We start from the raw sequence: 55,560 nt of genomic DNA, 5'->3' as shown, positions 1-55,560 counted from the left end.
ACGTGCAGGCGCCCCGCGCGGGCCGGGTCGACGGCGTCGGCCGTCTCGCCCAGGCTCTGCCCGCCACCGGCAGGGTCCGCGACCGCCGTCGTGTACTGGTAGCCCGAGCGGCCGCGGATGCGCTGGTCGCCCCCGGAGCAGAACGCCCAGCCGCCGTCCTTCGGCGACGGGCCGTTGCCGGTGAGGAGCACGGTGCCGACGTCGGACGTCATGCGGGCGTGGTCGAGCACCCGGTACAGCTCGTCGACGGTGTGCGGGCGGAACGCGTTGCGCACCTCGGGGCGGTCGAACGCGACCCGCACGACCGGCAGGTCGCGCACCTGCTCGACCCCGTCGGCGTCGACGGAACGCTCGACCCCCCGGTGGTAGGTGAGGTCAGTCAGGTCGTCGAACCCGCCCACGGTGCGCCAGCGCGCGGCGTCGAACGTCTCGGAGACCTGGCGGGGGTGGGGGAGCGCGGTGTCGTTCACGCCCGCCAGCGTAGTTCGGGTCCGCACGAGGCGTTCACGCCCGGGTCGCGCGTCGTGGCGAGAATCTGCACGACGACGGCGCACCATGGAAGACATGGACACGACGAACCGCTCCCACGAGGTCGTCGACCTGGACGAGGTCGTCGACGAGCTGATCGCCTACGATGCCGCCGAGGTGCGGCGCGCCTGCGCCACCACCCAGGCGGTGCCGGTCGTGACGGTGTGCCCGCCTGCCGCGGCGTACGCGTCACTGCCGGAGGAGTTCACGGACTGACGCGAGCCGGCGCTCGCGAGCGCCGGCGACCCACCCGCTCCGGGCACCGGCGCGGGTCGGCGCGCCCTACGCTGAAGCCGTGGCAGCCATCCTGCAGAGACGTCTCGTCTGGTCGACCCCCCTGCGCACCCGGTTCCGCGGGCTGGACTCCCGCGACGGGCTGCTGCTGCGGGGCGACGCGGGCTGGGGCGAGCTGAGCCCCTTCTGGGAGTACGACGACGCCGAGTCGTCCTCCTGGTGGCGCGCCGCCCGGGAGGCGGCGGACCTGGACTTCCCGCCGGCCGTGCGCGACCGTGTCGAGGTCAACGTCACCGTCCCCGCCGTCGAACCGGCCCTGGCCCGCGACATCGTGCTGCGTTCCGGCGGCTGCCGCACCGCCAAGGTGAAGGTGGCCCAGCGGGCGCACGACGGCGTCGTCGAACCCGTGGACGCCGAGATCGCGCGGCTGGAGGCCGTCCGCGCCGCGTTCGACGAGGTCGGCGTGCCCGGCGCCGCGATCCGCGTCGACGCGAACGGCGCCTGGAGCGTCGACGAGGCGGTGCGTCGCCTGCCCCTGCTCGACCGGGCGGCGCGGGGCCTGGAGTACGTGGAGCAGCCCTGCGCGTCGGTGGAGGAGCTCGCCGAGGTGCGCCGCCGCGTCGACGTCCCCGTCGCCGCCGACGAGTCGATCCGTCGGGCCGAGGACCCGTTGCGCGTCGTCCGGCAGGACGCGGCCGACGTCGTCGTGCTCAAGGTGCAGCCCCTCGGCGGGGTGCGCGCGTGCCTGGAGCTCGCCGAGCAGGTCGGGCTGCCCGTGGTGGTCTCCTCCGCGCTGGAGTCCTCCGTGGGGCTGGCCGCCGGGGTGGCGCTCGCCGCCGCGCTGCCGGACCTGCCCTACGCGTGCGGGCTCGCGACCTCCCAGCTCCTGCACCGTGACGTCACCGACGACCCGCTGCTGCCCGTCGACGGCGCGCTGCCCGTGCGCCGGGTCGCTCCCGACGCGCCCTCGCTCGCCGCCGTCGCGGCAGACCCCGACCTGGAGCAGCGGTGGTTGGCCCGGTGCGACCGCCTCGCCACGCGGGGGGAGGCCGCATGAGCGCGGCAGCGGCTTGGTCAGCGGCGTCGTCGGCGGCGACGTCCCGCCCGGCCGGGCCCGACGGCGGCCCGACCGCGTCGAGCGGCAGCCCTGCGGTCGACGCCGCGTGCGCGCTCGTGGCGGACCTCGCCGCGCAGGGCCTGCGCGACGTCGTGCTGGCGCCGGGGTCCCGGTCGGCCCCGCTCGCCTACGCCCTGGCAGCCGCCGCCGACGCCGGTGTGCTGCGCCTGCACGTCCGCGTCGACGAGCGGTCGGCCGGCTTCCTCGCCCTCGGGCTCGCGCGCGGCTCGGGCAGGGCCGTCGCCGTGGTGACGACGTCGGGCACCGCCGTGGCGAACCTGCACCCGGCGGTGCTGGAGGCCCATCACGGCGAGGTGCCCCTGGTGGTGCTCACCGCCGACCGGCCGCACGAGCTGCGCGGCACCGGCGCCTCCCAGACCACCGAGCAGGTCGGCATCTTCGGCGGCGCGGTGCGGCTCGCCGTCGACGTCCCCGCACCCGACGGCCGCACCGGTGAGGTCCACGACCTCCTCGCCACCACGCGCCGCGCGCTCGCCGCGGCGACCGGGCTGCGCGACCGCCGGCCGGGACCGGTGCACGTCAACCTCGCCTACCGTGCCCCCCTGCAGCCCGAGGCACCGCTGACCTGGGGCCCGGTGCCGGCGACCCGGGCGGTCGAGGTGGTCCCGCCCGCGCCCGTCGCCGGCGCCGACCCGCTCCTGCCCGGGGACCCGGGCTCCACCCTCGTGGTGGCCGGGGACGGTGCCGGGCCGCAGGCGCGACGTCTCGCCGAGGCCCGTGGCTGGCCCCTGCTCGCCGAGCCCTCCTCGGGGTCCACCGGCGGCACGCACGCCATCGCCGGGTACCGGCTGCTGCTCGACGTGCCGGACCTCGTCGACGACGTCCAGCACGTCGTCGTGCTCGGCCACCCGACCCTGTCCCGGCCCGTGGAACGGCTGCTCGGCCGCACCGACGTCGTCGTGACCGTCGTGGCGCCGGGCGGCGGGCCCTGGCCGGACGCCGCACGCAACGCCGCCCGCGTCGTCGACGCCCTCGCGGACCCCTGGTTCGAGACCGCCACGCACGGTGAAGGCGACGGGGAGCTCCTGCGGCGCTGGCGCGCGGCCGGGGCCGCCGCGTCGTCCGTGCTGCGCCAGGTGTGCGGAAACGACGGTGCCGCCCTCGCCGACGCACCCCACGCCGCCCTCGCCGTGGCGCGCACCGTCCTGGCCGCCACCGGACCGGACGACGTCCTGGTGGTCGGCGCGTCGAACCCGCTGCGCGACGTCGACCTGGTCCTCGGGCTCGACGGCGCACCGGGGACCGTGCTGTCCAACCGGGGGCTGGCAGGGATCGACGGCACCCTGTCGACGGCGTCCGGGGTGGCGCTCGCCGCGGGGCGTCGCACGCGGGCGCTCGTCGGGGACCTGACGTTCCTGCACGACGTCGGCGGTCTGCTGAGAGGCCCGCAGGAGCCGGGGTACGACCTGGACGTCGTCGTGGTCGACGACGACGGAGGATCCATCTTCGCCACGCTGGAGCACGGGGCGCTCGCGGCGGCGGGGGAGTCCGGGACGGCGACCTTCGAGCGGGTCTTCGCCACCCCGCACGGCGCGGACCTGGGCGCGCTCTGCGCGGGGTACGGGGTGGCGCACCGGCTCGTGGCCGACGTCGCGACCCTGCGTGCCGCGCTGGCGGAGCCCGCGGCGGGGGTGCGGGTGCTCCAGGTGCGGGTGCCGCGTGCCGACCGCCTCGCCGAGTCGCGCGACCTGGCCCGCCGGGTCGCGGACGCCGTGACGTCGGCCCGGTGACCTCGACCGCCTGACCTCGACCGCCTGACCTCGACCGCCTGACCGGTGGGGTGACGTGCTCAGCGCAGGCGGTCGGCGTCGCGGCGGTACATCGTCGCGTGGCCGAACAGCTCCTGGCGGCCGGTGACGCGGGCATGGGCCTCGGTCCAGTCCGCCAGCTCGTGCAGCCGTCCCACCATCGTGCGGCGCAGCTCGCCCGCCTCCGGCGCGAGGTCACGGCCGTAGCCGTCCAGCAGGGTCTCGAGCCGCTCGGCGGGCGCCGGACCGTCCGGTGCGGGCATGTCCTCGCACCAGCCGCACATCCGGTAGCCGAGGTACGCCAGGTCCCAGGCTCGCGGACCGGGGGAGGCCATGTCGACGTCGATGAAGCCGACGAGCGCCACGCCGTCGTGCAGCGTGCCCAGGTCCCACACCCAGTGCGGCACCGGCCAGCCCGCGACCTCGCCCGGGAGCCAGGACAGCACCTCCCGGCCCTCGGCGTCGACGCCGAGCGGCGCGGGGACGACGTCGACCCCCTGGGCGCGGACCCAGGCCAGGAGCGCGTGGATCGTCGGGGTCCAGGGCCCGGCCGTGCGGTGCACGGTGTCGCCGATCCGGACGACGTCGGAGACGTTGCCGCCGCCGAGCTCGACGGGTGCGCTGTCCGGGGCGTGGTCCATGGTCCGATCCTGGCCCGGGCAGCCTGCCGCGGTCCAGGGCGGGCGCGTCGGCCGCTCCCGGACGGCTCCCGCCCGGGTGGCGCCGGGGCTAGGTTGGGACCGTCCGCGCCCCAGCCCCGGGAGAACGATGACCAGCCGCCGCACGACGCCCGTGACCGCGACAGGAGTGGGGGCCCTGGTGCTCGGTGCGCTGCTGGTCGCCTGCGGCCCCGACGGAGGTACCGCCGTCGACGGGGGCGGTGACCGCGCCGGGAGCGCACCGCCGTCCACCCCGCCCTCCGCGGCGCCGTCGGGTGCCCTGCCGACCGGGGAACCGGACGTGGTCGCCTCCGGGCTGGACGTGCCGTGGTCCGTCGCGTTCCGCGACGGCGTGGCGCTGGTGAGCGAGCGCGGGAGCGCGCGCGTCCTCGAGCTCGACGACGACGGCGGCACCCGGGAGGTCGGGGTCGTCGAGGGCGTGCAGGCCACCGGTGAGGCGGGACTGCTCGGTCTGGCGGTGGACGACGACGGGCGGCTGTACGCCTACTCCACGGCCGCGGACGGCAACCGCGTCCAACGCTTCGACGTCGTCGGCGAGCCCGGCGCGTTCGGCCTCGGTGAGCCCGAGACGATCCTCGAGGGGCTGCCCGCCGCCGCGCACCACGACGGGGGACGGTTCGCGTTCGGACCGGACGGCATGCTCTACGTCACGACCGGCGACGCCGCAGACCCCGGCGCTGCACAGGACCTGGAGGTCCTCGCGGGCAAGATCCTGCGTCTGACGCCGGACGGCGGGATCCCGGACGACAACCCGTACCCCGGATCGCCCGTGCTCAGCCACGGCCACCGCAACCCGCAGGGCATGGCGTGGGCCGACGACGGCACGATGTACGCCACCGAGTTCGGGCAGGACACGTGGGACGAGCTCAACGTGATCGAGGCGGGCGGGAACTACGGGTGGCCCGTCGTCGAGGGGATCGCCGGCGACGAGGAGTTCGTCGACCCGGTGCAGCAGTGGGAGCCCGGCGAGGCGAGCCCGAGCGGTCTGGCGCACGTCGGCGGCACGCTGTACCTGGCGAACCTGCGCGGGGAGGTGCTGCGCACCGTCCCGGTCGCCGACCCGACGGCCTCGTCCGAGCTCCTCTCCGGCGAGCTGGGACGGCTTCGCGACGCCGTGGTCGCGCCCGACGGACGCCTGTGGGTCCTGACCAGCAACACCGACGGGCGGGGGAGCCCGGGCCCCGACGACGACCGGATCCTCGCGCTCGACCTGCCGACCCCGTGACGCCGGCCCGCTGACCTGCACCGACGTCGGCACCCGGCGATTGACAGGTGATTCACAGGTTCGCCCAAGGGTCGTCCAAGGCTGGGGGTGTTGCCTAGGGGCAGAACCTTCGAGGAGGGCACCCCATGAGCACCGACAACAACCCCGCACCGCAGCCGCCGTCGGGCCCCGAGAACCACCCGGTCGAGCAGCAGACGACGCCGCTGCCCGTGACGCCGTCGGCATCGTCGTCGACGCCCGCCGGGCCGCAGATCCCGCAGCCGGCGCAGTTCGCGCACCCCGTTCCCGCGCCGCCGCAGCAGGCGCCGGTCCACCAGGGCGCGAACCAGCAGAGCGCGAACCAGCAGAGCCCGGTCCACCAGGGCGCGAACCGGCAGCGCGCGAACCAGCAGGACGACCGGTCGGCGCAGTCCGCCCCGTACCAGCAGGGCAGCCCGCAGTACCGACAGTCCGCGCCCCAGCCGCACCCGCAGGCTCCGTACGCGACCGGTGCCGCGCCGTCGTACCCGGCCATGTACGGCCAGCCGGCCCCGCAGCAGCAGACCGCCCCGACCGCGACCAAGCAGAAGTCGCGCTGGGTGCCCGTGGTGGCAGCCGCCGCCGGTGCGGCCGTGCTGGCCAGCGGGGCGACCGTCGGGCTGATCTACGCGCTCGACGACGACGGTTCGACGTCGCTCGCCCAGGTCGGCACCCCGGAGCAGTCCACCACCGCCCCGGTCGCGAGCTCGACCAACGAGAACCCCGACTGGCAGGCCGTCACGGCCGCCGTCGCGCCGTCCGTGGTGGCCATCCAGGTGAGCAGCCAGGCCGGCGGGGCCGAGGGGTCCGGCGTCATCGTCGACGACGCCGGGCACATCGTCACCAACAACCACGTCGTGTCGGGCGCCGAGGGCAACGTCCAGGTCACCCTCAGCGACGGGCGGCTCTTCGAGGCCGAGATCGTCGGCACCGACCCGACGACCGACCTCGCCGTCGTCCAGCTGGTCGACGCCCCCGACGACCTGCAGCCGGCGACCGTCGGTGACTCCGACGCCGTCCAGGTGGGCGACTCGGTGCTGGCCGTGGGCAACCCGCTGGGCCTGGCCAACACCGCCACCACCGGCATCGTGTCCGCGCTGGACCGGCCCGTCGCGGCCTCCGGCGAGGACTCCTCCGACGTCGTGGTGACCAACGCGATCCAGATCGACGCGGCCGTGAACCCGGGCAACTCCGGTGGTCCGCTGTTCGACGCCCAGGGTCGCGTCATCGGGATCACGTCGTCCATCGCGACCATGTCGTCCGGGTCGGGCCAGTCCGGCTCGATCGGGCTCGGGTTCGCGATCCCGGCGAACCTCGCCACGTCCGTGGCGGAGCAGCTGGTCGAGGACGGCACCGCCGAGCACGCCTTCCTCGGCGTCTCCCTCGGGGACGCCTCGGCGACCGCCGACGGCGTGACGCGCCGCGGTGCCCAGATCGGTGAGGTCACCGAGGGTTCCCCGGCGGCGGAGGCCGGTCTGCAGTCGGGTGACGTGATCGTCGCGGTCGACGACGACGCGGTCAACGGCGCGGAGTCGCTGACGGCGTACGTGCGCGAGCGCTCGGCCGGCGAGCAGGCGACGGTCACCTACGTCCGCGACGGTCAGACCAGCACCGTGGACGTCACCTTTGCCGTCCGCGAGGAGACGACGACGGCCGGCGACCAGGGTCAGGGAGACCAGGGCCAGCAGGGTCAGGGCCAGCAGGGTCAGGGCCAGCAGGGTCAGGGTCAGCAGGGTCAGGGCGGCGAGGGCTGGGTGCCCGGCGGCTCGGGCCAGGACGGCTCCGGTCAGGACGGCTCGGACTCGACCCAGCCGGACAACATCCCCGACTGGCTCCAGGAGCTCTTCGGCAACTGATCCACCCCCAGACTCCCGTGGCGGCGGCACACCCCCCTCCCCCGTTCCGCCGCCACGGGGACACCAACGATCCGCATCCGTCGGATCGGCAGAACGCCACCGTGTCGGCAGGGAATCCTGCCGACACGGTGGCGTTCTGCTGAACCGGGGTGAGGGTGAGGGTGAGCAGACGGGCGGGGAGGGTCAGTCCGCGCCGAGCGCCCAGCGCATGGGCACCAGCTTCGCGTCGGACTCCGCGAGCTCGGCGGCCGGGTCGGACGCCGCCACGATCCCGCACCCGGCGAAGAGGCGCAGGTGGTGCGGGTCCTCGCCGAGCTCCGCGGACCTCAGCGCGATGCCCCACTCGCCGTCGCCGTCGGCCCCGACCCAGCCCACCGGACCGGCGTAGCGGGACCGGTCCATCCCCTCGATCTCGCGGATGAGGTCCCGGGCCGCGACCGTCGGCGTGCCGCACACTGCCGCCGACGGGTGCAGCGCAGCCGCGAGCCCCAGGGAGCTCGCGCGCGCACCCGGGTCGAGCACGGCCGTGACGTCCGAGGCGAGGTGCATGACGTTCGGCAGGTGGAGCACGAACGGGGCGTCCGGGACGTTCATCGACGTGCAGAACCGTTCCAGCTCGTGGGCCACCGAACGGACCGCGTACTCGTGCTCCTCCAGGTCCTTGGAGGAGCGGGCGAGCTGGGCGGCGTGCAGCAGGGCGTCGTCGTCGCTCATGCCGGCCTCCCGGCGGATCGTGCCGGCCAGGACGCGCGAGGTGACCAGGCCCTTCTCGCTGCGCACGAGCAGCTCCGGGGTCGCGCCGATCATCCCCGCCACGCAGAACGTCCAGCAGGACTCGTAGCCCTCGGCGAGCCGGGCGAGCAGCCAGCGCGGGTCCACGGGCCGTTCGGCGGTCGCGACGACGTCACGGGCGAGCACCACCTTCTCCAGCTCGCCGGCCTGGATGCGGGCCACGGCCTCGGCGACGACGGCGGGCCAGTCGCGGGCCCCCACGGCGCCGTCGGCGAGGCGCACCGGTCCGGGCGAGGTGACCGGCGCGCGGTGCACCGCGGCCAGCGCGTCCTCGCCGGGCGCGTCGAGGACGTCGCCGCTCGTGATCGTCGTCATCCACGCGTCCTCGCCGCGCCGTCCGACGACGACGCGCGGCACGACGAGCGTGCCCTGCTCGCGTGCGCCGTCGAACGCGTCACCGGTGGGGCCGTCGTCGAACGCGAAGGTGCCGAACGCGACGGGTCCCGTGCCGGGCAGGCGCACCTCGTCGCGGACGACGGCGTGGGCGAGCGTGGCCTGCCACGCCTCCTCGGCGTCGGCGAACCGGCCGGGTCCGAACGTGTCGAGCCGCAGCGCCTCGCCCCAGCCGACCAGACCGTCGCCACGCCGCACCCACGTGAGCGGGCGGACGTCGGGCAGGAGATCGACGAGGGCGGTCAGCCCCGTGGGCAGCGAGTCCAGGCGGACCGTGCGCACCACCAGGGGGCGGGCCTCAGGGCTCCGGGACGGCGTGCCGACGGAGGTTCCCGACGGCGGGACCGGCGCCGGGCGGGGCGTGGCTGACATCGTGCCCACCTTACGTCGCGCGCCGCGGACCTTGCCCGCCCGCACTGCCCACGCGGCACGACGCGGCACGACGCGGCACGGCGGGGCCAGTCGGGCCGCGCGGCACGATGGTCGTGGGACGATGGGCGACGTGTCCCGCGCCAGCCTGGAGAAGAAGCCCGCCGAGGTCGCGTCGATGTTCGACGGGATCGCCGAGCGCTACGACCTGACCAACGACCTGATCTCGCTCGGGCAGGACCGCCGGTGGCGTCGTGCCACGGTGGCCGCCGTCGGAGCCGGCCCGGGGGACCGGGTCCTGGACCTGGCCGCGGGCACGGGGACGTCCAGCGAACCCTTCGCGGACTCGGGTGCCGTCGTCGTGCCGTCGGACTTCTCGCTGGGGATGCTCACGGTGGGCAAGTCCCGCCGGGCCGACCTGCCGTTCGTGGCGGGCGACGCCACCCGGCTGCCGTTCGCGGACGCCTCGTTCGACGCGGTGACGATCAGCTTCGGGCTGCGCAACGTGGTGGACACGGTCGGCGCGCTGGGCGAGATGCTGCGCGTCACCCGTCCGGGCGGGCGCGTGGTGATCTGCGAGTTCTCGCACCCGACGTGGGCGCCGCTGCGGACCCTGTACATGGAGTACCTGATGCGGGCGCTGCCGCCCGTGGCGGCCGCCGTGACCCGGGACAAGGGCTCCTACGAGTACCTGGCCGAGTCGATCCGGGCCTGGCCGGACCAGGACGCGCTGGGGCGCCTGCTGCTGGAGGCCGGCTGGTCGAGGGTCGGGTACCGCAACCTGTCGGGCGGCATCGTCGCCCTGCACCGCGCCACGCGTCCCCGCGACTGAGGTTCTGCCCGCGAGCGCCGGGCGCCGGGCGCCGGGCATCGGGCGCCGGGTGCCGGGGTGCCTGAGATGAGGCCGAGTGTCGGCGACGGTAGGCGGCAGGCGGGCTGCTCGACAGGCTGGGGCCGGGTGTCCGAGCGCGGTCGCGCTCGGACACCCGGCCCCACCCTGACGGTGATCAGGCCTTGCTCGTGACCTTCTCCTGGACCTCGCTGACCTTCTCCTGCACGCGAGGGTCGTTCCACGTGTCGACTGCCCAGCCCTTGGCCTTGTCGAGCTGCTCCCGGCCCTTGTCGGTGCCGAGGAAGTAGCCGAGGGCGACACCGGCGGCGAGTGTGGTGATGGCCTTCATGGTTCCGTACCTCCTGGGTGGCGGACTCCTGCGGGATGGTGTGGTCTCGACCGTATGCGGTGGCCAGCGATGACGCCACCGTGGCTTCCAGGGAAGGCTTGCCTTCCTACACAGGGATCCGTGAACGTGGTTAGAGTGCTCGCAGAACGTTGTGATCGAGTTCACAAAGATCTCCGGCAAGGGCGTCGGGGTCTCACTTTTCCGGGGTGAGCAGTGCGAACGACGCAGGGCGACGACGCGGACGTGATCGTCGTGGGCGCTGGTCCTGCCGGCGCGTCGACGGCGCACTGGTGCGCCTCCGCGGGGCTCGACGTGCTCCTGCTGGAGAAGTCCGCGTTCCCCCGGGACAAGGTCTGCGGTGACGGGCTCACCCCCCGAGCCGTGGCCGAGCTGGCCCGGATGGGTGTGGAGACCCGCACGGAGGACGGCTGGATCCGCAACGAGGGTCTGCGCGTCGTGGCCGGCGGGCGTTCGTGGGAGCTCGCCTGGCCCGACCTGACGACGTACCCGGGCTACGGCATGGCCCGTTCCCGCATGACCCTCGACCACGGTCTGGTGCAGCACGCCCAGGCGTCGGGCGCCAAGCTGCTCGAACGGACCCGCGTCACCGGCCCCGAGGTGGACGAGCGCACCGGCCGCGTGGTCGGCGTCGTCGCCCAGGCGCTGGACGGGCGTGGCCGGGCGGACGGCGCCCCCCGGACGCTGCGCGCCCCGGTCGTGGTCGCCGCCGACGGCGTGTCGTCGCGCTTCGCGACGGCGCTCGGCGTCACCCGGCGGGACGACCGCCCCATGGGCACCGCGGTGCGCACCTACTTCCGCACCGAGGGCACCGCCCGCCACGAGGACCCCTTCATGGAGTCCCACCTGGAGCTGTGGGACGGCACGCCGGGGGAGTCGAACCTGCTGCCCGGCTACGGCTGGATCTTCGCCCTGGGTGACGGCACGGCCAACGTGGGCCTCGGGTCGGTGTCCTCGACGCCCGCCCGCCAGTCCGCGGCCGGCCACGACTACCGCGCGCTGCTGGACACCTGGGTGCGCAGCACCCCCGCCGGGTGGGGGTTCACGGCCGAGAACCAGGTGGGCCCGATCCGCGGTGCCGCGCTGCCGATGGGCTTCAACCGGGCGCCGTTGTACGCGAACGGCGCGATCCTCGTCGGCGACGCCGCCGGGATGGTCAGCCCGTTCAACGGTGAGGGCATCGCGTACGGGCTGCAGGCGGGCCGGGTGGCCGCGGAGTCGATCGCGCAGGCTCGCACGCGCCTGACCGACGACGCCCGCGAGCGCACGCTCGCCACGTACGCGGACCGGATGCGCGCCGACCTCGGTGGCTACTACACGCTGGGTCGCTGGTTCGTCCGTCTCATCGAGCACCCGGCGGTCATGCGGGCGTGCGTGCGGTACGGGCTGCCCCGCCCGGTGGTGATGCAGTTCGTCCTCAAGCTGCTCTCGGACTGCTACGAACCGCGCGGCGGCGACTGGGTCGACCGGGTGATCGCGGGACTCACGAGGGTGGTTCCCAAGGCATGAGCGCGAGGAGCCCCCGTGCAGGGGCGGCGAGGTACGAGGTGTGCCGGAGCGAGGCACCGCAGCGGTCGTGCGAGGCGAACCCCGCATGATTTCCGCAGTGGCACGACGAAGTGACGCGAACGTGGAGGCAGACCGATGACCAACCCCTACCTGCCGGTCCTGATCCTCATGGGGATCGGGCTGGTGCTCGCCCTCGGCGGGGTGGCGGCGAGCGCCGTCATCGGCCCGAAGCGCTACAACCGGGCCAAGCTGGACGCCTACGAGTGCGGCATCGAGCCGACGCCGCACGCGACGGGCGGCGGGCGCCTGCCGATCAAGTACTACCTGGTCGCGATGACGTTCATCGTCTTCGACATCGAGGTGGTCTTCCTCTACCCGTGGGCGGTGGACTTCACGGTCCTGGCGGGCTTCGGGCTGGCGGCGATGGTGATCTTCCTCGCGCTGATCACGGTGCCGTTCGTGTACGAGTGGCGGCGCGGCGGGTTCGACTGGGTCTGACGAGGTGAGCGGCAAGGGGGCCGGTCCTGCACCGGCACCACGGTTCTGCGGGGAGGAGGAGACATGGGGCTGGAAGAGGCACCGTCAGGGTTCCTGCTGACGACGATCGAGGATCTCGCGGGCTACCTGCGCAAGGCGTCGGTGTGGCCGGTGACGTTCGGGCTGGCGTGCTGCGCCATCGAGATGATGGCGGCGGGCGCGTCCCGGTTCGACCTGTCACGGTTCGGCATGGAGGTGTTCCGCGCGTCGCCGCGCCAGGCGGACCTGATGATCGTGGCGGGCCGGGTGAGCCAGAAGATGGCACCGGTGGTCCGTCAGGTCTACGACCAGATGAGCGAGCCCAAGTGGGTGCTGTCGATGGGCGTGTGCGCGTCCAGCGGTGGGATGTTCAACAACTACGCGATCGTCCAGGGCGTGGACCACGTGGTGCCGGTGGACATCTACCTGCCGGGCTGCCCGCCGCGTCCCGAGATGCTGATCAACGCGATCCTGGCGCTGCACCAGCAGATCCAGGACTCGCCGCTGGGCGTGAACCGTGTCGAGGCGGCGAAGGCGGCGGAGGCCGCGGCGCTGGAGTCGACACCGACGTCCCGGATGCTGGGGCTGCTGCGATGAGCGGGGACGACGTCATGAAGGACCTGCAGGGTCCGACGGCGCCGGACGCCGCTGCTGCGGGCGGTCCGACGGCGGAGGTCGTGCGGGAGCACACGGGCATGTTCGGCGTGCACGGCTCGGGCGACACCACGGGCTACGGCGGGCTGACGCGGGTGCTGACGATGCCGCCGGCGGCGGCACGCCCGTACGGGGGCTGGTTCGACGAGGCGGTCGACGTGCTGGCGGAGGTGCTGGGGGACGCCGGCGTGGAGTTCGACGAGGCCGTCGAGCGGGTGATGATCACCGATCCGCGGGGTCGCGGCGAGGGCGAGGACCCGAGCCCGGAGGCCGAGCTGACGCTGTACGTGGCGCGTGAGCACCTGGTCGCGGTGTGCCGGGCGCTGCGCGACGACCAGGACCTGCGCTTCGAGCTGTCGCTGGGCGTGTCGGGGGTGCACTACCCGCAGGACGACGGTCGTGAGCTGCACGCCGTCTACCACCTGACGTCGGTGACGCACGGGCGGCGGCTGCGCGTGGAGACCACCTGTCCGGACGCGGACCCGCACCTGCCGTCCACGACGGAGGTCTACCCGACGAACGACTGGCACGAGCGCGAGACGTACGACTTCTTCGGCATCGTCTTCGACGGCCACCCGAGCCTGGCCCGGATCGAGATGCCGGACGACTGGCCGGGCCACCCGCAGCGCAAGGACTACCCGCTCGGCGGCATCCCCGTGGAGTACAAGGGCGCCACGGTGCCACCACCGGACGAGAGGAGGCGGTACTCATGACGGCGCAGACCGACACCGGCCCGCACCCCGTGCACTCCACCCGCCCGGCCGCGGAGGACTACGGGCCGGGCGTCGCCGGGTTCGAGGCCTCGGGCGGCGACTGGGACGAGATCGCGCGCGAGGCGATCGGCGAGGAGCGGATCGTCGTCAACATGGGGCCGCAGCACCCGTCCACGCACGGGGTGCTGCGCCTGATGCTGGAGATCGACGGCGAGACGGTCACCGAGGCCCGTTGCGGCATCGGGTACCTGCACACCGGCATCGAGAAGAACATGGAGTACCGCACCTGGACGCAGGGCACCACGTTCTGCACGCGCATGGACTACCTGGCGCCCTTCTACCAGGAGGCGGCGTACTGCCTGGGCACGGAGCGGCTGCTGAGCATCACCGACGACGTCCCGGAGCGGGCGAGCGTCATCCGGGTGGCCCTCATGGAGCTGAACCGGGTCGCCTCGCACCTGGTGTGCCTGGGTACGGGCGGCAACGAGATGGGCGCGACGACGGTCATGACGATCGGGTTCACGGCGCGCGAGGAGATCCTGCGGATCTTCGAGGCCGTCACCGGTCTGCGCATGAACCACGCGTTCATCCGTCCGGGCGGTGTCGCGCAGGACGTCCCCGAGGGCTTCACCGAGCAGGTGCGTGCGGCGCTGCCGAAGGTGCGCGGCTACCTCAAGGACCTGGGTGACCTCATGCTCGCCAACCCGATCTTCAAGTCCCGTCTGACGGACGTCGGCGTGCTGAACCTCGCCGGGTGCTTCGCCCTCGGCGTGACGGGCCCGGTGCTGCGCTCGGCGGGCCACCCCTACGACGTGCGCAAGGCGTTCCCGTACTCGGGGTACGAGACCTACGACTTCGACGTCCCCACGGACACGGCCGCGGACTGCTACGCGCGGGTCGTGATCCGGCTGGAGGAGTGCTACCAGTCGCTGCGGATCGTGGAGCAGTGCCTGACCAGGCTCGACGACTCGGTCGGCGCGCCGGTGATGGTCGAGGACAAGAAGATCGCCTGGCCGGCGCAGCTCGCCGTCGGGCACGACGGCCAGGGCAACTCGCTGGACCACATCCGCCACATCATGGGCACGTCCATGGAGGCCCTCATCCACCACTTCAAGCTGGTGACGGAGGGCTTCGGGGTCCCCGCCGGTCAGGCGTGGCAGACGGTCGAGCACCCACGCGGCGAGCTCGGGGTGCACGTCGTGTCCGACGGCGGCACGCGCCCCTACCGGGCGCACTTCCGCGACCCGTCGTTCAACAACCTCCAGGCCGTGTCGGTGCTGTGCGAGGGCGGCCAGGTGGCCGACGTCGTCGTCGCCGTCGCGTCCCTGGACCCGGTGCTGGGAGGGGTGGACCGATGACCGCCGAACCTGTCGGGGCGCGCTCGCGCACGGGGTACGACGCCGAGACCTTGGCCGCGCTGACGGCGGACGCCGAGCTGATCAAGGCCCGCTACCCCGACGAGCGGTCTGGGCTGCTGCCGATGCTGCACCTGGTGCAGTCGGTGGACGGGTACGTCAGCCGTGACGGCGTGGTGTTCTGCGCCGAGCAGCTCGGGCTCACGGCGGCCGAGGTGTCGGCCGTCGCGACGTTCTACACCCAGTACAAGCGCCACCCCAACGGCGAGTACACGGTGGGGGTGTGCACCAACACGCTGTGCGCCGTGATGGGCGGGGACGCCATCTTCGACCGGCTCAGCCAGCACCTCGACGTCGGCCACGACGAGACGACGCCGGACGGCAAGATCACCCTGGAGCGCGTGGAGTGCAACGCGGCCTGCGACTACGCCCCCGTGGTGATGGTCAACTGGGAGTTCTTCGACAACCAGACCCCGGGGTCGGCGACGGACCTGGCGGACCGGCTGAGGTCCGGCGAGGACGTGGCACCCACGCGGGGCGCGGCGAGCGTGTGCTCCTTCAAGCGGATGAGCCGTGTGCTGGCCGGGTTCTCGGACGGACGGGCCGACGAGGGCGTCGGCGCGGGCGACGCGACCCTGGCCGGGCTGCGGCTGGCGCGTGCCGCCGCCGCGGTGGACGGCATCGAGGAGCCGTCCTCCCAGGACGAAGCACCCGCCTCCGCACCCGCCTCGTCCGGCTCCCCGGCGGGCGACGCGGCACCCCGGACGGGTACCGAGCAGTCCAGCGCGGAACGGCAGGAGTCCGTGCCGGAGGACGACAACCCGGGGCGTTCGCCGTCGGGCGGCAAGCCCAACCCCGAGCCGGAGAAGGGTGGCGACGATGACTGACCTGCTCCCCGTCCTGACGGACACCTGGGACCACGACCGGTCGTGGACGCTGGCGACCTACGAGGCCGCCGGCGGGTACGCGGGCCTGCGCAAGGCGCTCGCCACGCCGCCCGCCGAGATCGTGCAGGCCGTGAAGGACTCGGGCCTGCGCGGCCGCGGCGGCGCCGGGTTCCCCACCGGCATGAAGTGGGGCTTCCTGCCCCCGCCGGACGGCGGCCCCCGCTACCTCGTGGTCAACGCCGACGAGTCGGAACCGGGCACCTGCAAGGACATCCCGCTCATGCTCGCCAGCCCGCAGCACCTGATCGAGGGCGTCGCGATCACCAGCTACGCCATCGGCTGCCACCACGCGTTCATCTACGTGCGCGGCGAGGTCCTGCACGTCTACCGGCGCCTGCTCGCCGCCGTCGCCGAGGCGTACGAGGCCGGCCACCTCGGCACGGACGTCCACGGGTCGGGCTTCGACCTGGAGGTGACGGTGCACGCCGGGGCGGGCGCCTACATCTGCGGCGAGGAGACGGCGCTGCTCGACTCCCTGGAGGGCCGCCGCGGCCAGCCGCGGCTCAAGCCCCCGTTCCCCGCGGTGGCGGGCCTGTACGCCCGGCCCACCGTCGTCAACAACGTGGAGTCCATCGCCTCGGTGCCCGGCATCGTCGCCCACGGCGCGGACTGGTTCGCCGCGATGGGCACGGAGAAGTCGCAGGGCCACGGGCTGTTCTCCCTGTCCGGGCACGTCACCACCCCCGGCCAGTACGAGGCCCCCCTGGGCATCACCCTGCGCGAGCTGCTCGACCTCTCCGGCGGTGTCCGGCAGGGCCACGAGCTGAAGTTCTGGACGCCTGGCGGGTCCTCCACCCCGATCTTCACCGCCGAGCACCTCGACGTGCCGCTGGACTACGAGTCCGTCGGGGCGGCGGGCTCCATGCTCGGCACCCGCGCCCTGCAGATCTTCGACGAGACGACCTGCGTGGTCCGGGCGGTGAGCCGCTGGACGGACTTCTACGCCCACGAGTCCTGCGGCAAGTGCACGCCGTGCCGCGAGGGCACCTACTGGCTCAAGCAGGTGCTGCACCGCATCGAGGCGGGCGCCGGTCACGAGCGCGACATCGACCTGCTGCTGGACCTGTGCGACAACATCCTCGGCCGGGCCTTCTGCGCCCTGGGCGACGGTGCGACGTCGCCCATCACGTCCAGCATCGAGCACTTCCGCGACGAGTACGAGGCCCACCTCGGCGGGCGCGGGTGCCCGCTCGACCCGGCCCGGTCCACCCTGTTCGACGACACGCCCGAGGCGCCGTCGGCGCTCGCGGGCGCGGGAGGCCAACGATGACCGCCACCACGGACAAGCCGGCCGGCGCGCCGCCGGTCGAGACGGTGACCTGCACGATCGACGAGGTCGAGGTCACGGTGCCGAAGGGCACCCTGATCATCCGGGCCGCCGAGCAGGTCGGGATCGAGATCCCGCGCTTCTGCGACCACCCGCTGCTGGAGCCCGCCGGCGCGTGCCGCCAGTGCCTCGTCGAGGTCTCCATGCCGGACCGCGAGGGCAACGTGCGACCCATGCCCAAGCCGCAGGCGTCGTGCACGATGACGGTCACGCCCGGCATGATCGTCAAGACGCAGCGCACCTCCGCCGTGGCGGACAAGGCGCAGCAGGGGGTCATGGAGCTGCTGCTCATGAACCACCCCCTGGACTGCCCGGTCTGCGACAAGGGCGGTGAGTGCCCGCTGCAGAACCAGGCGATGACCAACGGTCGGGGCGACACCCGGTTCGAGGACGTCAAGCGCACCTTCCCCAAGCCGATCCACGTGTCCACGCAGGTCCTGCTCGACCGCGAGCGGTGCGTGCTGTGCCAGCGGTGCACGCGGTTCAGCGAGGAGATCGCGGGCGACCAGTTCATCGCCCTGCAGGAGCGCGGTCCGCACCAGCAGATCGGCCGCTTCGACGAGGAGGTGCTGGACTTCGCCCCGCCCGCCGGGGAGGACCGTGCCGCCACGGCCGTGGACGTCCCGCTCGGCGTCGCGCTGCCCGACACCTCGGGCCAGCCGTTCGCGTCGTACTTCTCCGGCAACACCGTCCAGATCTGCCCGGTCGGTGCCCTGACGGGTGCGCGCTACCGGTTCCGTTCGCGCCCGTTCGACCTGGTGTCCTCGCCGAGCATCGCCGAGCACGACGCGTGCGGGTCCGCGATCCGCATCGACCACCGGCGTGGCACCGTGATGCGCCGGCTGTCGGGCAACGACCCGGCGGTCAACGCGGAGTGGATCACCGACAAGGACCGGTTCGCGTTCACCTGGCAGTCGGCACCGGACCGGCTGACGACGCCGCTGGTGCGCACCGACGGCGAGCTGCGGCCCGCCTCCTGGGTGGAGGCCCTCGAGGTCGCCGCCCGGGGCCTGGCGGCAGCCCGCGACGACGGCGGTGTGGGTGTCCTGCCCGGCGGCCGGCTCACCGTGGAGGACGCCTTCGCCTGGTCGCGGTTCGCCTGCACGGTGCTGCGCACCGACGACGTCGACCAGCGGGCCCGCGTGCACTCCGTGGAGGAGGCGGACTTCCTGGCCCACGCGGTGGCCGGCACCGGGATCGGTGTGACCTTCGCCGACCTGGAGGCCGCGCCCGCGGTGCTGCTGGCGGGCCTGGAGGCCGAGGAGGAGGCGGGCGTCACGTTCCTGCGGCTGCGCCAGGCGGTCCGCGCGGGGGCGCGCGTCTTCTCGGTGGCCCCGTTCGCCTCCCGCGGCCTGGCCCGGCTCGACGGCACGCTGCTGCCCGGGGCTCCCGGCACGGAGGCGGAGTGGTTGGGAACGCTGGCCGCGCAGGCCGCCGGTGACCTCGTGCCCGCCGACGCCGACCGCGAACGGCTCGCGGACGTCGCCGGCGCGCTGAGCGCCGACGGCGCCGTCGTCCTGGTGGGCGAGCGGCTCGCGTCGGCGCCCGGGGCGTACGCCGCCGCGCTGCGGCTCGCGGCCGCCACCGGCGCCCGCATCGCCTGGATCCCGCGCCGTGCGGGGGAGCGGGGCGGTGTCGAGGCGGGGCTCCTGCCGGGGCTGCTGCCGGGTGGGCGTCCTCTCGAGGACGCCGCCGCCCGTGCCGAGGTCGCCGCGGCCTGGGGCGTCGACGCCGCCACCCTGCCCAGCACCCGCGGCCTGGACACCGCCGGCATCCTCGACGCGCTGAGCGTGGGGCACCTGAGCGGGCTGCTCGTCGGGGGCCTGGAGCTCGCCGACCTGCCGGACCCGGAGCACGCCCGCCGGGCGATGCGCGCCGCCGGGTTCGTCGTCGCGCTCGAGGTGCGTCGCACCGAGGCCACCGACCTCGCCGACGTCGTCCTGCCCGTCGCGCCGCCCGTCGAGCGTGCCGGCTCCTACTGGAACTGGGAAGGTCGGGTCCGGTCGTTCGGTCAGGCGCTGGACTCCGCGGCGATGCCCGACCACCGCGTCCTGGACGCGCTCGCCGCCCAGCTCGACGTCGATCTCGGCACCCGGGACCCCGCCACCGCCCACCGGGCGATCGCGGCGCTCGGAGCCTGGTCGGGGGAGCGGTTCGCGGCACCCGACCAGGAGGCGGTCGACCCGCCACCGGTGCCCGCCGGCAGCGCGGTGCTCGCCGGGTGGCGGCTGCTGCTCGACGACGGCGCGCTGCAGGACGGCGAGGCGTTCCTCGCCGGCACCGCCAAGACCCCGGTCGCCCGGATGAGCGCGGCCACCGCGGCCGGGTTCGACGTCTTCGACGGCGACCGGGTGACGATCGCGACGGACCGCGGGTCCGTCACGCTGCCCGTCGCCATCACCGAGATGGTCGACCACGTGGTGTGGCTGCCGCTGGCGAGCGTGGGCTGCCGGGTGCACGAGAGCCTCGGCGTCTCGCCCGGCCAGCCCGTGCGGGTCGTCCCCGTCCAGGAGCCCACCGAGAACGGAGCCGACGCATGATCCCCGGGGTCGCCGCGGACTTCAGCCAGGACTGGATCTGGGTGTCGGCCATCAAGGCCCTGCTCATCGTGGTCTTCCTGCTGACCAGCGTGCTCTTCGCGATCTGGTTCGAGCGCAAGGTCGTGGCGCGGATGCAGCTGCGCCCGGGCCCCAACTGGCACGGACCGATGGGCCTGCTGCAGTCCCTCGCCGACGCGATGAAGCTCCTGCTCAAGGAGGACATGACGGTCACGCGGGCGGACAAGTTCGTCTACCTGCTCGCCCCGATGATCTCGGTGTTCTGCTCGTTGCTGGTGTTCGCCGTCATCCCCTTCGGGCCGACGGTGCCCATCCCGTTCACGGACTACTCCACCCCGGCCCAGCTCACCGACTTCCCGGTGGCGGTGCTGTACGTGCTGGCGTGCGCCTCCATCGGCGTCTACGGGATCGTGCTCGGCGGGTGGTCGTCCGGTTCCACGTACCCCCTGCTCGGTGCCGTGCGTTCGACCGCCCAGGTGATCAGCTACGAGCTGGCGATGGGGCTGTCCCTGGTGAGCGTCTTCATCATGGCCGGGTCCATGTCGACCTCCTCCATCGTCGACTCCCAGACCGAGCTGTGGTGGTTCATCCCGCTGGCCCCGGCGTTCGTCGTCTACCTGATCTCCATGGTCGGCGAGACGAACCGGCTGCCGTTCGACCTCCCGGAGGCCGAGGGCGAGCTGGTGTCCGGGTACATGACCGAGTACTCCTCGATGAAGTTCGCCTGGTTCTTCCTGGCGGAGTACATCGCGATGATCAACGTCTCGGCGGTCGCGACCACGCTGTTCCTCGGGGGCTGGCGGGCACCGTGGCCGCTGTCGATGATCAACGACGGCATGTTCAACACCGGCTGGTGGCCCGTGCTGTGGTTCCTGGCCAAGGTGTGGCTGCTGATGTTCGTGTTCGTGTGGATCCGCGGCACGCTCCTGCGGCTGCGCTACGACCAGTTCATGGTGTTCGGCTGGAAGGTGCTCATCCCGTTCGCCCTCGGCTGGCTCGTCGTGCTCGCGACGTTCCAGTGGTTCGGGATCGCCGGCATCACCCGCACGCAGATGATCGTCGCGATCGTCGGGGCGTTCGTCGTCGTCGTCGCGGTGCTCTGGCTGCTGCCGGAGCGCAAGAAGCCCGGCGGGCCCGACGACCCGGGCGGCGCCACCGCGGAGTTCGACGCCTTCGCGGGCGGCTACCCCGTCCCGCCGCTGCCCGGGCAGGCCCTGCCCCCGTCCCCGCGGGCGCGGCGCAAGGTCGCCCCGGCATCCGACGACGCCCCCGGCACCGAGGCCGGCACCGAGGCCGGCGCTCCCGGGACCTCGACGACCACGACCACGACCCGCACCGCGCAGACCGTCGACGACGAGGAGACGCGATGACCGACAAGCCCTACGAGCCGCTGCGGCCGACCAAGGGGCCGGTGGGCGAGCTCTTCGCCCCCGTCGCCGGGTTCGGCGTGACCTTCGCGGCCATGTTCAAGCCCGCCGTCACCGAGGAGTACCCGCGGCGCAAGACCCCGCCGCAGGGCCGCTTCCACGGACGCCACCAGCTCAACCGGTACGCCGACGGCCTGGAGAAGTGCATCGGCTGCGAGCTGTGCGCGTGGGCCTGCCCGGCCGACGCCATCTACGTCGAGGGCGCGGACAACGTCGACGCCGTCGACGGCGCCCCCGAGGCCCACATGAGCCCCGGCGAGCGCTACGGCCGCGTCTACCAGATCAACTACCTGCGCTGCATCTTCTGCGGGCTCTGCATCGAGGCGTGCCCCACCCGGGCGCTGACGATGAGCACGGACTACGAGCTCGCCGGCCCCACGCGCGCCGGGCTGATCTACGAGAAGCAGGACATCCTCGCCCCCCTCGCGCAGGGCATGCTCGCCGCCCCGCACCCGATGGTCGAGGGCACCACCGACACCGAGTACTACCGCGGCGAGGTCACCGCACCGACGTCGGAGCAGGTGGACTGGGTGCGCGAGCACCGGCCGGACGACGAGACCCTCGACGCGGCCGCCGCCGTCGTCGCGGGCGACGCCCCCGCTCCCGTGCCGGCGCAGCACGAGCTGCGACCCGACCAGGACCGGGCGACCGCGGAACGCGCCGCCGCCGAACGCTCCAACCTGGACGGCGACTGGACCAAGCGTGCGAAGGAGGCTCGCGCATGACCGTCTCCGGTGGCGAGACCGTCCTGTTCTGGGTGGCGGCCCCCCTGATGGTGCTGGCCGCCGCCGGCCTGCTGTTCGTGCGCCGGGCCGTGCACGCCGCGGTCTGCGTGGTGTTCGTGATGATCGGGCTCGCGGTGCTCTACATCGCCCAGGAGGCCCCCTTCCTCGGCATCGTGCAGATCGTGGTCTACACGGGCGCCGTGATGATGCTGTTCCTCTTCGTCCTGATGCTGGTGGGCGTCGACTCCGCCGACTCCCTCACCGAGACGATCCGCGGGCAGCGCTGGATCGGCCTGCTGCTCGGCCTCGGCCTGGCCGCCGTGCTCTGCGGCGTCGTCGCCCGGGCCACCTTCGGCCCGCCCCGCGGGCTCGCCGAGGCCAACGCCGTGACCAACCCGGTCGCGATCGCCCGCGTCGTCATGCAGGACTACGTGGTGGCGATGGAGGTCGTCGGCATCCTGCTCGTCACGGCCGCGCTCGCCGGGCTCGTGCTCACGCACCGCCGCCGGCTCGGACGCAAGCCCACCCAGCGGGCGCTCGCGGAGGCGAAGGTCGCCGCGCTGCCGTCCGGCCGCACGCTCACCCCGCTGCCGGCACCCGGCGTCTACGCCCAGAACAACGCCATGGACACCCCGGCCCTCGACCCGCAGGGCCGCCCGATCGAGCACTCCGTGCCCCGCGTGCTGCGCATCCGGGGCCAGGAGCGCTCCGCGGTCGAGATGCTCGGCGCGGAGGAGACCCTGGTGGCCCGCATCGCGGCACCGGCGGCCCAGGAGAACCCGGACGCCACCGACGGGGAGGCCCGCTGATGGAGCTCACCAACTACCTGTACCTCGCCTCGATCCTGTTCGCCCTGGGCGCCACCACGGTGCTGCTGCGGCGCAACGCGATCGTCGCGTTCATGGGCATCGAGCTGATGCTGAACGCCACCAACCTCGCCCTGGTGACGTTCGCGCGGATGCACGGCGACATCACCGGCCAGGTGCTGGCCTTCTTCGTGATGGTGGTCGCCGCCGCGGAGGTCGTGGTCGGGCTGGCGATCATCGTGACGATCTTCCGTGCCCGCCGCTCGGCCTCGGTCGACGACGTCAACCTGCTGAAGAACTGAGAGGGCGCGGGACATGGACACTCTTTCGCTCGCCCCCTGGCTGGTGGCGACACCCCTGATCGGCGCGGCCGTGCTGCTGCTCGCCGGTCGCCGCACCGACCGGTGGGGCCACTGGCTGGGCCTGCTCGCCTCGGTCGCCACGTTCGTGGTCGGGCTGATGATCCTGCTCGACATGCTGGGGGTGCCCGCCGACGAGCGCGTCGCCCAGCACACGGTCGGCACCTGGATCGAGGCCGGCCCGCTGAGCGTCGACCTCGGGTTCCGGATCGACCCGCTGTCGATGACGTTCGTCATGCTGGTGACGTTCGTGGGCTCGCTCATCCATCTGTACTCGGTGGCGTACATGTCCCACGACCGGGACCGCCGCCGCTTCTTCGCCTACCTCAACCTGTTCGTCGCGGCGATGCTGCTGCTGGTCACCGCCGACTCCTACCTGCTGCTGTTCGTCGGCTGGGAGGGCGTGGGCCTGGCGTCGTACCTGCTCATCGGGTTCTGGGGCCACGAGCTGCCGAACGCGGTCGCCGGCAAGAAGGCGTTCATCATGAACCGTGTCGGCGACATGGGCCTCATCGCCGCGATGATGCTCCTGCTCGCCCACGTCGGCGCGCTCGACTTCACCTCCGTGCTCGGCAGCACCGGGGCGGACGCCGTCGAGGGTGCCACCGGGCTCTCGGAGGGCTCGGCCACCGCCATCGGCCTGCTGCTCCTGCTCGCCGCGTGCGGCAAGTCCGCCCAGCTGCCGCTGCAGGCGTGGCTCGGGGACGCGATGGCCGGCCCGACGCCGGTCTCGGCGCTCATCCACGCCGCCACCATGGTCACCGCGGGCGTCTACCTGCTGGTCCGGTCCGGACCGCTCCTCGAGGCGGCCCCCGACGCGCAGCTCGTCGTCGCGATCGTCGGTGCGCTCACCCTGCTGTTCGGGGCGGTCGTGGGCTGCGCGAAGGACGACATCAAGAAGGCGCTCGCGGCGTCCACGATGTCGCAGATCGGCTACATGATGCTCGCCGCCGGCCTCGGGCCCGTCGGGTACGCGTTCGCGATCTTCCACCTGCTCACCCACGGCTTCTTCAAGGCCGGCCTGTTCCTCGGCGCCGGCTCGGTGATGCACGCGATGGACGACGACGTGAACATGCGCCGCTTCGGCGGGCTGGCCCGGCTGCTGCCGGTCACGGCGATCACGATGGGGCTCGGCTGGCTGGCCATCCTCGGCGTCCCGCCGTTCTCCGGCTTCTACTCCAAGGACAAGATCATCGAGACGGCGTTCGTGGGCGAGGGCTGGCGGCCCTGGGTGTTCGGCATCGTCGCGCTGGTCGGCGCGGGCATCACCGCCTACTACATGTCGCGGCTGTTCTTCATGACGTTCATGGGACGACGGCGCTGGACCTCCGAGCGCTCGCAGACCCCGGGCGGAGCGGACCACCTGGTGACGCGGCACCCGCACGAGTCGCCGTGGATGATGACCCTGCCGATGATCGTGCTGGCCTTCGGGTCGGTCGGTCTGGGGTTCGTGCTCAACGCCGGGGACCGGTTCGTCCACTGGCTGGAACCGGTGACGGGCCACGCGGAGCACCACGAGCCGGTCCTGCCGATCTGGCTGATCATGACGCTCACGCTGCTGCTCGTCGCGGTGGGCCTGGTGCTCGCCTTCGTCCAGTACGCGACGCGCCCCGTGCCCACCGAGCCTCCGCCGGCACCGGCCCTGGTCCGCGCGGCACGGGTCGACCTGCACCAGGACGACGTCAACGAGGCGCTCGTCATGCTGCCGGGCCAGGTGCTGACCCGGTCGCTGGTGTACGCCGACCGCACCGCGGTCGACGCGGGCTGGCTCGGGCTGGCGAGCGGCGTGGGACGGTTGGGCCGCTGGCTGCGCGGGATGCAGTCCGGGTACACACGGCAGTACGTCGCGGTGACCCTCGGTGGTCTCGGGTTCGTGGCGCTGGTGATCGTCCTCGTCGCCGGTACGGCGAGCTGAGGGGACGGAAGGGATGACGATGTCGACATTTCCCTGGCTGACGGCCCTCGTGGTGTGGCCGTTGGTGGCCGCGCTCGCGACGGTGCTGACCGGCGTCGGGCGGGGGCGCCCGGCTGCGGGCGCCGTGACCGGCGGGGGCAGGTTCAGCGCGGGCACCGCCCGCTGGGTGGCGCTGGTCGGGTCGCTGGTCGAGGTGGGCCTCGTGGTGGGGACGTTCCTCGCGTTCGACACCGGCGCGGCGGGCACCCACCAGCTCACCGAGACCTACTCCTGGATCCCCGCGCTCGGCGCGAGCTACGCCGTCGGGGTGGACGGGGTGGCCCTGCTGCTGGTCGCCCTCAGCGCCGGGCTGGTCCCGCTGGTGATCCTCGCGGCGTGGCACGAGCAGGGCGGCGACCACGCCCGACTGCGGCGCTACCTGGCCACCGTGCTGGTGCTGCTGAGCTTCATGGTGCTGGTCTTCGCGGCCCGTGACGTCTTCCTGTTCTACGTCGTGTTCGAGGCGATGCTCATACCCGCCTACTTCCTCATCGGCGGGTTCGGGCAGGGGGCGCAGCGACGGTACGCGGCGGTCAAGTTCCTCATGTTCTCCCTGGGTGGCGGCCTGGTCATGCTCGCCGCCGTCGTCGCGCTGTACCTGCAGGTGCCGGTCGACGCCGCCACGGGCCTGCGCCCCACGGACGCGTTCCTCACGGACAACCTCACGGGGCTGGCCCTCGATCCGACGGCCGAGCGCCTGATGTTCGCGGCGTTCTTCCTCGCGTTCGCCATCAAGGCGCCGATGTTCGGCGTGCACACGTGGCTGCCCGACGTCACGCAGAACGCCACCCCCGGCACGTCCACGCTGCTCATCTGCGTCCTGGACAAGGTGGGCACCTTCGGGATGCTGACGCTCTGCCTGCCGCTGTTCCCCGGGGCGAGCCGCTGGGCGGCACCGTTCGTCGTCGTGCTCGCCGTGGTCTCGATCCTCTACGGCGCGATCCTCGCCATCGGGCAGTCCGACGTGCTGCGCCTCATCGGCTACACCTCGGTGTCCCACTTCGGGTTCATCATCCTGGGCATCTTCAGCTACGCGTCCCTGGGGATCTCGGGTTCGAGCCTCATGATGCTCAACCACGGCATCTCCACCGGCGCGCTGTTCCTGCTCGCCGGGTTCGCCATCGCCCGCCACCCGCGCCGCAGCCAGGACATCGCCGACTACGGCGGCATGCGGACCGTCGCCCCGGTGCTCGGCGGCACCTTCCTCGTCGCCGGGCTGTCGGCCCTGGCCCTGCCGGGCCTGTCGACGTTCGTCTCCGAGATCATGGTGTTCCTCGGGTCCTACCCGAACTGGCCGGTCGCGACGCTGGTGGCCGTGCCCGCCGTCGTCCTCGCCGCCGTCTACGTGCTGCTCACCTACCAGCGCATGTTCACCGGTGAGGTGCGGCCCGAGCTGGCCGGGGCGCCCGACCTGGGCCGGCGGGAGAAGACGGTCGCCGGCGTGCTGGTCGCCGCGCTCGTCGTGCTCGGGCTCGTGCCCGGGCCGGTGCTGGACTACGTGCGCGAGCCGGCGGGCGTCACCGTCGAGCTCGTGGGAGCCACCGACCCGGAGCCGCTGCTCGGGGCCGTCGAGGGGAGCGTGCAGTGAACGAGTTCGTCGCACCACAGATCGACTGGGCGATCCTGACGCCCGTGCTCGTCGTGCTGGGCGCCGGCGTGATCGGCGTGCTCGTCGAGGCGTTCGTGCCGGAGCGGGCACGCCGCACCACCCAGCTGTCCCTCACCCTGGCCGCGCTCGTGGGCAGCATGACGTCGGTGGCGCTGCTGTGGGACCGGGTCACGACCGACGGGCTCGCCTACGTCGTCGACGGCACGTTCCTGCTCACGCCGTTCACGCTCGGGATCCAGCTCGTGATCGGCCTGCTCGCGGTGCTCGGCGTCCTGGTGATCGCCGACCGGACGCGCACGGGCGAGGACGCGTTCGCCCCCACGGCGGCGGCCGTGCCCGGCACGGCCTACGAGGACGCTGCCCGGGAGGCCGGGGTGCAGCAGACCGAGATCTTCCCGCTGGTGCTGTTCTCCACCGGGGGCATGCTCCTCTTCCCCGCGACCGACAACCTCATCGTGCTGTTCATCGCGCTGGAGGTGCTGTCCCTGCCGCTGTACGTGCTGTGCGCGACGGCGCGCCGCCGTCGCCTGCTCAGCCAGGAGGCCGCGTTCAAGTACTTCCTGCTCGGCTCGTTCGCCAGCGCCCTGATGCTGTTCGGCATCGCCCTGGTCTACGGGGCCACCGCCACGGTGAGCCTGGAGACGGCGGCCTACTGGCTCGCCCAGCCGCAGGTGACGGTGCTGACCAGCACCCCGGGCGTGCTGTTCGCGGGCGTCCTGCTCATCACCGCGGGCCTGCTGTTCAAGATCGGCGCCGCACCGTTCCACACCTGGACCCCGGACGTCTACCAGGGCGCCCCCACCCCGGTCACGGGCTTCATGGCGGCCTGCGTGAAGGCTGCCGCCGTCGGCGCGCTGGTGCGGGTGATGTTCACTCTCGCCGCGGCACTGGGCGACGACCTGCGCCAGCACCTGGAGGTCGCGCTGTGGGTGGTCGCGATCCTCACCATGGTGATCGGCACCGCGGCAGGTGCCGTGCAGACCGACGTCAAGCGCATGCTCGCCTACTCCTCGATCGCGCACGGCGGGTTCCTCGTCGTCGGGCTCGTCGGGTTCTCCGAGACGGGTGCCCGGGCCGTGCTCTTCTACGTGCTGGCCTACGGGCTGGCCACGCTGGGTGCGTTCGCGATCGTCACCCTGGTGCGCGAGCAGGACGCGGACGGCCTCGTGCTCGGCGAGGCCACACAGCTCACCCAGTGGGCCGGGCTGGGGCGGCGCGCACCCTGGCTGACGGCGGCGTTCGTGCTGTTCCTGCTGTCGATGGCCGGCATCCCGCTGACCGCCGGGTTCATCGCGAAGTTCTCGGTGTTCTCGGCCGCGGTGGACGCCGGTGCCTGGCCGCTCGCCCTCATCGGCGTGCTGTCGTCGGTGGTGGCGGTGTTCTTCTACGTGCGGATGATCGTGCTCATGGTCCTCACGCCGCCGGCCGAGGAGGTCGTGGCTGACGACGGTGCCGCACCGCCCGCACAGCCCGGGCAGGAGCCGGACGGCGCGGGCGCGGACGGTGGCTCGGCCACGAGGACGCTCACGGCGGCTCGTGCGGTCCAGCGGGCCACGGTCGTCGTGGTGGCGTCCCGCGGTCCGGCGGCGATCGCGATCACGATCTGCGCCGTCGGCGTCGTGCTCCTCGGGGTGCTGCCCGGGCCCGTGCTGGACTGGATGACGCAGGCGGCCGCGTTCCGCCCGTGAGCTCCGTTCGGCCCGGGACGCCTCGGGCAGATAGGTTCGGACCGTGACCCGTGCTTCCCACGTCCCGGCGCCGGCCGCCGCGACCCTGCCGACCGGCATCCCGTTGAGCGACCCCGCGCTGGCCGAGCGGATCGCCGCGCGCATGGTGCAGGTCGACGCCGCCCTGGACGCCGCGGTGACCTCGGCGGACGCCCTGGCCGACGACGCGGGACGCCACCTGGTGGCCGCCGGCGGCAAGCGGTTCCGTCCCCTGCTGACCCTGCTCTCGGGAGAGCTGGGCGACGGCGCCGCACCGGAGCTGGTCGACGCCGCCGTCGTCGTCGAGCTCACGCAGGTCGCCTCGCTCTACCACGACGACGTCATGGACTCCGCGCCCGTGCGTCGTGGAGCGCCCGCCGCCCACACCGTCTGGGGCAACACGGTGGCGATCCTCGTGGGCGACCTGCTGTTCGCCCGGGCGTCGGCGCTGGTCGCAGGGCTCGGCCCGGAGGCGGTCGTGCTGCAGTCCCGCACGTTCGAGCGCATGTGCCTCGGCCAGCTCCACGAGACCACCGGCCCCGGCCCCGACGAGGACGAGGTCGAGCACTACCTGCAGGTGCTGAGCGACAAGACGGCGTCGCTGCTGGCGACGTCGGCGCGGCTCGGTGCCATGTTCGGCGGGTGCGCCGACGACATCGTCGAGGCCGTGTCGGCGTACGGGGAGAAGGTCGGTATGGCCTTCCAGCTCGCCGACGACGTCCTGGACGTCGCGTCCAGCGGTGCGGAATCCGGCAAGACGCCGGGCACCGACCTGCGCGAGCACGTCCCCACGATGCCGGTGCTGCTGCTGCGGCAGGCGGTGCAGCGGGGCGAGGGATCGCCGTCGGACGCGGACCTGCTCGCCCGGCTCGACGGCGACCTCGCGGACGACGCCGCGCTCGCCGCGGTCGTGGAGGACCTGCGCGGTCACGCCGTGCTCGCGCAGACGCGCGACCTGGCCTCCCGGTGGGCGCGGGAGGCGGCCGCCGAGCTGGCGCCGCTGCCGGACGGGCCCGTCAAGGTGGCGCTCGCCGACCTCGCCGGAACCCTCGCGGACCGCACGGTCTGAGTGGCCCCTGCTGCTGTCGACGTCATGATGCCGCACGGAACCGTCGTGGCGGACACCCCGGTCGAGGACGGTCCGCTGGAGCCCGTGTCGGCCGAGTCCGCGCCGGTGCTCGGGCAGGGCCGGCCGCAGACCGCAGGACCGGACGAGATCGCGGGAGCCGATGTCCGTCGGGCTCGACCCGGCCGAGCCAGGGGTCGAGGGCGGTGTGGAAGACCTGCTGGCCGATGTCGGCTCAACCGTTGGCGATCCGCACCCCGGTGAGGACTATCGCGGCGCCGGCGATCATGAAGGGACCGAAGGCGATGGCGGTCCTGCGGGTCGCGCGGCGCGCCACGATGAGCACCAACCCGACGATCCCCCCGAGGAAGAACGGCAGGATCACCGTCCCCCAGAGGACCGGCCACCCGTACCAGGCCGAGACGAGACCGAGGGGCACGGCGAGCTTGACGTCGCCGAAGCCCAGGCCTGCGGGGTTCACCACGTGCAGCAGCAGGTAGGCGCCGCCGAGCACGATGCCGCCGAGCAGGCTCCGCCACAGTGCCGGATCGCCGGTGACGAGACCGGCGCTCGCCAGGAGCAGCAGGACGAGGGCCGTCGATGGAAGTGTGATGGCGTCGGGCAGACGATGGGTGCGCAGGTCGATGACGAACAGTGGCACCGAGGCTGCGGCAAGGACGACCGTGGCGGCTGTTGCCGGTCCTGGTCCGCTCACCCAGACCGCCCAGAAGACGGCCGGGATGGTACCGACGGCCACAGTTCGGCGGTACGGAGCAATCTCGTCCCGGAGTCGAGGCAGCAGCGGCATGAAGGGGATGCTACGTCGTGCTGCCGGACGTCTCGTCCCTCACGCGGAGCACGTCACCGGTCGTCAGTCCCCACGAGTCGAAGCTGCCTTGCGGCGCCTCCAGGACGGCGACGGCCCCGCGGCGAGGTCGGGTGACCCGCCAGGGCCGGAGCAGAAGGATCTCCAGCACCGTGCCGCGCGCGTCGAGCAGTGCGACGTCGAGGGCGACTGTCATGCCGGCGCCGTGCACCGAGTTGCACGGGCGGATGAGGAGAGCGGGCGGCAGCGTGCGTCGCCAGAGCATCCCTCGGGCACGGGTGGCCCAGGTGTCCGCAAGCTCGAGAGGAGCGACAATCTCATCGTTCATCATCAATTCGGGCATCGGTTCACGGGCCTCTCGGTGGACGATTCCACTGTTCGGTGCGGAATGGTCGGTCGGTCGAAGTGCGGAGCGCGGCACCATGGAATGCGCCGTCGTCCGGGGAGTTCTGCGCGGTCGTCGCGGAGGCCCGGTCTGCCGGCCGGACGTCGAGGGCGCGCCCTGGCGATGGGCGGAGCGACGCCTTCGGAAGCCCGGAATTCCGCCCTGCTGGGGGTGCAGTCATTCCCGTGAGCATCCTCCCGCATCCGGGCTCACGTGGGAAGGAGCGACGCTGATTCGGCAGGTCGAACCGGGACTGTGAACGTTCGTGGACAGCAAATCTGCGAGCCACATCGATGCGCTACCCTCACCTGTCGGCACCAACAAGGGGCGAAAGAAAGTGCGGGAGGCGGCGTAGTGCGAGTTGTCGCGGTGGGGGCGCCGGAGGGCATACACCCCGAACTGAGGACCGCCAGGCCGTCCTTGGAGGACGTGGTCGAGGCGATCAACGGACTCACCGGAGAGGTGCTGCTGGTCAGCCGTGACCAGACAGGTCGTTCTGTCGCTCGGTCCGCACGGCTGGCCGTCGGCGGAAGTCGGCTCGCACACCTGCACGTCCCGTGTCGGGCCACCCAGTGGGCGGTCGTTCTCGGCATGCTCGTCCGACTGTCGGATGCGGCGATGGGTGGCTCGCGTGCCGTGGCCGAGGGTCTGCTCTTCAAGATGCGCACTCAGCTCGTGCTGTCCTCCGTCGCTGCACTCGACCGGCCCTCGCCGTCGCTCGGGCAGCACGTTGCGAGCTATTGGCCGCCGGCGACCTTTCTGGTGGACCTGTCGGCGGGGACCGTCGCTCCTTTTCGCCGCACGCTCGACGTCATGCACCACGGAATCGTGCTCGCACGGTCGAGCAAGGCCGTGGTGCCGGCCGAGCTCGTGCAGCGCCTGCCGGCCACGAGGATGGAGATTCGTGTCCCGGAGTCCGAGTGGAACGCCCGCCGGTGGCTCGAGGTGACGTCGATGGACGTCTCTCCCGACGACGTCACCTCCCACGTGCTGCACTCCGGGCGATGGGTGCGATGCGACGCCTGCGGGCGACCGGGCCTCTCGTCCCGTTGCCTCTTCTGTGAAGTCGAGCTGCCTGGCGTTCCGGCCACAGCCGCCGTCCCTGCCACATCCTCCCAAGGAGTCGTTCGTTGAACCCCCGTCAGCGACGAGGAGCACTGCTCCTCGTGGTCACCTCGCTCTGTGCCATCGGTGTCTTCCTCGGTCTCCTGACCTACGTGGGATCGGTCAGCTCCCAGGTCGGGCCGATGGTGACGGCGGTCCAGCTCAATCAGGCCGTGGATCCGCTCACCCCCATCGAGCCGGAGATGCTCGAGGTCGTCGAGGTGCCCGAACGCTGGGCTCCCGACACCGCGATCGCCTCGGTCGACGAGACCTCAGGTCTTGTCGCCGCGACCGGCTACGAGGCAGGCACGCTCGTGCAGGCGGGGATGCTCGTCCCGCGCCCCGGCGTCCAGCCCGGGTTCCGTGAGGTCGCCATCATCGTGGATGCTGAGACCGGCGTCGCCGGCAAGGTGACCCCCGGCGACCACGTGGACATCATCGCCACTGTCGAGGAGACGGACGATCAGCCGCCGAGCTCCGAGGTGTGGGTCGAGAACGCGCTCGTCCTCGACGTCGGTCTCCCCAGCGAGATCGAGGACGAGGGCGACGACTACGGCACGAGCCAGGGGGTTCCCGTGACGTTTGCGTTGACGACGGAGGACAGCCTCCGTCTGGCCTACGCGGAGAGCTTCTCCGTCAAGCTCCGGCTGGCCCTCCGGGGAGCCGGGGACGAGGAGAAGCTCCCGGCAGGCGACCGCATCTACACCGCAGAGGGGCAATGATGGCGACGAAGGTACTCCTGGTGACCCTGGACCCGTCGGTCAGGGAACACTTCGGCAACGTCCTCGCGGAGTCGGACTCCTTCGAGATCGTCGGGGTCGCGCCGGACGGTGCGAGCGCGAGGACGATCCTCGAGCGTGAGGCCGAGGTGGCAGTCGTCGTCGTCGACGAAGGAGCCGAGGCCGGCAACGGCCACGGTGTCGCGCGGTCCATCGCGGTCACGGCACCCCTGGTGGGGGTCGTCATGCTCGCGCCGATGGCCGACCCCGGCTCGCTCGCCCGCGCCATGGACGTCGGTGCGCGTTCCGTCATCGCGCACGGTGCTGGTCTGGAGGAGGTCGTCGCCCGCCTGGAGAGCGTCGCGACCTGGTCGAGCGCTGCGCGGGCGACGATCGGATCGGAGCGCTCGGCGACCCGTGCCGGTGAGGTGCTCGTCGTCGCGGGTGCCAAGGGCGGGGTGGGGACGTCGACGCTCGCACTCCTCCTGGCTCACGCGACCGCGCAGCGGCAGAGCGTGACAGCCGTCGACTTCGACCTCGGATCCGGCGACCTCGCAGCGTTCGCCGGCGTGAGTACCCGCCGTTCGGTCGTCGACCTGGCAGAGGTTGCCGGGGAGATCACCGGCCGGATGCTTCGCGAGACCTCCTACGACCTGTCCGGTGGCGTGCGGCTGCTGCCGGCCCCGGCCGAGGGGGAACGCGGTGAGGAGATGTCCGGCCGCGCGGCTCGCGCCGTCGTGGGCGGTCTCCGCTACGAGGCGGACCTCGCCGTCGTCGACGTCGGTAGCCACCTCGACGACGCCCGGGCCTCGGTGATCGAGTTCGCGGACCGCGCCCTGCTGGTCGTCAACCCTGACTTGCCGGCACTCCGTGCAGCTCGACGGACCTTGGCGCAGTGGGAGCGGCTCGCGATCCGACGTCCGGAGTCGGTCCAGCTCGTCCTGAACCGCCGGACGCCCCGCGACGAGGTGACGCGGCAGCTCGCCGAGCGCATCGTGGAACGGCCTGTCGCGTTCACCATCCCTGACGGGGGCGCGGCTTTCGAGTCGGCCATGAACACGGCGACGCTGCTCGAGGCGCAGACGACGGTCCATCGTGCCGTCGCCGAGGTCGTCGCACGGCCTGCCGCCCAGGTGGAGCAGTCGGAGGCGGGTGAGACGACGCCGCAGGGTCGGTCGAGCTCGGCCGGGGGCAAGCGCGGCCGGGGTCGTCGTTCCCGGGCAGGCTCCGGCGAACGAGGGCAGGCTGCTCTGGAGTTCCCGGTCGTCATCGCCCTCACCCTGGCGCTCTTCCTCATCTGCGCTCAGGGTCTGGCGTGGGCCTCAGGGCTCATGGTCGCGCGCGCGGCCGCGCAGGAGGGTGCGCGAACTGTCGGTATCGCGGAGTCCTACAGTCCCAGCGTGGCGCAGCAGGCCCGAGACGACGTCCGTGAGCGGCTCCCCGAAGGCCTGCGCAGCTCCGCGGTGGTGGACGTGTCGCACGACGCCGTCAACGTGAGGGTCAGGAGCGCGACGGTCATTCCTGGTCTGCGGTTCTCCGCGTCGTCCTCGGCCGATGTCTTCGAGGAGCGCTGAGATGGCACGGGCCTTGCGCACGCCGAGGGAAGATCGCAGGGAGGTGGGCCAGGCGGCGATCGAGCTCGCGGGCGCGGTCTTCCTGCTGCTGCTGGTGACGGTTCTTGCGATCCAAGGCGTCCTCATCGCGCAAGGAGCCTCGGTCGCCCAGGAGGCGGCGCGGAACGGCGCCCGTGCACTGAGCCAGGAAAGGGACTGGCGGCAGGCGGCCCGCGACTCCGTGCCGGACGGTTGGGACATCGCGCGGCTGGACGCGAGCACGGGCGGGGACCGGGCCCGGGTGGAGACAGTGCTCAGCTTTCCCCTGGGCATCGCTGGAATCCACATCACGAACATGAGGATCACGCGGGACGCTGAGTTCCCGCTGGGGAGTTGAGATGGCACTTCGGGACCGGATCGTCGCATCGGAGAAGGACACAGAGGATCACGATCTCGCGAGCATCTACCGCGAGCGGCTCCTCGAGGAGATCGACGTCGACGAGCTGGCACGTCTCAGCCCTGCTCAACGCCGTGTCCGCCTGGAGCGCATGCTCTCTCGACTGCTGTCGCTGGACGGGCCGATCCTCTCGGCTCGTGAGCGTAGCGCGCTCGTGCAGCGGATCGTGGACGACGCCCTCGGGCTGGGTGTGCTCGAGCCCCTGCTCGCCGACGAGTCCGTGACGGAGATCATGGTCAACGGTCCCGAGGACATCTTCGTGGAGCGCAGCGGCCAGGTGCAGCGGGTCCCGACGCGCTTCGCCTCTGCCGAACAGCTGTACCAGACCATCGACCGCATCGTCTCGAGCGTGAACCGACGCGTCGACGAGTCGTCGCCGATGGTCGACGCCCGCCTCCCGACGGGCGAACGCGTGAACGTCATCATCCCGCCGCTCGCGCTGGACGGGCCCACGATGACGATCCGACGGTTCCCGACCCCGTTCCGGATGGGAGAGCTGGTCGGCAAGGGCAGTCTCGACGAGCAGACGGCGAGCCTCCTGTCGGCCTGCGTCCGTGCTCGGCTCAACATCGTCGTGTCCGGAGGTACCGGGTCCGGGAAGACGACCTTCCTCAACGCGCTCTCCGGTCTGATCCCGGACCACGAGCGCATCGTCACGATCGAGGACGCCGCCGAGCTCTCGCTGCAGCAGGGCCACGTCGTCCGGCTGGAGTCGCGCCCGGCCAACGTGGAGGGCAGGGGCGCGGTGACGATCCGCGATCTCGTGCGCAACGCTCTGCGTATGCGCCCGGACCGCGTCATCGTCGGTGAGGTCCGAGGCGGCGAGACCATGGACATGCTGCAGGCCATGAACACCGGTCATGACGGTTCGCTCGCCACCGTGCACGCGAACAGCGCGTTCGACGCTCTCGGGCGACTCGAGACGCTCGCCTCGATGAGCGAGCTCGACCTGCCGGTCACGACGATCCGCGACCAGATCAACTCGGCGATCGACGTCGTCATCCACCTGGCTCGGGGCATCGACGGCTCACGCCGCGTGGTCGAGGTCCAGGCCTTGGTCTCGGAACGCCGCGGCGACTATCAGATGGCGCCGTTGGCGGAGTTCGTCGCGGCCCCGGTCGGCCCCGACCACGTGGTGTCCGGCCGCTTCATGCAGTACACGTTGCCGGAAGTGCTGCGGGATCGGCTCCGACGCGCCGGTGAGACGGCCTTCGTCGCGGAAGAGGCCCTGGCATGACGGCGGGCCTCCTCGTCCTCGCGCTGTTCATCACCCTCGCGCTCGTGGTGGTGACCGTCGCGGTGTTCCAGGGCAACGCGGTCGCCCAACGACGGATGGTGGCGTCCGCCGACCTGGCCGCAGGTGCGGGTCCGAGCCTGGTCGACCGGATCGACGTCCGACTGCGCACGACGACCTTCGGCAAGCGGGTGGCGTCGTCCCTTGCCGGCGCGGGGTTGCAGGCGTGGTCGCCCACCCTCTTCCTCCTCGGGACGGCCGGACTTGCGCTGGCCTGTGGCCTGCTCTCGATGCCGCTGCTCGGTCGTGCGGCGTCGCTCCTGGTGATCCTGGCCGTGGTCGCGAGCGCTCAGCGGTGGGTCGACTCCAAGCGTCGTGCCCGGACGGAACGCTTCGTCACGCAGCTTCCTGAGGTCGCCCGGCTCCTCGCCAACGGTGCTCAGGCCGGACTCGCCGTGCGGCGTTCGGTGGAGATGGCCGCTCGCGAGATGGACGAGCCGGCGCGTTCCGAGCTCGCGCAGGTGAGCTCGGAGATGGCTGTCGGACAGAGCCTGCAGAACGCGCTGGCCAACCTGAGCGAAAGGCTTCCGTCGAGGGAACTCTCGGTGCTGGTCCAGACCTTGGCCATCCAGGGGCGGTCCGGTGGTGCGCTGGTGACGGCGCTCGGGAACATCGCCTCGGCGCTGGAGGAACGCCGGCAGCTCCGTCGTGAGATCAAGACGGCCACGGTCGGTGCATCTTTCACCGGGTACGCGGTGATCCTCATCGGCGTCGGAGCCGTCGTCCTGATGAACCTGATGACGCCGGGCGTCCTGGACGACATGCTCGGGACCTTCCTCGGCCAGATCATCCTGGTGGTGGCCGGTGCCCTGTTCCTCCTCGGATGGCTGTTGATGCGTCGGATCTCGAAGGTGGAGCTGTGACCGCGCTCGTCATCGCCCTGGTGGGTGTCCTCGTGGTGTTCCTCGCGTCGGCAGGCTTGCGTCTGCTCACCAGCACAGGGCTGGAGGACGTGGAGGAGGCGTACGCCACCACCGAGTCGACGGACGGTCAGGCCAAGGGCTTCGTCGCCCTGCTGGATCGCCTGGGCAGTCTGTTCCTCGGCACGGCGCTACGCGCCTACGGCAGCGTGCGGCTGCAGCGCCTCGACCGGACCATCCGCAGGGCAGGTCGGCCCGACGGCGTCACGGTCACCATGTACGTCCGGCGACAGACCGGCTTCCTCGTCCTGGCGCTGCTGTTCCTCGTCGTCTTCGCCGCGGCCGGGAACGCCTTCATCGGCGTGCTGGTGGCCGGCATGCTGGCGCTCTGGATGCCGTTCTGGTTGCGCTCCGCCGGTGAGCGTCGTCAGCGGCAGATCGAGTCCGACCTTCCCGACTTCCTCGACGTTCTCGGTGTGACCGTGTCGGCAGGCCTCAGCTTCCGCCAGGCCATCGAGCGGGTCTGCGAGTTCCACGACAGCGCGCTGTCGCAGGAGATGCGCACGACGATGCACGAGATGAGCGTCGGACTGTCCCGGCGTGAGGCCTTCGTCGGTCTGCGCGAACGTGTCGGCTCGGAATCGGTGGCCTCCTTCGTGACGGCGCTGCTCCAGGCGGAGGAGCTGGGTGTGCCGCTCGCCGACGCCCTGACCGCCATCGCCGCCGACGTCCGCCGTGAGCATGCGCAGGTGACCCGGCAGCGGGCCGCCAAGGCGGCGCCGAAGATCTCGCTGGTCGTCACCATGACCATTCTTCCTGGCGCGCTGCTGCTCATCGTGGCCGCCATGATCATGGGCAACAGGGAGGCTCTCGGTGGTCTCCTCTGACCAGAAACGTGCCGGCAGTCATCTCGCGATCGGCGGCATCGTCCGGCTGCTGTGCGAGGTGCGGCTCGTGGTGGTGGGCCTCGCGATGGTGTTCGCGGTGCTCGACGGCGAGTTCGCGCTCGGCATCTGGATCGCACTGATCGCGTCGCCGTTCTCCTTCGTCCCGGCGCTGAACTGGGGTTCTCGGGGCGACGTGTACGCGCGCAGCGCGATCCTCCTGGCCGCGGACCTCGTGGTCGCGGTCCTGGTGATGGTGTTCCTGTCAGGGTCCCAGCTCATGGCCGTCTACGCCGCCGCCACGGTCGCGCTCTGGTCGCTCCTCGTCGGACCGCGTCTGGCGCTGGTGATGGTGGCCCCGATCTGCCTTCTTCTCTTCGGCTGGCTCGACCCGCACGGCGCCTGGGGCTGGGTGCTGGGACTGGTGGCCGCCGCCGGGGCGGTGTTCCTCGCCTGGGGCGGGCACGCTCTCGGTCAGAGCCTGCGACGGCACGAGGAGCTCGCCGACGAGCTGAGCGAGTCGAAGGCGCTCCGCGCGAGGACCGCCGAGCGGGTCCGGCTCGCCCGCGACCTCCACGACACCGTGGCGGGCGACCTGGCTGGTCTGACGCTGTCGGTCGCGGCACTTCGACGGCGCATCGAGTCCGAGGCGATGGACGAGGAGACGGTCCGGTTCGCCCGGACCATCGAGGCGGCCGTGTGCACCACGCATCAGGACATGCGACGCGCTCTCGGTGAGCTGCGGGACGCGGCCGAGCCGACTCAGGACGCCCTGCGAGCGATCGTGGACCGGTGGGAGCAGAGGACGGGTCACGCCGTCGAGCTGGAGATCGACCTCGACGACGACGACGGGCGGTCGGCTCACCTGCGAGCAGTTCTCCAGGAGCTCCTCGAGAACGTCCGCAAGCATGCTGACGCCAGGCGCGTGGCGATCAGTGTGAAGTCCGGCGCGGCCGGGGAGGTCGTGCTCCGGGTCGAGGACGACGGGCGCGGCTTCGACGCCTCCCGGATCACGGGGCGGGGACGCTTCGGGCTGCAGGGAATCCGTGAGCGGGTCGCCGCCTGTGGCGGTTCCGTCCGGTGGGAGCAGCGGTCCGGCGGCGGCACGGTGGCTCGTGCTCGGTTCGACGTCGAGCCACGCGCGGACCTGGTGGAGGCATGATGCGCATCCTGACCGTCGACGACAACGCCCTCATCCGGCTCGGTGTCCGCGCGGCGCTGGAGACGTTCGACGAGGTCGAGTCGGTGGCGGAGACCGACGACCCTGCCGTGGCGCTGGACATGGTCAGCAGCGGGGCGGTGGACGTCGTCCTGCTGGACGTCCGGATGCCCAAGGCGTCCGGACTCGACCTGCTGCCGCGGCTGAGCCAGCACGTGACCGTGGTCATGCTGACCCACACCGAGGACTCGGAGGTCCTGCAGGAGGCCATGGCGTCCGGTGCCGCCGGTTACATCGTCCACGGTTCTCTGCCCCCGGAGGAGATGGTCAACGTCCTCCGGCTCTGCGCCGCCGGCAGCCAGGTCGTGACCGGGATCCCGGTGACCTGGGGGGCACGCGGTGAAGCCGGATCGTCTCCGGAGGCATCGGGGCCGATCACGCCCCCGATGCACGACTTCGGGCTGTCGCCCCGTGAGCACGAGGTGATGCAGGCGATCGCTCTCGGGCTGTCGAACCCGGAGATCGCCGAGTCCCTGGTCCTGAGCGAGAAGACGGTGAAGAACCACGTGAACAGCATCTTCGCCAAGCTCGCCGTGTCATCCCGCAGCCAGGCCATGGTGCGCTGGCTGGGCGCGAGCGACGGGTAGGCCCTGGGGCCCAGCGGAAGCTTGGGCCCCGACCTGGGTCTGTGTGCCCTGCCCGTCGGCAACGGGGCACGACAGTATTCAGGGCAGGCACCGCGATCGCGGTGGAAGACGAACAGACGGCCAGGACGGTCGTCGGAGGAGGAATCGTGGAGAAGTTCTCGGGCAAGGTTCTCGCGGCACAGGTCGCTCTCACCGGGTTCATCGCGGGCGCCTTCGAGCGTGCCCGGGACGAGCGCGGCCAGGGTTCCATCGAGTACGCCGGCATCGTCGTGGTCGTCGTCGCCATCATCGCGGCGATCGTCACCTTCGCCACCCCGATCGGTAGCGCCATCGCCGGCAAGATCAGCGAGGCCGTGGACAGCTTCTCCGTCGGCGGCTGATCGCGGGCAGACTAGTCGGCGGCGGGGGAGTGCGACTCCTCCGCCGCTCTGTCCGTCAGCAGCAGGTGAGGAGCGAGCGACTCGTGAGTTGGAACAAGCTGGTCAGCGGGGCCATGGTGGCGTCGCTGGCGCTGGTGCTCTCGGCGTGCACGGACGACGAGCCCGTCGACACCCCGTCGAGCGCCCCGCCGGCATCGGCGGCCGAGTCTCCTGAATCTCCTTCACCGACTGTCGAAGCCGTCGAGGGGGTGTCGGGCGAGCGAGAGTACTACGGTGTCCCCCTCCAGGTGACCGTTGGTCCCGTGCAGTCGACGGGCGACCTGGCTGCGGTGCCGATGGAGGTCGTCGTCGATCCGTCGGCGGACCCGACGCTCGTCGCCGAGGCGCCCCAGCTCGGCCTGACGCTCGCCGGCGCCGACATCCGGGCGGGCGCGAGCGCCGCCGGAGCGTCAGGGCTGCGACTGGTGGACGGAGCGTCGGTCCTCCCGGTCGGGGTGTCTGCCGACTCCTCCTTCACCGCGACCAGGGGTGTCCTCCCGCTGGATGCCACCACGCCGGTGACGGCAGTCTCGGTCCACGCCGCACCGGAGGGCGAGACCGTCGACGTCCTCCTTCCTCGGCTCGGCATGTTCCGGGACGTCCCGGTGGTGGATGCCGGGGCCGAGTTCGACGCCACGCTCGCCGAGGTCGGCGAACCGGTCGAACCCCCTCGGTACGAGCTGCGGTCCTTCTCCGCGACCGTCGACGACGTCGCCTCCACGTCGGAGGAAGGGGACGTGGTCACCGTGACGCTGACCTCGGACGTGCTCTTCGACTCCAGCGAGCACCGTCTGGATGCGGCCGCGAAGGACGCCGTGGCCGATGTCGTCTCCCAGATCGAGGAGGCTGCGGGGTCCGGTCAGGTGAGCGTGGTGGGGCACACGGACGACGTCGACACGAACGCCTCCAACCAGAAGCTGTCCGAACAGCGTGCAGACGCGGTGGCGGCCGAGCTGCGCTCCGGGCTGGGGGGCGGCTACGAGGTCTCGAGCGAGGGCCGCGGGGAGAGCGAGCCGGTCGCGGCCGGGACCAGTTCCCAGGCCCGCGCTGCCAATCGACGGGTCGAGATCGTGTTCACCGCCGAGCAGGAGGAGCCCGCCGCGCAGGACGACGGCGAGGGCGACCTGCCCGCGGCCGACGTCCCGGAGAGCACCGGCGGGGACCCCGTCGCCTTCGAGGGTGCGACACCCGGGCAGGAGTTCGAGATCGAGGCCGTCGAGATGGTCCGCACCGACGAGGGCATCGTCGGTTCGCTCCGCCTGACCCAGCTCTCTGGGCCCGAGGTCGTCGCCGGGGTGCTCGGCGGGGACACCTACTCCGGCTTTGCGGCCAAGCGAGGTTTCGCAGACTCCAACCAGCTCGCCGGCCTGCACGAGGTCGCCCTGCTGACGGGGGACGAGCGGGTCTTCGCGCTCGACTACGAGGTGCCCGAGGGCACGCCGTTGTCCATCTCGTCACGCCGACTCCTCGGTGAGGAGCTCATCGACTTCCCGCTCCCGGCCGAGGGCGGGATCCTGGTCACCGGCGTCTGGCCCGACACGGGCCAGGACACCGTGACGCTCGAGGCGACGAAGCGGTTCCGGCTCGCGGACGTCCCGGTGAGCGACTCGTGAACCTGCGCGGACGGCGTGCCGATGGCGCCCAGGGCTCCGGTGAGCGGGGATCCATCCATGTCGCCGTGATCCCGATGATCGTCGGGCTCCTGGCGGCGGCGACCCTGGTCATCGTCGTCCTGGGTGCCGTCACCGGAGACCGGCGCGAGTCGACGACGGCCGCGGACGCTGCTGCGCTGGCGGCGGCGGAGGTGTGGGACGACGAGCTGGAGGAAACCTTCACGTGGCACGTCGGGCAGTCGGAGCACGTCGCGTTCTGGGCTCTCGCCGGCACACCGGTCTCGGCCACGATCGATGCCGGTGCCATGGAGGCGAAGGCCTCGGAGTTCGCCCAGCGCAACGGCTCGGACCTGGCGAGCTTCTCGGTGGACCCGGGGAACCTCGAGGTGACGGTCCACGTGCGCAACCGCTCGACGGTGCCGGAGTCCTCCACGCGGGTCCCGGCGGAGGCGACCGCCCAGATCGAGCTGACCGGCGGACTGTGCTTCTCCGGCGGCCAGATCGGCTACCGCTTCGGCTGGGGGTGCCGGACGCAGCCCGAGGCGGCGCCCACCCCGCCACCGGAGACAGCCACTCCGACCCCGTCGCCCTCGCCGTCCGACGGCGAGGAGCTCGAGCCCGAACCCACTGACGAACCCACCCCGTGGACGCCACCGCCGTTCGTGCGGCCGGACGTCGATCCGTACGAGAGCGAAGTGGTCCTGACACGATGATGATGCGCAGACTCCGAGGCCGCACCGTGCTCCTGCGAGGGGAGCGAGGTGCTGCCGCCGTCGAGCACGTCGGCGTCATCGTCGTGGTCGTGGCGATCGTGGTGGCGCTCCTCGTGGCGATCAGCCCGGTCGGACAGGCCGTCGCCGGCAAGATCTGCGAGGCGGTCGGCGCGAGCTGCGGCTCGCCGTCCGCCGTCGAGGCCGAGGAGGAGCCCACCGAGCCGTGCGTCCTGAACTCGGACTCCGTCAACGTCGACTACTCCCTTTCTGTCGCGTTCGTGGACGTCGGCTCCGGGGTCGGCATGCAGACCGAGAAGATGAGCGACGGGACCTACAAGACGACTCTGTCCCTCAGTGGTCAGGGCGGCGCGAGCCTGACGGCGGGTGAGCTGGAGGCCAAGCTCCGCATCGGTGACTACGGCGGCGGCGTCGACCTGTCGGCATCGGCCAGTGCCGCCCAGAAGCTCGAAGGCGGTCTGGAGTACACGTTCGCGTCCGCGGACGACGCGGCCGACTTCCAGGAGTGGGCCTACCGGACCTTCGCCAAGGAGACGGCGAAGGCCGCGGCGGGACCGGCGTTCGGGCTCGGGGTCGAGTTCGTCAACTGGGCGGCCGACAAGATCACCGGCTACGACTACGAGCCGCCGGCGCCGACCGGCTTCTACGCCCAGGGTGGACCCGTCATCTCGGGTAGCGCGGGTGCTCAGGCGATCCTCGTGGGTGCCGGCGGCAGCGGCGAGTTCGCCACCGCCGTGGGATACCGGCAGGACCTCCAGACCGGGGGACGGACCGTCTACTCGAAGATCAACCTGGATGCGAGGGCAGCGTCCGATCTCGGCCTGAAGGTGCTCGCCGAGGGCGGCTACGGGACGGAGTTCGTCGCGGAGATCTCCGTGGACAAGGACGGTCAGCTCTCGGGGTTGAGCATCGCCGGTGCCGCGACGGCCGACGGAGCCTACGACCTCACCGGGATGATGGACACGCCGTTGCAGGGCGCCGGCGGATCCGGGGTGCGGGTCAAGGCCTCGTTGCCGGTGACGGACGCGAACCGGAGCCAGTTGAACGACGCGCTCCTAGAGCTCGGCATCTACGGCGGAGGATCACCTTCACGAATGGCCGGCGCTCTGAGCGGCCTGCTCGACGTCGCGAAGGACTCCGGGGAGGTCACCGCTCAGACCCTGGACGTCAGCAACAGCAACCTGGTCTCCGGAGCGCTGGGCATCAAGGCACCCGCGGTCGGGGGCGTGGGTCTCGGCATCGATTCCGGGACGAGCTCCTCGTCGTCGACGAGCGCTTGGTATCTCGGGGACCACGGATGGAACGCATGGGAGGCGTGCAGCTGATGAAGCGAGGTTTGATCATCACCGGACTGGTGGCGGTGTCGATGCTGGCGGTCGGCGGGTGTGGTGCATCCGAGTCGTCCGAGCCGGCGACGGACGGTGCACCGTCCGCGACGACGGAGTCCAGCGACGGGACGCTCACCGTGGGCACTGCGCCGACGATCGACGGCGCGAGCCCATTCTCGACCGACGGCGTCACCGTTCAGGTACCCGAGGGCTGGGTGACGGACCGGACCGAGGAGTCCGGGATCGTGCAGGTCTTGGTCTACGACCCTGCTGACCAGCTGAACCCGGTCGCCATCACGGTGAGCAGCGAGGCGAGCGACGAGGCGGTGAACGTCCAGTCCGACGTCACGTGGACACAGCTCGGGTCGGCAGGCGTGTCGGAGCTGGCGAGGCACACCGTCGAATGGCCGGCGTGGGCCTACGCCACCGGGATCACCGGTGTGGTCGAGCGCGACGGCGGCGAGACGTCGACCTTCGTGTCCGTCAGTGCCCGCGACCAGGCGGAGACGGTCATGGTGAGCGTCTCTGCGCAGACCGGTGAAGATGACCTCGAGCAGTCGCTCCAGTACCAGGTGCTCCAGACCGTGGAGCCTGCTTCGTGAACAGCACCTTCTCCTGGCGCACCGTCGGCGTCTTCGTCCTCCTCGACGCGGTGACGTACCTTCTGGCCTACTGGGTGCTCCTGCCGCTCGTCAGCGGCTGGCTGGCCGCGTGGCCGGAGGTCGTCCAGGTCGGCTTCGGGCATGTCCTGACGGCCGTCCGACTGGTGCTGGTCGGCATCCTGGTCGCCCGCGGCTACCGGTCTCGTCACGGCCTGGAGCGTCGGACCGACGTGACCGGCAGCGTCGCGGTCGGAGCCGTGCTCTCCGCCATCGGCGCGGTAGGTCTCACGCTCGCGAGCACGGCCATGATGGACGTCGCACCGCCAGACGTCGCGTCGATGGGGATCGGGCTCGTCGAGTGGGTCGCCTTCGGTTGCCTGGGTGCCCTGCTCGTGGAACCAGGCGGAGCCGAGCGTGTGCCGCTCCGGTTCCACGACGAGGCGAACAGCCGGTGGTGATGGTGACGCAGGCATGATCGACATCGAGAACAGCCCCTTCTTCCGTGGCTTCGTCCTGGTCGTCGCCCTGGCGTTCGCGGTCGTCTTCCTCGTCGTCGCCGTGGTGCTGGGACGTCGACGGCGGATCTACTCGACCGGCGTGCGCGGTTCCGGCGTGGTGATCAGGGTCGACTCCACACCGGTGATGAACCGCTATTCGGCCGTGGAGTCACCGTCGGAGATGGTGACGGTGGCGACGCACATGGCGCCGAACGGCGTGGCCCCGCAGAAGGTACCCGCCGGGCAGTACGTCGTCGGACAAGAGGTCCCGGTCATTCAGCCGGCGGGGCGGCCGCACGAGGTCCGACTCGATCGTCCAGATCTGGAGATTCCTCGGTGGAAGGTGATCGGCACGGCAGCGATGGCTCTCGTGGCGCCGATGATCGCCGTGCAGTACCTCCTCAACGGCTGACCAGGGGCTGCCGGTCCGGCCGTCCTGGTCATGTGCCGTCGTGACACGCTGTGCACGAGTCCACGCCCTCGTCCCGCCGGAACGTCGTCGTTCGCGTCGTCGTCGGTGTCGTCGGCGTCGTCTGCCTCGCCGCGATCCTGCTCGTCCAGCCGGGCCACGACGCGGTCCGGCCCGACGGCACGAGGGTCAGCTCACCGTGGGTGCTGTCCAACGGCGACCTGGTCGAGGTGTCCTACGCCGTCGACCCGGTCGGCTCGGGTGACGGCGGGGCGTCTCGCCATGTAGGACGGGGTGTTCACCTCTCGGGACGAGTGTGAGATTCTGTGGTCTGAGCCCGCATGCTGGGCAGCACGGGGATCGAGGGTTAGGCGAACCTCACCCGTCCTCGTAGAATCGAACGCCACGCAAGCACCGATCCGGAAGGCGTACTCGCTGTGAGCAGCACCCGACCCCTGCGCGTCGCGATCGTCGGCGCGGGACCCGCCGGCATCTATGCCGCGGACATCCTGTCGAAGACCGACCTCGACGTCAGCATCGACCTCTTCGAGCGTCTGCCCGCGCCGTTCGGCCTCGTGCGCTACGGCGTCGCCCCGGACCACCCGCGCATCAAGGCGATCATCAACGCCCTGCACAAGGTGCTCAGCAAGGGCGACGTGCGCCTGCTGGCGAACGTCAACTACGGCGTCGACCTCAAGCTCGAGGACCTGCGCCAGTACTACGACGCGGTGATCTTCTCCACCGGCGCCATCAAGGACGCCGCGCTGCCGATCCCCGGCATCGACCTCGACGGGTCCTACGGCGCCGCCGACTTCGTCTCCTGGTTCGACGGGCACCCCGACGTGCCGCGCACCTGGCCCCTCGAGGCCAAGGAGGTCGCCGTCCTCGGTGCCGGCAACGTCGCCCTCGACGTCGCGCGCATCCTGGCCAAGCACCCGAAGGACCTCATGGTCACCGAGATCCCGGCCAACGTGCAGGCCGGCCTCGAGGCCTCGCCCGTCACCGACGTCCACGTCTTCGCGCGCCGCGGCCCCGCCCAGGTGAAGTTCTCGCCGCTGGAGCTGCGCGAGCTCGGCCACGTGCCCGACGTCGACATCGTCGTCTACCCGGAGGACTACGACTTCGACGAAGGTTCGATGGCGGCCATCGAGGCCACCAACCAGACCAAGCAGGTCGTCAAGACGCTCACCGACTGGACGCTCGTCGACCCGTCGCAGCAGAAGGCCTCGCGTCGCCTGCACCTGCACTTCCTGCACTCCCCGGCCGAGATCGTCGGCGCCGACGGCAAGGTCACCGGCCTGCGCACCGAGCGCACCGCCCTGCAGGGCGACGGCACCGTCAAGGGCACCGGTGAGTTCCACGACTGGCCCGTCCAGGCCGTGTACCGCGCCGTCGGCTACTTCGGCTCCCCGCTGCCGGAGATCCCCTTCGACGACCTCAAGGGCGTCATCTCCAACCGTGAGGGGCGCGTCGTCGACCTCGACGGCGAGCACCTGCCCGGCGTGTACGCCACCGGCTGGATCAAGCGTGGTCCCGTCGGCCTCATCGGTCACACCAAGTCCGACGCCTCGGAGACGGTGCGCCACCTCGTCGAGGACGTCACCGGCGTCGGCGACGGCGGCGACGTCGCCACCGGTGACGCCGAGGGCGGCCGGACGGCCCCGCACGGCGAGCCGCAGCAGATCGTCGACTTCCTCACCGAGCGCGGGGTCGACGTCGTCACCTGGGACGACTTCAGCCTGCTCGACGCCCACGAGCTCGGCCTCGGCGAGGCCGCGGGTCGCGAGCGTGTCAAGGTCGTGCCCCGCGAGGAGATGATCGACATCGCCAAGGGTCGCGCCTGACCACGCGCCCGAGAGGCAGCACACGGCCCGCGAGGTAGCGTCCGGCCCGCGAGGTGGCACGGTCTTCGTGCCCGCCTCGCGGGTCGTCCGCTGTCCGCCGTCGGGGAACCGCACACGGACGTCGCACGTTGCACGGGTGTCGTCACGAGAGGAGATCAGCGGTGGGTCATCGGCACTTCAACGGACTCAAGACGGTGCTGCTCTTCGGCGTGCTGTGGGCGGTGCTGCTGGGACTCTGGGCACTGTTCTTCCGGGGCAGCCAGGGCATGCTGTTCCTCTTCACGGCCGTCGGCCTGATCGCCACGTTCGTCGGCTACTGGAACTCGGACAAGATCGCCATCAAGGCGATGCACGCCTATCCCGTCACCGAGCTCGAGGCGCCGGAGATGTACCGCATCGTGCGCGAGCTCTCCACGGTGGCCCGTCAGCCGATGCCCCGGCTGTACATCTCGCCCACCCAGGCACCCAACGCGTTCGCCACGGGACGCAACCCGAAGAACGCCGCCGTCTGCTGCACGGAGGGCATCCTGCGCCTCCTCGACGAGCGCGAGCTGCGCGGCGTCCTCGGCCACGAGCTGATGCATGTCTACAACCGCGACATCCTCACCTCCTCGGTCGCCTCCGCGCTGGCCGGCGTCATCACCTCGCTCGCGCAGTTCCTGCTGTTCTTCGGCGGCGGCGACCGCCGCGAGGGCGGCAACCCGCTGGCCGCGCTGGCGCTGGCGATCCTCGCGCCGTTCGCGGCGATGCTCATCCAGATGGCCATCTCCCGCACCCGCGAGTACGACGCCGACGAGGACGGCGCCAAGCTCACCGGCGACCCCCTCGCACTGGCCTCCGCGCTGCGCAAGCTCGAGCAGGGCACCAAGGCGGCGCCGCTGCCGCAGACGCAGTCGCTGGAGAACGTCTCGCACCTCATGCTCGCCAACCCGTTCCGCGGCGGCGGCATGGCCAAGCTCTTCGCCACCCACCCCCCGATGGCCGAGCGCATCAGCCGGCTCGAGAAGATGGCCGGCGGCACCGGGTTCGGCCCGGGCGGCATCTCCCGGTACTGACCGGGTTGCCCGCGCGTTCCCCGCGCACCTCTGGCAGGCTGACCAGCGATGTCGTCGCCGTCGTTCGCCCCCCGCAGCCTCGCCCGTCGCCGGGCCGAGGAGGAGGGCCCGCGCCTGCGCCGGTGGGAGGACGCGACCGAGTGGCCGCTGGCCGTGGTCGGCATGGGATTCCTCGTGGCGTACGCCATCCCGATCGCGCAGCCCGACGTCGATCCCGTCCTGCAGTCGGCCTGCTCCTGGTACCTCGGCCTCACCTGGCTGGCGTTCGTGGTCGACTACGTCGTGCGCGTCTACCTGGCACGACGGCGCTGGGCGTACGTGCGTCGGCACTCCCTGGCGCTCGCCGTCGTCGTGCTGCCGGTGCTGCGCCCGCTGCTCCTGGTGAGCGTGGTGACGCGCCTCAACCAGACGGGTCAACGGCGCATGCGGGGCAAGGTGGTGCGGTACGCCGTGGTCGGCACCGTCCTGCTGGTCCTCACGGGCGCCCTGGTGGTCGTCCAGGCGGAGCGGGGCCGGCCCGGCGCGACGATCCAGACGCTCGGTGACGGCCTCTGGTGGGCGATGGTCACCATCACCACCGTCGGCTACGGGGACATGGCGCCCGTCACCCCGATGGGTCGCACCATGGCCGTCGTCCTCATGCTGGGCGGCATCGCCCTGCTCGGTGTCGTGACCGCGACGCTGTCGTCGTGGCTGGTGGAGGTCGTGTCCTACCGGGACGACGACCTCGACCTCGACAGCGACCACCACGACGGTGCCGGTGCCGGTGCCGGTGCCGGTGCCGGTGCCGGTGCCGGTGACGGTGACGGTGACCGCAGCGGCGCCCGGGGGAGGGCAGGTTCTCGGACGCGGTGCCCACCTCGTTGGTGTCGCCGGAGCAGATCGCCCTGCTCACGGGTGAGCTGCGAGCGCTGCGCGCCGAGATGGCCGACCTGCGTCGCAGGCTGCCCGACGAGGAGCGCTGACCCTCACCGGTCGGCGAGGACCGCCTCCAGCACCGCCGCGACGCCGTCGTCGTCGTTGCTCGCCGTGACCGTGTCCGCGCAGGCGAGGACGTCGGGGTGCGCGTTCGCCACGGCGATCCCGCGCCCGGCCCAGCCCAGCATCGGCAGGTCGTTGGGCATGTCGCCGAACACCCACACGTCGGCGGCGTCGATGCCGAGCCGGTCGCACCAGCGGGCCAGTGCCGCGTCCTTGGTGACGCCCGCGGGCAGGAGCTCGGCGAGACCGGCGGCGCCGGAGAACGCCAGGTGGGCACGGTCGGCCGCGGCCGCGCGCACCGCGGCGAAGAACTCGTCCTGGGCTGCGTCCCCGGCGTCACCCGTCACGACGTCCCCGGGCCGGGTGGACAGGTGGGCCTCGGGTCGGACCGCCAGCACCTTGCCGACGGCCGCCGGACCATCCGCGGCCACGACGCCGTCGGGCAGGGTCTTCTCCACGGGCACGGCGCGCACGGAGTCGGGCAGGTCGGTCTCGTCCTGCGGGAACCACGGGTCGAAGGCGGGACCGTCAGGACGCTCCAGCCCGAGCGCGACACCCGGGACCGCCGCGCGCAGGTCGGCGGCCAGGGCGCGCACGACGTCGTCCTCGAAGCCCCGGACCTCCAGGGCGGTGCGGGTGGCGAGGTCCCACACGGCGGCGCCGCCGAGGCAGACGACGCGGCCGTGCCCGCCGGCGCAGTCGGCGATGGCGTCGAGCCAGCGCGGCGGGCGTGCCGTGACGAGGACGACCTCGACCCCGGCGTCCTCCAGGGCTCGCAGCGCGGTGCGGGTGCGGTCCGAGATCGTGCCGTCCGACCGCAGCAGGGTGCCGTCGAGGTCGGACGCGACGAGCCGGGGCAGGGTCACCGGTAGTTGACGAACTGCAGCGCGACGTCGAGGTCGGCGCCCTTGAGCAGGGCGATCACGGTCTGCAGGTCGTCGCGGCTCTTGGACGTGACGCGGACCTCGTCACCGGTGATCTGCGTCTTGACGGCCTTGGGGCCCTCGTCGCGGATCAGCTTGGTGATCTTCTTGGCGTTCTCGCCGGACAGGCCCTCCTTGAGGGCGAGCGGCAGCCGGTACTCCTTGCCGGACGGCTGCGGCTCGGCGTCCTCGGTGTCGAGGGCCTTGAGGGACACGCCCCGCTTGATGAGCTTGGTCTGGAACACGTCGAGGACGGCGTTGACGCGCTCGGCGCTGTTCGCCACCAGGAGGATCGCCTCGCCGCTCCAGGCGATGGAGGCGCCGACGCCGCGGAAGTCGTACCGCTGCGCGATCTCCTTGGCGGCCTGGTTGAGGGCGTTGTCGACCTCCTGGCGGTCGACCTTGGAGACGATGTCGAAACTGGAGTCAGCCATGGGGTGAGTCTACCGAGCGGAGCCGGCGCGAGCGGGGGAGTGCGGCGCCGGACCACCCCTCGAGCGTCGTGCCCGATGCGTGGACGTCGGCGGGCGACGACTCAACCGGCGTCGGCGTCGGCGTCGGCCCTGCCTCGTGCCGCTGCCAGCCGCACGGCGCGTGCCGAGCGGGTGGCGTCGGCGGTGAGGATCACCAGCGCGACCCACACGAGCGTGAAACCGACCCACCGGGTGGGGGACATGTGCTCGTCGAGCACGACGAGCCCGACGACGAACTGCAGGGTCGGGGTGAGGTACTGCAGCATCCCGACGACGGAGAGCGGCAGGCGGCGTGCCGCGGCACCGAAGAGCAGCAGCGGAAGGCCGGTCGCCACGCCGGCCGAGACCAGCAGCAGCGCGTGCCCCGCGCCCTCCTGGGCGAACGTCGACGTGCCCGCCGCGACGAGCCAGCCGAGGTAGCCGAGGGCGAAGGGGGCGGCGACGGTCGTCTCGACCGCGAGGCTGGGCAGCGCCGCGACGGTGCGGCCCACCCGGTTCTTGGTCAGGGAGTACGTGCCGAAGGACAGCGCGAGCACCAGGGAGATCCAGGGCAGCCCGCCGACCCCGGTGGACAGCACCACGACGGCGGCGACCCCGAAGCCGAGCGCCACCCACTGGGCGGGGCGCAGGCGCTCGCGGAGCGCCAGGACTCCGAGCATGGTCGTCACCAGCGGGTTGATGTAGTAGCCGAGCGCGGCGTCCAGCACGTGCCCGCTCAGGACGGCGTACACGTAGGTGATCCAGTTGACGACGATCAGCGCGGACGCGACGGCCAGCACACCGAGCGTGCGGGGCCTGCGGAAGACGGCGGTGTAGGTGCCCAGGCTCCGGGTCAGGGCGAGCAGCGCGACGCAGAACACCAGCGACCACACGATCCGGTGCGCGATGATCTCGACCGCGCCGGCGGGCTCCAGGAGGGGGAAGTACAGGGGCATGGCGCCCCACAGGAGGTACGCGCCGAGCCCCAGGGGCAGGCCCCAGCGGTCCGGGGGCGGCGGGGTGGTCACCTGCGCAGGATATGTCCGCGCGAGACGGGTGCCACCCGACCGTTGCCACGTGACCAGTGCCACCTCGGGCGGATTTCCACCTGGGCCCGAGGTGCCGCTATGGTTGTCCACGCGAGGTCGTCCGCGACCTCGCTCGGCAGGTTGCCCGAGCGGCCAAAGGGAGCTGACTGTAAATCAGCCGTCATCGACTTCGGGGGTTCGAATCCCTCACCTGCCACCGCACGGAAGGTCCCGGCCTCGGTCGAGACCCCCGGCATCTGGGGAAGATGCGGTGACGCAGACCGGATTTCGTCCGGTGAGCGTGGCCGTGTAGAGTCTTCCCCGCTGCCCCGATAGCTCAGTCGGCAGAGCGTCTCCATGGTAAGGAGAAGGTCAAGGGTTCGATTCCCTTTCGGGGCTCTGTGATGGATGTGGGTCCGCCGCCCGAGAACTTCGGGTCGACGGTCTTGCGCTCAATCACGCGCGGCGGGGTAGCTCAGCTGGTCAGAGCGCACGACTCATAATCGTGAGGTCGCGGGTTCGAGCCCCGCCCTCGCTACCAACAAGCAACACGCGGTTCGACGGCCGGCGTCGGACCAATTCCTTGACGCACGTTGCGCCTTCCGGGGGCGCGAGAGGTGAACACACCATGGCTTCCAAGAGCGCGGACGTCCGCCCGAAGATCACGCTCGCCTGCGTGGACTGCAAGGAGCGGAACTACATCACGAAGAAGAACCGCCGGAACAACCCGGACCGTCTGGAGATGGCGAAGTTCTGCCCGCGCTGCGGCAAGCACACCGCGCACCGCGAGACCCGCTGACGCGGTCCGAGCACTTCCACACCGACGTGGCGAACCCTGACTTCGCAGGACGCGAGTACCCGGCCACCGAGCCGTACTCCGTCGGACGCGAGAAGATCCGCGAGTTCGCCACCGCTGTCGGTGCCACGCACCCCGCCCACCACGATCCCGTGGTGGCGCGGGGTGCTGGCTATCCGGACGTCGTCGCTCCGCCGACGTTCGCCGTCGTCGTCGCCCAGCGTGCCGAGTCCCAGTACGTCGCGGACCCTGCGGCCGGCATCGACTTCAGCCGCGTGGTGCACGCCGACGAGGGCTTCACGCACCACCGTCCGATCGTCGCCGGCGACGAGCTGGTCACGGTGCTGCACGTCGACTCCGTGACGCAGCGCGCCGGGATCTCGATGGTGAGCACGCGGTGCGAGATCTTCGCCGCGGCCGACGACGGCGCTCCCGGGGAGCCGGTGGCCACGGTCACCTCCAGCCTCGTGATCCGCCCCGAGGAGTCCTGATGAGCACCCCGGCACGCCCGACCGTTGCCGACCTCGCCGTCGGTGACGTGGTGGCGACGCGCACCGTCGAGGTCGACCGCGCCACGCTGGTCCGGTACGCCGGGGCGAGCGGTGACTTCAACCCCATCCACTGGGACGAGCGGTTCGCGACCGAGGTCGGTCTGCCCGACGTCATCGCGCACGGCATGTGCACCATGGGTTGCGTCGTCGACGTCGTCGTCGACTGGATCGGCGACCCTGGAGCGATCCTGCGCTACGGCACCCGCTTCACCAAGCCGGTGCCGGTGCCAGCCCGCGGCGCCGCCACGGTCGAGGTGACCGCCACCGTCGGCACGCTCGACGCGGAGGCGGGCACGGCCCGCATCGACCTCACGGTCACCCACGAGGGCGCCAAGGTGCTCGGCCGCACCCAGGTCGTCGTCCGCCTGGGCTGAGCCCGGCGCAACCTGTCTCGACCCACTGCCTTCTCCATCTCCTCCGTTCGGCACCCTCCCCTGCCCCGATACCCCTCGGCGCGCAGCAAGGACGGCGTGCTACGTTGCGTGTGATCCCACGGGTGCCCTGGCAAGGGCTGAGATCGAGCTGATGCCGCTCGCACCGTCGAACCTGACCGGGTCATGCCGGCGTAGGAAGCAGGAGCACACATGTCGCACGATGACGTCCCCGCACGCGCACTCGCCTTCGAGCGGTGCGAGCACTCCGGCATCACGGTGCCGGTCACCGAGATCACCCTGGCGGACTCCCCGGACGGGACCCCCAACCCTCCGGTGCGGGTCTACCGCACCGACGGACCGGGCGGCGACCCGGTCCGCGGGATACCTGGCCTGAGGGAGAGCTGGATCGCCGACCGTGGCGACACCGAGGTCTACCAGGGCCGTGTCAGGGACCTGTCCGACGACGGCCGGGGCGCCCGCCGCCGCGGTGCCGCGTCGGCCGAGTGGCAGGGCGAGGCACGGGCCCCGCGGCGTGCCGCGCCCGGCCGCGTCGTCACGCAGATGCACTACGCCCGACGCGGCGAGGTCACCCCGGAGATGCGGTTCGTGGCGCTCCGTGAAGGGGTGGACGTCGAGCTCGTGCGCAGCGAGGTGGCCGCCGGGCGAGCGATCATCCCGAACAACCTCAACCACCCCGAGTCCGAGCCGATGATCATCGGTCGGGCGTTCACCGTGAAGGTCAACGCCAACATCGGCAACTCCGCGGTGCACTCCTCGATCGCGGAGGAGGTGGAGAAGCTCCAGTGGGCCACGAGGTGGGGCGCCGACACGGTCATGGACCTGTCCACCGGCGACGACATCCACACCACCCGCGAGTGGCTCCTGCGCAACTCCCCGGTACCCATCGGCACCGTGCCGATCTACCAGGCCCTCGAGAAGGTCGACGGCGACGCGTCGCGGCTCACCTGGGAGATCTACCGGGACACCGTCATCGAGCAGTGCGAGCAGGGCGTCGACTACATGACGGTGCACGCGGGGGTCCTGCTGCGGTACGTGCCGCTGACGGCCGACCGGGTGACGGGCATCGTCTCCCGCGGCGGGTCGATCATGGCGGGGTGGTGCCTGGCGCACCACCAGGAGAACTTCCTGTACACCCACTACGACGAGCTGTGCGAGATCTTCGCGCGCTACGACGTCGCCTTCTCGCTCGGTGACGGACTGCGGCCCGGCTCGATCGCGGACGCGAACGACGCCGCGCAGTTCGCCGAGCTCGACACCCTGGCCGAGCTGACGAAGCGCGCCTGGGAGTTCGACGTGCAGGTGATGGTGGAGGGTCCGGGCCACGTGCCGTTCCACCTGGTGCGCGAGAACGTGGAGCGTCAGCAGGAGCTGTGCGAGGGGGCGCCGTTCTACACGCTCGGGCCGCTGGTGACGGACATCGCGCCGGCCTACGACCACATCACCTCGGCGATCGGTGCCACGGAGATCGCCCGCTACGGCACGGCGATGCTCTGCTACGTCACGCCGAAGGAGCACCTGGGCCTGCCGAACCGCGACGACGTGCGCACCGGCGTGGTCACCTACAAGATCGCGGCGCACGCCGCCGACCTCGCCAAGGGCCACCCGGGCGCCCAGGCGCGCGACGACGCGCTGAGCAAGGCGCGCTTCGAGTTCCGCTGGCGCGACCAGTTCAACCTGTCGCTGGACCCGGAGCTCGCCGAGGAGTACCACGACGAGACCCTCCCGGCGGAGGCGGCCAAGACGGCGCACTTCTGCTCGATGTGCGGGCCGAAGTTCTGCTCCATGCGCATCTCGCAGGACATCCGCGACGAGTTCGGGGGCGCGGGGGCGCAGCAGGCCGTCGTGGGTGCGGCGCAGGAGGGCATGGCGGCCAAGTCGGCGGAGTTCCGGGCCGCCGGGGGAGAGGTCTACCTCCCGACGCCGAGGGTCCCGGTCCGCTGACGATGGCTGGTCGTCGGGCGCCCCGCGCGGCCTCGCGGGGCACCCGACGCATCGGCGTGGTCAGGGTCACAGCGGGTGAGGTCTCGGATGGTGGGCCGGGGATGGACAGGACAGGCAAGGGCCGCCTAGTTTAGGTGAGCCTTGCCTCAACATCCCCCTCGCACCGGAGGTACACCGGCGTGTCCACCTTCTCGTCCGACGTGACCCTGACCAGCACCGACACCCTCTTGCGGGGTGCCACGGCCGGGGCCTACGCCCGCGTGGTCCACGACGTCGTCGACGACGTCGCCGCCCGCTTCGCGGCGGTGTCCCAGCCGTGGAGCGGCGCGAGCCGCGACGAGCTCGCCGCGCTCGTGGACGCCGTCGACCTCGACGGGCCCGGCGTCGGCACCGACGACGCCCTGCGGGAGACCGCGGACCTCTACGCGACGCACGCGGTCTGGTTCCACGACCCGGCGTACCTCGCCCACCTCAACTGCCCCGTCGACATCGCCGCCGTCGGCGCCGAGGCGATGATCGCGGCCATCAACACCTCGGTCGACACCTACGACCAGTCCACGGTGGCCACCCTCATGGAGCGCCGGCTCGTCGCCTGGACGGCGCAGCGCATCGGATTCACCGACGGCGACGGCGTGTTCACCTCCGGGGGCACGCAGTCCAACATGCACGCCCTGCTCGCCGCCCGGGAGAGCGCGC

The 55,560-nt window shown here is 72.0% G+C and carries 55 protein-coding genes, 3 tRNA genes, 1 pseudogene and 1 riboswitch (2 of these 60 only partly in view); of the genes and pseudogenes, 50 read left to right on the top strand and 9 right to left on the bottom strand.

Annotation, left to right across the window (positions count from 1 at the left end):
- A protein-coding gene (locus ACNHYB_RS08305) for a 1,4-dihydroxy-2-naphthoyl-CoA synthase (RefSeq protein ID WP_418277950.1) crosses the window boundary here: on the bottom strand, positions 1 to 470 show its 5' portion. 538 nt of this gene lie to the left of the window's left edge; 470 of the gene's 1,008 nt are visible here — the first part of the coding sequence; it begins with the start codon at positions 468 to 470; its stop codon lies beyond the left edge, outside the window.
- Positions 471 to 564: 94 nt separating this feature from the next.
- Here ACNHYB_RS08305 and ACNHYB_RS08300 point away from each other — a divergent pair, with 94 nt between their 5' ends.
- From ACNHYB_RS08300 to menD, 3 genes are all read left to right on the top strand, one after another.
- Positions 565 to 744, top strand: a complete 180-nt coding sequence (locus tag ACNHYB_RS08300) for a hypothetical protein (protein WP_418277949.1) — start codon at positions 565 to 567, stop codon at positions 742 to 744.
- Between the two features lie 79 nt (positions 745 to 823).
- The gene (locus ACNHYB_RS08295; protein ID WP_418277948.1) at positions 824 to 1,819 is read left to right on the top strand and encodes an o-succinylbenzoate synthase; all 996 of its coding nucleotides are present in this window, start codon (positions 824 to 826) and stop codon (positions 1,817 to 1,819) included.
- Positions 1,816 to 3,630, top strand: coding sequence for a 2-succinyl-5-enolpyruvyl-6-hydroxy-3-cyclohexene-1-carboxylic-acid synthase (menD, locus tag ACNHYB_RS08290; protein WP_418277947.1), 1,815 nt, complete (start codon positions 1,816 to 1,818; stop codon positions 3,628 to 3,630). Before ACNHYB_RS08295 ends, menD begins: the two co-directional genes overlap by 4 nt.
- A 59-nt stretch (positions 3,631 to 3,689) precedes the next feature.
- Here the strand turns inward: menD and ACNHYB_RS08285 are convergent, their stop codons facing one another.
- Positions 3,690 to 4,289 (bottom strand): hypothetical protein, encoded by a 600-nt coding sequence (locus ACNHYB_RS08285; RefSeq protein ID WP_418277946.1) that lies wholly within the window; start codon positions 4,287 to 4,289, stop codon positions 3,690 to 3,692.
- A 127-nt stretch (positions 4,290 to 4,416) separates the two neighbouring features.
- On the opposite strand from ACNHYB_RS08285, the gene ACNHYB_RS08280 reads away from it, so the two are divergent.
- Together ACNHYB_RS08280 and ACNHYB_RS08275 are read left to right on the top strand one after the other, a co-directional pair.
- Complete coding sequence (locus ACNHYB_RS08280; protein WP_418277945.1) at positions 4,417 to 5,553, top strand: PQQ-dependent sugar dehydrogenase; 1,137 nt, start codon at positions 4,417 to 4,419, stop codon at positions 5,551 to 5,553.
- A gap of 125 nt (positions 5,554 to 5,678) precedes the next feature.
- Entirely contained in the window at positions 5,679 to 7,427 is a 1,749-nt protein-coding gene (locus tag ACNHYB_RS08275) for a trypsin-like peptidase domain-containing protein (protein WP_418277944.1), read from the top strand.
- Positions 7,428 to 7,610: 183 nt separating this feature from the next.
- Here the strand turns inward: ACNHYB_RS08275 and ACNHYB_RS08270 are convergent, their stop codons facing one another.
- Positions 7,611 to 8,984, bottom strand: coding sequence for an isochorismate synthase (locus tag ACNHYB_RS08270; protein WP_418277943.1), 1,374 nt, complete (start codon positions 8,982 to 8,984; stop codon positions 7,611 to 7,613).
- A 130-nt stretch (positions 8,985 to 9,114) separates the two neighbouring features.
- Here ACNHYB_RS08270 and ACNHYB_RS08265 point away from each other — a divergent pair, with 130 nt between their 5' ends.
- A complete protein-coding gene (locus ACNHYB_RS08265) occupies positions 9,115 to 9,813 on the top strand; it encodes a demethylmenaquinone methyltransferase (RefSeq protein WP_418277942.1) in 699 nt (232 codons plus the stop codon).
- A gap of 175 nt (positions 9,814 to 9,988) precedes the next feature.
- Here ACNHYB_RS08265 and ACNHYB_RS08260 read toward each other — a convergent pair whose 3' ends face one another.
- Positions 9,989 to 10,162 carry a YtxH domain-containing protein gene (locus ACNHYB_RS08260; protein ID WP_418277941.1) on the bottom strand — a complete coding sequence of 58 codons (174 nt, stop codon included), beginning with the start codon at positions 10,160 to 10,162 and terminating at the stop codon, positions 9,989 to 9,991.
- Between the two features lie 213 nt (positions 10,163 to 10,375).
- Here ACNHYB_RS08260 and ACNHYB_RS08255 point away from each other — a divergent pair, with 213 nt between their 5' ends.
- The 16 genes from ACNHYB_RS08255 (at position 10,376) to ACNHYB_RS08180 (ending at position 29,414) form a co-directional block, all read left to right on the top strand.
- Positions 10,376 to 11,689, top strand: a complete 1,314-nt coding sequence (locus tag ACNHYB_RS08255) for a geranylgeranyl reductase family protein (protein WP_418277940.1) — start codon at positions 10,376 to 10,378, stop codon at positions 11,687 to 11,689.
- A gap of 135 nt (positions 11,690 to 11,824) precedes the next feature.
- Entirely contained in the window at positions 11,825 to 12,187 is a 363-nt protein-coding gene (locus tag ACNHYB_RS08250) for an NADH-quinone oxidoreductase subunit A (protein ID WP_418277939.1), read from the top strand.
- Between the two features lie 63 nt (positions 12,188 to 12,250).
- The gene (locus tag ACNHYB_RS08245; protein WP_418277938.1) at positions 12,251 to 12,802 is read left to right on the top strand and encodes a NuoB/complex I 20 kDa subunit family protein; all 552 of its coding nucleotides are present in this window, start codon (positions 12,251 to 12,253) and stop codon (positions 12,800 to 12,802) included.
- Positions 12,799 to 13,572, top strand: coding sequence for an NADH-quinone oxidoreductase subunit C (locus ACNHYB_RS08240; RefSeq protein ID WP_418277937.1), 774 nt, complete (start codon positions 12,799 to 12,801; stop codon positions 13,570 to 13,572). Before ACNHYB_RS08245 ends, ACNHYB_RS08240 begins: the two co-directional genes overlap by 4 nt.
- A complete protein-coding gene (locus ACNHYB_RS08235) occupies positions 13,569 to 14,930 on the top strand; it encodes an NADH-quinone oxidoreductase subunit D (protein ID WP_418277936.1) in 1,362 nt (453 codons plus the stop codon). Before ACNHYB_RS08240 ends, ACNHYB_RS08235 begins: the two co-directional genes overlap by 4 nt.
- On the top strand, positions 14,927 to 15,814 hold the full coding sequence (nuoE, locus tag ACNHYB_RS08230; protein WP_418277935.1) for an NADH-quinone oxidoreductase subunit NuoE: 888 nt from the start codon (positions 14,927 to 14,929) through the stop codon (positions 15,812 to 15,814). The genes ACNHYB_RS08235 and nuoE overlap by 4 nt, the downstream gene beginning before the upstream one ends.
- On the top strand, positions 15,807 to 17,144 hold the full coding sequence (nuoF, locus tag ACNHYB_RS08225) for an NADH-quinone oxidoreductase subunit NuoF (protein WP_418277934.1): 1,338 nt from the start codon (positions 15,807 to 15,809) through the stop codon (positions 17,142 to 17,144). Before nuoE ends, nuoF begins: the two co-directional genes overlap by 8 nt.
- Positions 17,141 to 19,741: an NADH-quinone oxidoreductase subunit G gene (locus tag ACNHYB_RS08220; protein ID WP_418277933.1), complete on the top strand. Its 2,601-nt coding sequence runs from the start codon at positions 17,141 to 17,143 to the stop codon at positions 19,739 to 19,741. The genes nuoF and ACNHYB_RS08220 overlap by 4 nt, the downstream gene beginning before the upstream one ends.
- Positions 19,738 to 21,129 carry an NADH-quinone oxidoreductase subunit NuoH gene (gene nuoH, locus ACNHYB_RS08215; RefSeq protein WP_418277932.1) on the top strand — a complete coding sequence of 464 codons (1,392 nt, stop codon included), beginning with the start codon at positions 19,738 to 19,740 and terminating at the stop codon, positions 21,127 to 21,129. Before ACNHYB_RS08220 ends, nuoH begins: the two co-directional genes overlap by 4 nt.
- Positions 21,126 to 21,911, top strand: a complete 786-nt coding sequence (gene nuoI, locus ACNHYB_RS08210) for an NADH-quinone oxidoreductase subunit NuoI (RefSeq protein WP_418277931.1) — start codon at positions 21,126 to 21,128, stop codon at positions 21,909 to 21,911. Before nuoH ends, nuoI begins: the two co-directional genes overlap by 4 nt.
- Entirely contained in the window at positions 21,908 to 22,720 is an 813-nt protein-coding gene (locus ACNHYB_RS08205; RefSeq protein ID WP_418277930.1) for an NADH-quinone oxidoreductase subunit J, read from the top strand. The genes nuoI and ACNHYB_RS08205 overlap by 4 nt, the downstream gene beginning before the upstream one ends.
- Entirely contained in the window at positions 22,720 to 23,019 is a 300-nt protein-coding gene (gene nuoK / locus ACNHYB_RS08200; protein WP_418277929.1) for an NADH-quinone oxidoreductase subunit NuoK, read from the top strand. The genes ACNHYB_RS08205 and nuoK overlap by 1 nt, the downstream gene beginning before the upstream one ends.
- A gap of 13 nt (positions 23,020 to 23,032) precedes the next feature.
- Positions 23,033 to 24,991: an NADH-quinone oxidoreductase subunit L gene (gene nuoL / locus ACNHYB_RS08195; protein WP_418277928.1), complete on the top strand. Its 1,959-nt coding sequence runs from the start codon at positions 23,033 to 23,035 to the stop codon at positions 24,989 to 24,991.
- 19 nt (positions 24,992 to 25,010) lie between these two features.
- The gene (locus ACNHYB_RS08190) at positions 25,011 to 26,618 is read left to right on the top strand and encodes an NADH-quinone oxidoreductase subunit M (RefSeq protein WP_418278018.1); all 1,608 of its coding nucleotides are present in this window, start codon (positions 25,011 to 25,013) and stop codon (positions 26,616 to 26,618) included.
- Positions 26,615 to 28,327 carry an NADH-quinone oxidoreductase subunit NuoN gene (gene nuoN / locus ACNHYB_RS08185; RefSeq protein ID WP_418277927.1) on the top strand — a complete coding sequence of 571 codons (1,713 nt, stop codon included), beginning with the start codon at positions 26,615 to 26,617 and terminating at the stop codon, positions 28,325 to 28,327. The genes ACNHYB_RS08190 and nuoN overlap by 4 nt, the downstream gene beginning before the upstream one ends.
- 142 nt (positions 28,328 to 28,469) lie before the next feature.
- Entirely contained in the window at positions 28,470 to 29,414 is a 945-nt protein-coding gene (locus ACNHYB_RS08180; RefSeq protein ID WP_418278017.1) for a polyprenyl synthetase family protein, read from the top strand.
- A 232-nt stretch (positions 29,415 to 29,646) separates the two neighbouring features.
- Here the strand turns inward: ACNHYB_RS08180 and ACNHYB_RS08175 are convergent, their stop codons facing one another.
- Together ACNHYB_RS08175 and ACNHYB_RS08170 are read right to left on the bottom strand one after the other, a co-directional pair.
- Positions 29,647 to 30,219, bottom strand: coding sequence for a prepilin peptidase (locus tag ACNHYB_RS08175; protein WP_418277926.1), 573 nt, complete (start codon positions 30,217 to 30,219; stop codon positions 29,647 to 29,649).
- Between the two features lie 10 nt (positions 30,220 to 30,229).
- Complete coding sequence (locus ACNHYB_RS08170; protein WP_418277925.1) at positions 30,230 to 30,565, bottom strand: DUF192 domain-containing protein; 336 nt, start codon at positions 30,563 to 30,565, stop codon at positions 30,230 to 30,232.
- Positions 30,566 to 31,051: 486 nt separating this feature from the next.
- On the opposite strand from ACNHYB_RS08170, the gene ACNHYB_RS08165 reads away from it, so the two are divergent.
- From ACNHYB_RS08165 to ACNHYB_RS08070, 20 genes and pseudogenes are all read left to right on the top strand, one after another.
- Entirely contained in the window at positions 31,052 to 31,756 is a 705-nt protein-coding gene (locus tag ACNHYB_RS08165; RefSeq protein ID WP_418277924.1) for a hypothetical protein, read from the top strand.
- On the top strand, positions 31,753 to 32,448 hold the full coding sequence (cpaB, locus tag ACNHYB_RS08160) for a Flp pilus assembly protein CpaB (RefSeq protein WP_418277923.1): 696 nt from the start codon (positions 31,753 to 31,755) through the stop codon (positions 32,446 to 32,448). Before ACNHYB_RS08165 ends, cpaB begins: the two co-directional genes overlap by 4 nt.
- Complete coding sequence (locus tag ACNHYB_RS08155; RefSeq protein ID WP_418277922.1) at positions 32,448 to 34,019, top strand: hypothetical protein; 1,572 nt, start codon at positions 32,448 to 32,450, stop codon at positions 34,017 to 34,019. Before cpaB ends, ACNHYB_RS08155 begins: the two co-directional genes overlap by 1 nt.
- Before the next feature lies 1 nt (position 34,020).
- Positions 34,021 to 34,395 carry a TadE/TadG family type IV pilus assembly protein gene (locus ACNHYB_RS08150; protein ID WP_418277921.1) on the top strand — a complete coding sequence of 125 codons (375 nt, stop codon included), beginning with the start codon at positions 34,021 to 34,023 and terminating at the stop codon, positions 34,393 to 34,395.
- A gap of 1 nt (position 34,396) precedes the next feature.
- Positions 34,397 to 35,692: a CpaF family protein gene (locus tag ACNHYB_RS08145; RefSeq protein WP_418277920.1), complete on the top strand. Its 1,296-nt coding sequence runs from the start codon at positions 34,397 to 34,399 to the stop codon at positions 35,690 to 35,692.
- Positions 35,689 to 36,612, top strand: coding sequence for a type II secretion system F family protein (locus ACNHYB_RS08140; protein WP_418277919.1), 924 nt, complete (start codon positions 35,689 to 35,691; stop codon positions 36,610 to 36,612). Before ACNHYB_RS08145 ends, ACNHYB_RS08140 begins: the two co-directional genes overlap by 4 nt.
- On the top strand, positions 36,609 to 37,496 hold the full coding sequence (locus ACNHYB_RS08135) for a type II secretion system F family protein (protein WP_418277918.1): 888 nt from the start codon (positions 36,609 to 36,611) through the stop codon (positions 37,494 to 37,496). Before ACNHYB_RS08140 ends, ACNHYB_RS08135 begins: the two co-directional genes overlap by 4 nt.
- Positions 37,483 to 38,655 carry a sensor histidine kinase gene (locus ACNHYB_RS08130; protein ID WP_418277917.1) on the top strand — a complete coding sequence of 391 codons (1,173 nt, stop codon included), beginning with the start codon at positions 37,483 to 37,485 and terminating at the stop codon, positions 38,653 to 38,655. Before ACNHYB_RS08135 ends, ACNHYB_RS08130 begins: the two co-directional genes overlap by 14 nt.
- Positions 38,652 to 39,299, top strand: coding sequence for a response regulator (locus tag ACNHYB_RS08125; RefSeq protein WP_418277916.1), 648 nt, complete (start codon positions 38,652 to 38,654; stop codon positions 39,297 to 39,299). Before ACNHYB_RS08130 ends, ACNHYB_RS08125 begins: the two co-directional genes overlap by 4 nt.
- A gap of 146 nt (positions 39,300 to 39,445) precedes the next feature.
- The gene (locus ACNHYB_RS08120) at positions 39,446 to 39,679 is read left to right on the top strand and encodes a hypothetical protein (RefSeq protein ID WP_418277915.1); all 234 of its coding nucleotides are present in this window, start codon (positions 39,446 to 39,448) and stop codon (positions 39,677 to 39,679) included.
- Positions 39,680 to 39,762: 83 nt separating this feature from the next.
- Positions 39,763 to 41,331 (top strand): OmpA family protein, encoded by a 1,569-nt coding sequence (locus tag ACNHYB_RS08115; RefSeq protein ID WP_418277914.1) that lies wholly within the window; start codon positions 39,763 to 39,765, stop codon positions 41,329 to 41,331.
- Positions 41,332 to 41,405: 74 nt separating this feature from the next.
- Positions 41,406 to 42,044: a hypothetical protein gene (locus tag ACNHYB_RS08110; protein ID WP_418278016.1), complete on the top strand. Its 639-nt coding sequence runs from the start codon at positions 41,406 to 41,408 to the stop codon at positions 42,042 to 42,044.
- Positions 42,045 to 42,046: 2 nt separating this feature from the next.
- Positions 42,047 to 43,387 carry a hypothetical protein gene (locus tag ACNHYB_RS08105; protein ID WP_418277913.1) on the top strand — a complete coding sequence of 447 codons (1,341 nt, stop codon included), beginning with the start codon at positions 42,047 to 42,049 and terminating at the stop codon, positions 43,385 to 43,387.
- The gene (locus ACNHYB_RS08100; RefSeq protein WP_418277912.1) at positions 43,360 to 43,992 is read left to right on the top strand and encodes a hypothetical protein; all 633 of its coding nucleotides are present in this window, start codon (positions 43,360 to 43,362) and stop codon (positions 43,990 to 43,992) included. The genes ACNHYB_RS08105 and ACNHYB_RS08100 overlap by 28 nt, the downstream gene beginning before the upstream one ends.
- Complete coding sequence (locus ACNHYB_RS08095) at positions 43,989 to 44,450, top strand: hypothetical protein (RefSeq protein ID WP_418277911.1); 462 nt, start codon at positions 43,989 to 43,991, stop codon at positions 44,448 to 44,450. Before ACNHYB_RS08100 ends, ACNHYB_RS08095 begins: the two co-directional genes overlap by 4 nt.
- A 13-nt stretch (positions 44,451 to 44,463) precedes the next feature.
- Complete coding sequence (locus ACNHYB_RS08090) at positions 44,464 to 44,901, top strand: hypothetical protein (RefSeq protein WP_418277910.1); 438 nt, start codon at positions 44,464 to 44,466, stop codon at positions 44,899 to 44,901.
- A gap of 50 nt (positions 44,902 to 44,951) precedes the next feature.
- A complete protein-coding gene (locus tag ACNHYB_RS08085; protein WP_418277909.1) occupies positions 44,952 to 45,218 on the top strand; it encodes a hypothetical protein in 267 nt (88 codons plus the stop codon).
- A gap of 117 nt (positions 45,219 to 45,335) precedes the next feature.
- Entirely contained in the window at positions 45,336 to 46,742 is a 1,407-nt protein-coding gene (locus ACNHYB_RS08080; RefSeq protein WP_418277908.1) for an FAD-dependent oxidoreductase, read from the top strand.
- Between the two features lie 161 nt (positions 46,743 to 46,903).
- Positions 46,904 to 47,797, top strand: a complete 894-nt coding sequence (gene htpX, locus ACNHYB_RS08075; protein ID WP_418277907.1) for a zinc metalloprotease HtpX — start codon at positions 46,904 to 46,906, stop codon at positions 47,795 to 47,797.
- Positions 47,798 to 47,845: 48 nt separating this feature from the next.
- Positions 47,846 to 48,484 (top strand): annotated as a pseudogene (locus ACNHYB_RS08070) (potassium channel family protein); the annotation flags it as partial.
- 281 nt (positions 48,485 to 48,765) lie between these two features.
- Here ACNHYB_RS08070 and ACNHYB_RS08065 read toward each other — a convergent pair.
- The 3 genes from ACNHYB_RS08065 to rarD form a co-directional block, all read right to left on the bottom strand.
- Complete coding sequence (locus ACNHYB_RS08065) at positions 48,766 to 49,644, bottom strand: HAD family hydrolase (RefSeq protein WP_418277906.1); 879 nt, start codon at positions 49,642 to 49,644, stop codon at positions 48,766 to 48,768.
- Complete coding sequence (locus tag ACNHYB_RS08060) at positions 49,641 to 50,135, bottom strand: YajQ family cyclic di-GMP-binding protein (protein ID WP_418277905.1); 495 nt, start codon at positions 50,133 to 50,135, stop codon at positions 49,641 to 49,643. The genes ACNHYB_RS08065 and ACNHYB_RS08060 overlap by 4 nt, the downstream gene beginning before the upstream one ends.
- A gap of 101 nt (positions 50,136 to 50,236) precedes the next feature.
- Positions 50,237 to 51,181, bottom strand: a complete 945-nt coding sequence (gene rarD / locus ACNHYB_RS08055) for an EamA family transporter RarD (RefSeq protein WP_418277904.1) — start codon at positions 51,179 to 51,181, stop codon at positions 50,237 to 50,239.
- A gap of 135 nt (positions 51,182 to 51,316) precedes the next feature.
- Here rarD and ACNHYB_RS08050 point away from each other — a divergent pair.
- From ACNHYB_RS08050 to ACNHYB_RS08015, 8 genes are all read left to right on the top strand, one after another.
- Positions 51,317 to 51,398, top strand: a tRNA-Tyr gene (locus ACNHYB_RS08050).
- Positions 51,399 to 51,507: 109 nt separating this feature from the next.
- Positions 51,508 to 51,580: transfer RNA gene (locus ACNHYB_RS08045), tRNA-Thr, on the top strand.
- Positions 51,581 to 51,645: 65 nt separating this feature from the next.
- Positions 51,646 to 51,722, top strand: a tRNA-Met gene (locus ACNHYB_RS08040).
- A gap of 87 nt (positions 51,723 to 51,809) precedes the next feature.
- On the top strand, positions 51,810 to 51,980 hold the full coding sequence (gene rpmG / locus ACNHYB_RS08035) for a 50S ribosomal protein L33 (protein WP_106267369.1): 171 nt from the start codon (positions 51,810 to 51,812) through the stop codon (positions 51,978 to 51,980).
- 26 nt (positions 51,981 to 52,006) lie between these two features.
- The gene (locus ACNHYB_RS08030; RefSeq protein ID WP_418277903.1) at positions 52,007 to 52,468 is read left to right on the top strand and encodes an FAS1-like dehydratase domain-containing protein; all 462 of its coding nucleotides are present in this window, start codon (positions 52,007 to 52,009) and stop codon (positions 52,466 to 52,468) included.
- On the top strand, positions 52,468 to 52,902 hold the full coding sequence (locus tag ACNHYB_RS08025) for a MaoC family dehydratase (protein ID WP_418277902.1): 435 nt from the start codon (positions 52,468 to 52,470) through the stop codon (positions 52,900 to 52,902). The genes ACNHYB_RS08030 and ACNHYB_RS08025 overlap by 1 nt, the downstream gene beginning before the upstream one ends.
- Positions 52,903 to 53,011: 109 nt before the next feature.
- A riboswitch (TPP riboswitch) is annotated at positions 53,012 to 53,118 on the top strand.
- Positions 53,113 to 54,864: a phosphomethylpyrimidine synthase ThiC gene (gene thiC / locus ACNHYB_RS08020; protein ID WP_418277901.1), complete on the top strand. Its 1,752-nt coding sequence runs from the start codon at positions 53,113 to 53,115 to the stop codon at positions 54,862 to 54,864. Its footprint overlaps the riboswitch before it by 6 nt.
- A gap of 179 nt (positions 54,865 to 55,043) precedes the next feature.
- On the top strand, positions 55,044 to 55,560 hold the 5' end (the start) of the coding sequence (locus ACNHYB_RS08015; protein WP_418277900.1) for a pyridoxal phosphate-dependent decarboxylase family protein. It continues 1,043 nt past the right edge of the window; 517 of the gene's 1,560 nt are visible here — the first part of the coding sequence; it begins with the start codon at positions 55,044 to 55,046; its stop codon lies beyond the right edge, outside the window.

The sequence above is a fragment of the Isoptericola jiangsuensis genome (genome assembly GCF_048320105.1).
GTDB lineage: Bacteria > Actinomycetota > Actinomycetes > Actinomycetales > Cellulomonadaceae > Isoptericola > Isoptericola jiangsuensis_A.
This window is presented reverse-complemented; position numbering and strand designations above follow the sequence as displayed.

Excerpts from the sequence above, each read along its gene's own strand:
- ACNHYB_RS08145 (WP_418277920.1), top strand. The coding sequence starts at position 34,397 with ATGGCACTTCGGGACCGGATCGTCGCATCGGAGAAGGACACAGAGGAT.
- ACNHYB_RS08150 (WP_418277921.1), top strand. The coding sequence starts at position 34,021 with ATGGCACGGGCCTTGCGCACGCCGAGGGAAGATCGCAGGGAGGTGGGC.
- ACNHYB_RS08140 (WP_418277919.1), top strand. The coding sequence starts at position 35,689 with ATGACGGCGGGCCTCCTCGTCCTCGCGCTGTTCATCACCCTCGCGCTC.
- ACNHYB_RS08245 (WP_418277938.1), top strand. The coding sequence starts at position 12,251 with ATGGGGCTGGAAGAGGCACCGTCAGGGTTCCTGCTGACGACGATCGAG.
- ACNHYB_RS08170 (WP_418277925.1), bottom strand. The coding sequence starts at position 30,565 with ATGAACGATGAGATTGTCGCTCCTCTCGAGCTTGCGGACACCTGGGCC.
- ACNHYB_RS08250 (WP_418277939.1), top strand. The coding sequence starts at position 11,825 with ATGACCAACCCCTACCTGCCGGTCCTGATCCTCATGGGGATCGGGCTG.
- ACNHYB_RS08235 (WP_418277936.1), top strand. The coding sequence starts at position 13,569 with ATGACGGCGCAGACCGACACCGGCCCGCACCCCGTGCACTCCACCCGC.
- ACNHYB_RS08155 (WP_418277922.1), top strand. The coding sequence starts at position 32,448 with ATGGCGACGAAGGTACTCCTGGTGACCCTGGACCCGTCGGTCAGGGAA.
- ACNHYB_RS08110 (WP_418278016.1), top strand. The coding sequence starts at position 41,406 with ATGATCGTCGGGCTCCTGGCGGCGGCGACCCTGGTCATCGTCGTCCTG.
- nuoF (WP_418277934.1), top strand. The coding sequence starts at position 15,807 with ATGACTGACCTGCTCCCCGTCCTGACGGACACCTGGGACCACGACCGG.
- ACNHYB_RS08280 (WP_418277945.1), top strand. The coding sequence starts at position 4,417 with ATGACCAGCCGCCGCACGACGCCCGTGACCGCGACAGGAGTGGGGGCC.
- nuoE (WP_418277935.1), top strand. The coding sequence starts at position 14,927 with ATGACCGCCGAACCTGTCGGGGCGCGCTCGCGCACGGGGTACGACGCC.
- ACNHYB_RS08220 (WP_418277933.1), top strand. The coding sequence starts at position 17,141 with ATGACCGCCACCACGGACAAGCCGGCCGGCGCGCCGCCGGTCGAGACG.
- ACNHYB_RS08025 (WP_418277902.1), top strand. The coding sequence starts at position 52,468 with ATGAGCACCCCGGCACGCCCGACCGTTGCCGACCTCGCCGTCGGTGAC.
- nuoI (WP_418277931.1), top strand. The coding sequence starts at position 21,126 with ATGACCGACAAGCCCTACGAGCCGCTGCGGCCGACCAAGGGGCCGGTG.
- ACNHYB_RS08060 (WP_418277905.1), bottom strand. The coding sequence starts at position 50,135 with ATGGCTGACTCCAGTTTCGACATCGTCTCCAAGGTCGACCGCCAGGAG.
- menD (WP_418277947.1), top strand. The coding sequence starts at position 1,816 with ATGAGCGCGGCAGCGGCTTGGTCAGCGGCGTCGTCGGCGGCGACGTCC.
- nuoH (WP_418277932.1), top strand. The coding sequence starts at position 19,738 with ATGATCCCCGGGGTCGCCGCGGACTTCAGCCAGGACTGGATCTGGGTG.
- ACNHYB_RS08180 (WP_418278017.1), top strand. The coding sequence starts at position 28,470 with ATGGTGCAGGTCGACGCCGCCCTGGACGCCGCGGTGACCTCGGCGGAC.
- ACNHYB_RS08205 (WP_418277930.1), top strand. The coding sequence starts at position 21,908 with ATGACCGTCTCCGGTGGCGAGACCGTCCTGTTCTGGGTGGCGGCCCCC.
- ACNHYB_RS08300 (WP_418277949.1), top strand. The coding sequence starts at position 565 with ATGGACACGACGAACCGCTCCCACGAGGTCGTCGACCTGGACGAGGTC.
- nuoL (WP_418277928.1), top strand. The coding sequence starts at position 23,033 with ATGGACACTCTTTCGCTCGCCCCCTGGCTGGTGGCGACACCCCTGATC.
- thiC (WP_418277901.1), top strand. The coding sequence starts at position 53,113 with ATGTCGCACGATGACGTCCCCGCACGCGCACTCGCCTTCGAGCGGTGC.
- ACNHYB_RS08175 (WP_418277926.1), bottom strand. The coding sequence starts at position 30,219 with ATGCCGCTGCTGCCTCGACTCCGGGACGAGATTGCTCCGTACCGCCGA.
- ACNHYB_RS08270 (WP_418277943.1), bottom strand. The coding sequence starts at position 8,984 with ATGTCAGCCACGCCCCGCCCGGCGCCGGTCCCGCCGTCGGGAACCTCC.
- nuoK (WP_418277929.1), top strand. The coding sequence starts at position 22,720 with ATGGAGCTCACCAACTACCTGTACCTCGCCTCGATCCTGTTCGCCCTG.
- ACNHYB_RS08190 (WP_418278018.1), top strand. The coding sequence starts at position 25,011 with ATGTCGACATTTCCCTGGCTGACGGCCCTCGTGGTGTGGCCGTTGGTG.
- ACNHYB_RS08275 (WP_418277944.1), top strand. The coding sequence starts at position 5,679 with ATGAGCACCGACAACAACCCCGCACCGCAGCCGCCGTCGGGCCCCGAG.
- ACNHYB_RS08090 (WP_418277910.1), top strand. The coding sequence starts at position 44,464 with ATGATCGACATCGAGAACAGCCCCTTCTTCCGTGGCTTCGTCCTGGTC.
- ACNHYB_RS08105 (WP_418277913.1), top strand. The coding sequence starts at position 42,047 with ATGCGCAGACTCCGAGGCCGCACCGTGCTCCTGCGAGGGGAGCGAGGT.
- ACNHYB_RS08125 (WP_418277916.1), top strand. The coding sequence starts at position 38,652 with ATGATGCGCATCCTGACCGTCGACGACAACGCCCTCATCCGGCTCGGT.
- ACNHYB_RS08260 (WP_418277941.1), bottom strand. The coding sequence starts at position 10,162 with ATGAAGGCCATCACCACACTCGCCGCCGGTGTCGCCCTCGGCTACTTC.
- rpmG (WP_106267369.1), top strand. The coding sequence starts at position 51,810 with ATGGCTTCCAAGAGCGCGGACGTCCGCCCGAAGATCACGCTCGCCTGC.
- ACNHYB_RS08240 (WP_418277937.1), top strand. The coding sequence starts at position 12,799 with ATGAGCGGGGACGACGTCATGAAGGACCTGCAGGGTCCGACGGCGCCG.
- ACNHYB_RS08285 (WP_418277946.1), bottom strand. The coding sequence starts at position 4,289 with ATGGACCACGCCCCGGACAGCGCACCCGTCGAGCTCGGCGGCGGCAAC.
- ACNHYB_RS08100 (WP_418277912.1), top strand. The coding sequence starts at position 43,360 with ATGGAACGCATGGGAGGCGTGCAGCTGATGAAGCGAGGTTTGATCATC.